The organism is Knoellia sinensis KCTC 19936, from assembly GCF_000768705.1.
Classification (GTDB): Bacteria; Actinomycetota; Actinomycetes; order Actinomycetales; family Dermatophilaceae; genus Knoellia; species Knoellia sinensis.
On record NZ_AVPJ01000019.1, the window covers coordinates 1 to 56,541 of the forward strand.

The window sequence follows — 56,541 nt, forward strand, 5'->3', positions numbered from 1 at the left end:
GTTCGACGCTGATCGCGGTCGGGGACGTCAGTGGTCGCCGCGACCGCGGGTACAACCCTTCGACCCCTTCGGACCGGAACCGGTCGACGTACTTGTAGAAGGACGAGGTCGAGATCCCCACACCAGCAACCGCCACCCTGACGTTGAAACACTCTCCCTGCACGAACCGCGCAACCAAAGCCGCTACATCCGGCGGCATCGCAACCCCATCCTTTGCCATACCTGAGCATCAGGCCTGACAGATCAGGTGTCCGCGATGTCCTGAGACATAAAGTGTCCGCGATGTCGTGAGCCTTCACAGGTTGCTAGAAGAGCCGTTGACGCTGACGTTGCGAGGGGAGCGTGGGACGCTGGTGTAGCGGGATAGCGCAGACAGGGAGCGGGTCATGACAGCAACTGCAGTCGAGGTCATCACGCAGATCGCTGAGCGGACCAACGCTCACGATCTCGAGGGTCTGGCGGCGCTGTTCCACGAGGACTACCAGAGCGAACAGCCCTTCCACCCCGCCCGCGGCTTCGGCGGCCGGGCGCAGATGAAGGCGAACTGGGGCGCGCTCCTCACGGGGATCCCGGACATGCGCGCCGAGATCTCGGCCTCGGTCCAGGACGGGGACGTCGTCTGGAGCGAGTGTCACTGGTGGGGCACGACCGAGCAGGGCGAGCCGTTCGACATGCGCGGGATCACCCAGTTCACGGTGCGGGACGGACTCATCGTCAGCGGCCGGCTCTTCGTGGAACTCGTCGAGCAGGGCGGCGCCGACATCAACGACGCCGTCGAAGCGTCGTCAGGCCACCGACCACAGCTCGAGGACTGAGCCGCGCGCACAAAGGCTCAGAGGAGGCCTTGGCGCTTGAGCGCGAGGTAGTGGTCGACCAGCGCCAACGGCAACCGGTCCGGCGTCTCGTCGAGCACGTCGACCCCCAGCGACCGGAACGCCCCAGCCGTGCGCTCGCGCAGGGCGACGGTCCGCTCGGCGGCGGCAGCGGCATACACGTCCGAAGCCGTTCCTCGGCCACGCCGCAACCGGTCGACGGCCGGGTCCGCGACCGACGCGATGACCACTCGGTGGCGCGCTGCCAGCGCCGGGAGCACGGGCAACAGCCCCTCCTCCAGAGCGGACGACTCGAGCGGGGTGATGAGCACGACGAGCGCGCGCTGTGTGCCCGAGCGCTGCACCTCGGCAGCCATAAGCCGCCAATCCGCCTCGACGAGCTGGGCATCCACGGGTGCCAGTTCAGAGATCGCGTCGTGGAGCACACCCACCCGGTCGTGGCCGGACACGTGTGCCCGCACCACTCGGTCGCCGGCGATGACATGCACGCGGTCGCGCGCGTGACCGGCGATGGCGGTGAGGAAGAGGGCAGCGTCCATGCCCGAGTCGAGCCGGGGAGCGTCGTCGATGCGCCCGGCGCTGGTGCGCGAGGTGTCGAGCACGATGATGATGCGCCGGTGCTGCTCGGGCTGCCACGTCCGCACCACGAGGTCGCGGCGACGAGCGGTGGCGCGCCAGTCGATCGAGCGCACGTCGTCGCCCTCGACATAGTCCCTCAGCGAGTCGAATTCCGTCCCCTGCCCGCGCACTCGCATCGCGGCGCGCCCATCGAGCTGACGGAGGACGGCGAGCCGGCTCGGGATGTGCTGCCTCGACGGGAAGGGGTGGAGCACCCGCACTCGTCCAGGGACCTCGAGCGACGCCTGCCTTGCGGCGACGCCGAGCGGTCCCCGGAGCCGGACGGTCACGCGGTCCGCGACCCGGTCGCCGCGTCGTGTCGGCGTGAGTTGCGTCGTCACGCGCGTGCGCTCGCCGCCCGAAAGACGGAGCGTATGCCGTGTGTCCGCCGCTCCCGCCGACGGCGGCCAGGCGTCGCGCAGGATTCCGGACGCACGCCGGCGACCGGGGTTGGTCACGAGGAGGGCGGACGAGACGGACTCACCGAGCCGCACCTGCACGGGGACCGAGCGATCGACCCCAAGGGTCCGCGGGGAGGGTGCGAGCCACACGTCCACCGCCACGACGACCGCGCACAGCAGCAGCCACAGCCACACCGTCGACGCGGCGGGCCGAAGCACGACCGGGACGATGCCGAGGAGGACGAGCCAGAGGGCTCGCGAGGTCAGGGCCATGGTGTGTCGCGTCGCCTGCTCAGCGGGGGACGGGCACGGACCCGAGCGCGCTGTCGAGGACGGCGGAGACGTCGACGCCCTCGAGCTCGGCCTCGGGACGCAGTGAGAGTCGGTGCGCCAGAGTCGCGTGGGCGAGCGCCTTGACGTCGTCCGGCGTCACGTAGCCCCGACCGTTGAGCCAGGCCCAGGCGCGCGAGGTCGCCATGAGGGCCGTGGCACCACGAGGGCTCACGCCCAGCGACAGCGACGGCGAATGACGGGTCGCGCGGGCGATGTCGACGATGTAGGCCGCGATGTCGTCGCTGACCTCGACCTGCCGGACCGCGTGGGCGCCGGCCTCGAGATCGGCAGCGGAGGCCACCGGGGACAACCCGGCCGTACCGAGGTCGCGCGGGTCGAACCCGTCGGCGTGCCGGCGCAGGACTGCGACCTCGTCGGCGCGGGGCGGGAGGGGCAGGGTCACCTTGAGGAGGAACCGGTCGAGCTGGGCCTCGGGGAGCGGATAGGTGCCTTCGTACTCGACCGGGTTCTGCGTCGCCGCGACCATGAACGGCGCGGGGAGCGGGTGCGGTGCACCGTCGATGCTCACCTGCCGCTCCTCCATGGCCTCGAGCAGGGCCGACTGCGTCTTGGGGGGCGTCCGGTTGATCTCGTCGGCGAGCAGGATGTTGGTGAAGACCGGCCCGTGGCGGAAGGTGAAGTCACTCGTGCGGGCGTCGAAGATCAGCGACCCTGTGAGGTCACCGGGCATGAGGTCCGGGGTGAACTGAACCCGCTTGGTCTGCACGTCGAGCGCCTGTGACAGCGACCGGACGAGCAGCGTCTTCGCGACACCCGGTACGCCCTCGAGAAGGATGTGCCCGCGCGACAGGAGGGCAACGAGCAGCCCGGTGACGGCGGCGTCCTGCCCGACGACGGCCTTCGCGACCTCGGCGCGCACGCGCAGGAGCGCGTCGCGGGCCTCGGGGGCGACGGGCTGCGGCGCGGGCGTCGGTGTGGTCTGGGTGACGGGGTTCTCGGTCATGGGCGGTGAGCCTTCTCCTCGAGGTCGGACAGGTCCTGGGCGAGCCGCACGAGTGCGGCGTCATCAGTGGGTGGGGGGCCGGCGACGAGATCGAGCACCTCGCGGACGGGTCGACCGGTGGCGGCCGCGATGGCACGCGCCACGGTCTCGAGCGAGTCTCCGCGTCGCAGTCCGAGGCGCGCTCGCAAACGGTCGATGGTGGCGAGGCGGAGCACCGCAGCGGCTCGGGGGCGATCCTGGGCGCGACGGTAGAGGCGCCCGCGCGCCTCGGTCGTCTCGACGGCTCGGACGACGACGGGCAGGGGTTCGCGCACGAGCCGACCGAGACGGCGGCCGCGGATCAGGGCCAGCATGACCAGACCCATGGCGACGAGGGCAAGCGACGGCAGAAGCCACGCAGGCAGAAGTCCGGCATCCTCGCCCGACCCGCCGTCCACGAGGTCGGCGATGTCGGGCTGGTACCAGACGAGGCGCGGCGACCCGCCCAACAGCCGCAGGGCGATCGCCGCGTTGTCCTCCTCGGTGATGACACCGTTGGAGAAGCCGGCCGTGCTTCCGACGATGGTCAGGTCCGGGTGTCCCGACGTGGAGGGCAGGTCGAGGAGCCCGGCGCCGTGCTCGCCCGCGCCTTCGCCCTCGGCGTCCCCGTCAGCGGACTGGATCGTCAGGGGGAAGCAGGTGGTGACGTCCTCCGCCCCGCCCCCGGGCTCGTAGCGCTTGTCGATACCGATGAGGGAGTCGCCTTCATCGACCGGGCCGATGTTGCACCGGCTGTCGACCTGCACGGCCGCTCCGATGGGCAGCGCGGTCGCGTCGGCGCGCAGCGCCCGCAGCTGCGCGGTGGTGGGGGAGAGGACCACCATCCGGTCCACGCCCAAGGCTTCCTGGCGCAGGGTCGCTGCCGATCCGGTCCCTAGGTTGCTCGTGTTGGCGACGACCACGGTGGTGTCGTCGTCCTGCTCACGGAGCGCGTCGCGCACGCCGTCGATGGAGTCGAAGGTCTCGACGTCCACACCGTTCTGTTCGAGGACGGCGACCAGTGCTGCGCCACCACCGGGTCCCAGGCCCTCGGGGTCCATGGCGTCGCCTGGAGGCGTCGTCGCGATCGCGATCGCAGCCAGTGCGGCGACCCCCATGGCGATCACGAGCGCCCAGACACCGGTGCGGCGCCAGCGAGAGATCGTGTTCACGCGGCACCCCCGGCCGATGCAAGATCGGGCCGACTGGCGCCCAAGCGGTCGTCGAGCGCGAGCATGGCGCGCGCGTCCTCCTCGCTGGCCGCGTCGTGGCCGTAGCGCACGGCATCGAAGCGGTCGGCACCCGCTCGCACCCCGGCGCCGTCCGCGGGGAAAGCGCGGGACAGCTCAAGGGAGGCCTCGTGGGCGGTCCGCCCTGGCAGCTCGTCAAGGATCGTCCGTTCCACCGAGGACGCGACGATGGCGCGATAGCCGTCGAGAACCGCTGTGTCCCAGTCCCGTTCTCGCAGAGCACGTTTCGCGCGATTGCGGTATGCCGTCGCGTCGACTCCTCGTTCATCGAGGACTCCGTGGTCGGTCGCGGTCCGTCTCGCCCGTGCCTCGGGCCGGAGGAGTGCCCCCGCGATCAGGGCCACGAGTGCCAGGGCGAGCACGAGCACGAGGCCGAAGACCCAGCCGGGAAGCCCGGGGCCGGTTGTGTCGAACAGCCCGAGGAGCCATTCGACGAAGCGGTCCCAGAGGCTCGGCTCGACGTCGTACTTCGCCTTGGCGAGTTCGTCCTCGAGCCAGCGTCGGCCCTCACTGCGCGACGGGTCGAGCGGGGGTGTGTCGAGCGGGGTCATGCGTCAGCGCGAGGCCAGGGTGGCGGGGCTGCGCCCTGGGCGGTCTGGATGAGGTGCATGTCGAGACCCTCGCGGCGGATGCGCTGGTCGACATAGAGCAGGGCGTCGAGCCCGGCCGTGATCGGTGTGGTGATGGCACCACCGATGACGCCGCTGACGCCGGTGATGACGGCCTGCCAGATGTAGACCTGGTCGAGCGGGATGCCGGTGAACAGCAGCGCCATGCCGATGATGGCGAGCGGGGCGGTGATGAGCGAAGCGACGATGCCGATGGCAATGGCGGCGAGCAGGCGGATACCGAGCAGCCGCCAGAACGGCGACCCACCGGTGAGTTGCCAGGAGCGGGCGAAGGCCTTGCCGACGCGGAGGTGCTCAAGGACCACCGAGGAGGTCACGAACGCCAGACGCGTCCAGAGGAACAGCAACGCTGCAATCGCGAGCACGACGCCGACGATGATGGCGATGACTCCGGCGACCATCATTCCGTCGCTGCCGGAACGGTCGGCGGCGACGAGCAGCACGATGGGCAGGGTGATGATGGCGGCCATCGACAGGATGATGATCGCCGAGTTCAGCAGCGTGGCCACGATCAAGGCACCGATGCGCGGCTTCGTGCCGTTCCACGTCTCACCCGCCGTGACCTTGCGACCGAGAACGGCCTGGCCGATGACGTAGGCGAGGAAGCCGGCGAGCAGGATGGTGGAGAACCACGACCCGATCGAGGGGAGCATCGAGCCGAGGGTGCCGAACATCCCTGACGAGGTTCCGGCCGCGACCGAATCCTCGATCGAGACCGATGGTTCCTGGCTCGACACCCACGCGCCCAGCGCCGTGAACGGCACGAGGAACAGCATCGAGGTCAGGGCGGCGAGACCGACCGTGGCCCCGACGTTGCCGCGAACGGCCCGGAAGACGCCACCGAAGACGTCATCCATCTTCAGCGGGCGGAGCGGAATGATTCCGGGCCGGAAGTCCATGCGCATGGCCTGCTGGGGATAGCCAGGCGGGTAGCCAGGGGCGTTGCCCGGCACCGGGCCCGCTGGATACCCCGGTGCGTACTGGGGCGGGACCGGAGGTGCCGCAGGAGCGGGACCGGGGCGGCCGGCATACGGGTCCTGCTCAGGAAGCCCAGACGTGCCTCCGGGGGCGGTCCAACCCTGCTCGCTCATGCTGTGCTTCTCCCCGTGGCGTTGACTGTCGAAACCCTAACCGAGAGACCTGTTGCACTCCCATAGGGTTGCTCGGGTGAACATCGGGGGAGTGTCTTCGACAACGGCCGCTGACGTCGTGGAGGTCACGCTGGACAGCGGGCCGCAGCCACGAGTGGGTCCCGTGCTCGTCGTCGGAGGTATCGGCACCGGCGCCTTGGCCGGCGTGGGGATGAGCATGGTGGCGATGCAGACCGACCAGCCGACGTGGGCGGTCATGTTCGTCGCGCTCACCCTGCTCATGGTCCTGGTCGGAGGAACATTCCTCATGGGCGCGCTGCCGACCAAGCGCGGAAAGCTGCGGGTTCGTGCCCACGACGACGCGCTCGAGGTGGTGGGTTCCCCGTGGGTGAGGTGGGCTGAAGTCGCCACCGCGGCGTTCCTGTGGATGGGGGTGGTCGGGGGTGCGATCCTGCTCCTCGGCCCCGTGGACAGCGATCCTCAGACCGTCGGCCCGATCGTCATCCTTGTGGGGTTCGCGCTCGCGACAACTTGGTTCGCGGCGCGATTCCTCTCGGGCCACCGCCCTCCGGATGCCGTGATGCTGAGGCGTGATGGCTTTTCCACGCTGCGCGCCGGATCGACGACGTCGTTCAGCTGGGGGGATGTGCTCGGCTTCGGAGTGGGGAACGGAGGTATGACCGTGGATCTCCTGGGATATGGCGGGATCAGCGCCCGCTTTCCCGCCTCCGAGCTCCCTTCGGATCCGGCCCTCGTCGCCGCGTTGCTGGAGTTCTATCGCACCCACCAGTTCGAGCGGTCGGAACTGGCCTCCGGCCGGGTATTGGATCGAATCCGCTCGGGAGACTTCCGCCGACCCGCTCGCCCGCCAGCCCGCTAACGCGACTCGGCAGCCAAGCGGGCTTCCACTTCCTTCGCGCGAGCGGCGACTGCGCCGAGGGCGACCTGACGCCTCACGACCTCGGGTTCGTCGCGCATGAGTGCCAGCCCTCGACGCAGGAGCACCATCGGCGGCTTGCGGCGCTCCTTGAGGTCGCGAGCCAGGCGGCGCACGAACGTCACGAACGGCCGGTGGTGGATGCACCAGGCGCTGTGCAGGATCCCGGCCTGACGCAGGGCCGCGATGACCTCGGCCGCGAAGATCCCCTCGGCGAGGACGAGGTCATCCGATCCAACTGTCACCGTGGTCGAACCGACCGCTCGGCTCTGCGACAGGTCATAGACAGGTGTCGACGTCGAGCCCGTGTCGATGAGTTCGACCAGGGAGGCCACCGCCGCCGACTCGTTCCACGAGGCCGGGTGGTCCCAGTCGATCATCCCGAGTTCTTCGCTGCGGGGCATCGACGGGTCATCGAGATCCCGATAGAAGTCGTCGAGCCGGACGATCGGCCAGCCGTGGTGCAGGTGCAGCCGCTCGGCCAGGCGCGACTTCCCGGCACCACTCGGTCCGGCCAGGACGACGACGCGTGCCCGGCCGGTTGGGGCCGGACTCACCGGCCCTTGGGGTGCCAGACCGTCTTGGTCTCGAGGAAGGCGGTGAGTCGGGACAGGTCGGGGGTCTGCGTCCAGTCGGGCTCGACCGCATCGGCGCCATCGCCGGCCGGGCGGAGCACCCGCTTGATGTTGTCGGCGCTGGCCTCCTCGAGGGCGCCCCAGTCGACTCCGTCGGCTCCGGCTGCGCCGGCGAGGTCGATGGCGTTGACGTCACGGTGGCTGGCGAGCCACGGTGCGATCTCGGCCGCCTTGCCCGTGATGATGTTGACGACGCCACCAGGCACGTCGGAGGTGGCGAGGCACTCGGACAGCGTGATCGCGGGCAGCGGACGCTCGGCGCTCGTCACGACGACGACGGCGTTGCCCGAGACGATGACCGGCGCGATGACCGAGACGAGGCCGAGCAGGCTCGACTCCTGGGGGGCGAGGACCGCCACGACACCGGTCGGTTCGGACGCGGAGATGTTGAAGTACGGACCCGCGACGGGGTTGAGCCCGCCGAGGACCTGGACGTACTTGTCGGACCACCCGGCATACCAAACCCAGCGGTCAATCGCCTGCGAGACAACGGATTCGGCTGCGGCGGGCGTGAGGCCCTCGGCGTCACGCACCTCCTGCACGAGCTGGGGTCGACGCGACTCCATGACCTCGGCGACGCGATAGAGCACCTGACCGCGGTTGTATGCCGTCGCGCTGGCCCAGCCGGGCTGCGCGGCTCGCGCTGCGGTCACCGCGTCGCGCGCGTCCTTGCGCGAACCCAGAGCCGCGTTGGCGAGGAATTTTGGTGCGGCAGAACGAGATCGGCCCGAAGGTGCGGCATACACCTCGTAGGAACGGCCGCTCTCACTGCGAGGGAACTTGCCCCCGATGTAGAGCTTGTAGGTCTTCTTGACATCGACGCGACTCATGGTCGGCCTCACGCTCCGGTCTTCACGTAGGGCTCGAGTCCGTGGCGACCGCCCTCGCGGCCGTATCCGGACTCCTTGTATCCGCCGAACGGGCTCGTCGGGTCGAACTTGTTGAACGTGTTGGCCCACACGACACCGGCCTTGAGCTGGTCCGCCATCCAGAGGATGCGCGAGCCCTTCTCGGTCCAGATGCCTGCGGACAGGCCGTAGGGCGTGTTGTTCGCCTTGGCGACGGCTTCCTGCGGCGTGCGGAAGGTGAGCACCGACAGGACCGGTCCGAAGATCTCCTCCCGCGCGATGCGGTGCGTCTGCGTCACGCCGGTGAACACGGTCGGCCTGAACCAGAAGCCCTTGTCGGGGAGCGGGCAGCCGTTGTCCCAGCGCTCGGCGCCCTCGGACTCGCCGGCGTCGGTCAGCGCGACGATCCGGTCGAGCTGGGCGCGGCTGTTGATGGCGCCGACGTCGGTGTTCTTGTCGAGCGGGTCGCCGACGCGCAGGGTCTCGAGGCGGCGCTTGAGGCGGCGGTCGACCTCGTCGGCGATCGACTCCTGCACGAGGAGGCGGGAGCCGGCGCAGCAGACATGGCCCTGGTTGAAGAAGATGCCGTTGACGATGCCCTCGACGGCCTGGTCGATGGGGGCGTCGTCGAAGACGATGTTGGCGGCCTTGCCACCGAGCTCGAGGGTGGCCTTCTTGCGGGTACCGGCGATGGCGCGGGCGATCATCTTGCCGACACCGGTGCTGCCGGTGAAGGCGAGCTTGTCGATGCCCGTGTGGTCGACGATGGCCTGACCGGTCGTGCCGGCTCCGGTGACGATGTTGACGACACCCGGGGGCAGATCGGCCTGCTGGCACACCTCGGCGAAGAGGAGTGCGGTGAGCGGCGTGGTCTCGGCCGGCTTGAGGACGACAGTGTTGCCGGTGGCCAGCGCCGGGGCGATCTTCCACGCGAGCATGAGCATCGGAAAGTTCCACGGGATGATCTGGCCGACGACGCCGTGGGGGCGCGGGTTGGGTCCGAGCGAGGCGAAGTCGAGCTTGTCGGCCCAGCCTGCGTTGTAGAAGAAGTGCGCCGCCGCGAGCGGGATGTCGACGTCGCGGCTCTCCTTGATCGGCTTGCCGTTGTCGAGGCTCTCGAGGACCGCGAACTCGCGCGCGCGTTCCTGGAGGATGCGGGCGATGCGATAGAGGTACTTGCCGCGGTCCGCGCCGCTCATCTTGGACCAGACCCGCGTGTATGCCGTCCGCGCAGCCTTGACTGCCGCGTCGACGTCCGCTTCGCTCGCCTCGGAGACCTCGGCGAGGACCTCCTCGGTGGCGGGGCTGATCGACTTGAAGGCGTCGCCGCTGCCGTCGACGAACTCGCCGTTGATGAAGAGGCCGTAGCTCGTCTGGAGGTCGACGATCGCGCGGGACTCGGGGGCCGGTGCGTACTCGAACTTTGACATCAGTGCTGTCCTTGCTTCGTGGTGCTCAGTAGGCCGTGGAGGGGGAGTCGTCGGCGATGTAGTTGGCGCCGGAGTAGGCACCCGTGGTCATGCGCTGGCGCTGGAGCAGCAGGTCGTTGAGCAGGCTGCTCGCGCCGAAGCGGAACCAGTGGTTGTCGAGCCAGTCGTCACCGGCGACCTCACTCACGGTGACGAGGAACTTGATGGCGTCCTTGCTCGTCTTGATGCCCCCGGCAGGCTTGACGCCCACCATCTCTCCGGTGAGGACGCGCCAGTCGCGGACCGCCTCGAGCATGATCAGGGTGACAGGGAGGGTGGCGGCGGGCTGGATCTTGCCGGTGCTCGTCTTGATGAAGTCGCCGCCGGCCAGCATGCTCAGCCAGCTTGCCCGACGGACGTTGTCATAGGTGACGAGTTCGCCGGTCTCCATGATGACCTTGAGTCGGGCGTCGCCGCACGCCTTCTTGACCTCGGCGATCTGGTTGAACACCGTGAGGTAGTCGCCGGACAGGAACGCACCACGGTCGATGACCATGTCGATCTCGTCTGCCCCTGCCTTGACGGCGTCACGGGTGTCGGCGAGCTTGACCGCCATGCTCGCGCGACCGCTGGGGAACGCGGTGGCGACGGCGGCGACCTTGACGCCGGAGTCCGGCCCGAGGGCTTTCTTGGCGGTCTCCACCATGTCGCCGTAGACGCAGACGGCGGCCGGGCGCGGGGTGCTCAGGTCGCTCGGGTCGGGGACCAGGGCCTTGGCGGCGAGGCCGCGGACGCGGCCCGGGGTGTCCGCACCCTCGAGGGTCGTGAGGTCGATCATCGAGATCGCGAGGTCGATGGCCCACTTCTTGCTCGTGGTCTTGATCGAGCGGGTGCCGAGTGCCGCGGCGCGGGCCTCGCAGCCCACCTGGTCGACGCCGGGCAGGCCGTGGAGCCACGTGGTCAGGGCCTGGTTGGTCAGTCGGGTGACGCCGAGCAGGTCCCGTGCCCGTGCCGTGGCGTCAATGGCCGTGTCTGTGGTGGTGCTCACTCCCAGAGTCTATCCGCGCGCCGACATGCTGCCGGTTCCTCGCTCCGAGGGCCCGGGGTGCGACGAGTCGGGGGTCCTGTGACGGGTCGGGGGTTCTGGAGGCCCCGACCCGTCACAGAACCCCCGACCGGCCGCGACCGGGTGCGAAATTGGGTCGCGCGCTGCTCAGAACGACCGCACCATCGAGATGTGCCCCAGCAGAGAGTGCTCACCGAACGACTCGAGCTCATCCCGCTCGCCGACGAGCATCTCGACGAGGAGATCGGCCTCGACGCCGACCCCGAGGTCACCCACTACGTCTGGGGCAGGGCGCGCACGGCCGACGAGGTTCGTGAATCCCACGCCCAACGGCTTGACCGCGGTCGCCAGGTCGACGGTCTCGGCTTCTGGGTCGGCTTTCTGCACGGCGAGCCCGACCGGCCGTTCGTGGGCTGGTGGTGCCTCGCCCCGCCCCATGGATCCGACCAGCCGGACTGGCGGACGTCGCCCGGTGTCGCCGAGTTCGGCTACCGGCTGCACACCCGCTTCTGGCGGCAGGGACTTGCCACGGAAGGCGCCCTTGCTCTCCTCACCCACGGCTTCGACGACCTCTGCCTGCGACGGGTGATCGCCCACGCGATGCGCGACAACGTCGGCTCTCAGGGCGTCATGCGGTCAGCAGGGATGACGCGCATGCGTTCCTGGGTTGGCGAGGACGGTCCTGAGGTCGAGTACGAAGTCACGCGCCACGCCTGGTTCTCGCGCCACCTCACCTGAGTCTCCGGTTCACGCCTTCCCCGTATGCCGTCCGCCCCAGACCCGCCGCCACCAGCGCCTTCCCTGCCCATTTCGGTTCGCGACCCCTGCGGTGGCTCCTGAACCGGATCGAACAGGTTCGGGAGCAACCCCGCGGTTCGCGAACCGTTCTGAGCGAAGGGTCCGCCACTGCTCGACCATCTCGTCGACGTCGACCGTCGCGGCCCACACGGGGGAGTTCTTGCCGAGGGCCGGGCGTCGGCGGTCCTCGATGACGCGAGCGTTGTAGTCGCGCAGGATCTCGCGAACCCCCTCCTCGGACCTCACGTCGACGAGGGACTCCGGGAACGTGGCTCGCTCGCGACGCAACAGCATCACGGGAGGAAGTGCGTCCGACGCATCGAGGCCCTCGCGCGCCATCATCTTCTTGACCCACCAGTCGGGGTCCGGGTCGTCGAGTCCGCGCAGCGGCTTCCCAGCGCCGGACAGGTTGTCGAACTCGCCCCGCTCCTGGGCCTCACGGATCTGCTTCTCGATCCACGATTCGTGGAACGCCATGGCCCCAGTCTGCCCTCCCTTGGCGTGGCTGCGGTCGTACGCTTCGAGAGTGCGGCGGCCGCCAGGAGGCACGGATGGGCGAACGTGAGTACTCGGTGTGGATTCAGGCCGCTCCGAATCGGGTCTGGAGCGTTTATGTCGACCCGGCCCGGCTGCCCGAATGGCAGACCGGCAGACCCGTCGTCGGTGACCTGACGGGTCCCCCTGGAAGTCGAGGTTCGGGGTACACCTCGCGGCGCGGTCCCTTGAGGGCCCGGACGACGGTCGTGAGCTCGGACCCACCCCGAGAGCTGGTGACCCGGACCGAGGCGTACTTCGGGCTCGCATTTGACGTGACCTCGGTCCTCACCGAGCGCGGTGGTGGGACCGATCTCGTCGTCCGGGCGACCACGCACTGGCGTCCACGACTCGCGCCGGTGGGCGCGCTCGTGGAGGCGGCCATCCTCAGTCCGCGCGAGGCGCGCAAAGAGCTGGCGAACCTCAAGATCCTGGTAGAGGGGGAGGAGTCGGGGCCGTCGTCGCCCGGACTGCCTCTCTCGTAGGCTGCCCCGGTGATGGGGGAGCAGACTCGAGGGTGGCGCTGGACGATGCTGGCAGTCGTCGTGCTCGGCGTGGCTTCGCTCCTCAGCAACATCACGACCATTGCCCAGCTGAGCGGTGAGGACCAGACGCTCTTCGCAGTGCGTCGCACCGTGAGCCTGCTGCTCAACGCGGGGACGGCCTGGGCCGGAGTGTCAGTCCTGGCAGGCTGGCTCGTCCGCGGCCGCCTGCAGGCTGCGATCGCGGGTCTCCTGGCGGGATCGGGCGCTCTGGTCGTGCACTACGGAGTGGGTGAGCTGACCGGGCTGATGCCGCCCGAGTCGTTCTCGTCCAACGTGTTCTGGTTCGTGGCAGCCGCCGTCACGGGTGCGCCGCTGGGTCTCATCGGTGCAGCCGTGCCAAAGTCACCGAATTCCTCGGTTGGGCACACGCTCCGAGCCCCCCACGCTCCCCGGCGTTCTCGCTGGGGGCTGCTCGCGAGCCTCGTCGTCCCGACCGGTGCCGTCCTGGAGCCCTGGGTGGCTGGCTGGTGGTTCGGCACGGGGATGGGCGGCCACGCGCAACGCTGGTCCGACCTCGCCGCCGCCACCCTCCTGACGGCAGCCGGGCTGGCCGGAATGTGGTGGGTGGCCCGTCGGTCAGACCGTCGTGGCGGCCTCGAGGTCCTCCCGGACCGCGGCCAGGCGATCAGCAGCTCGTGAACGCGCCCCCGCGAGGTCGTCAGAATCAGCGACAGCCTCGATGACCTCGAGATAGACCTTGAGCTTCGGTTCCGTCCCCGACGGACGCACGATCACCCTCGACTCGTCGGCGAGGAAATAGCGCAGCCCCTCGGTCGGCGGCAGCCCGCCGTCACCCTCGGCGAGGTCATCGACGCGCGAAACCTCCACTCCCGCAATGGTGGTCAGTGGTTCGGACCGCAGCTTCGCCATGATCTGGTCGATCAACGCGAGGTCCTCCACGCGCACCGAGAACGAGTCGGTCGCATGCACCCCGTGCTCCACGGCGAGCTCGTCCAACCGGTCGGAGATCGACCGACCTTCGGCCTTCAACGACGCGGCGATCTCGGCGACGACGAGTGCGGCGGACACACCGTCCTTGTCGGCCACCCGCTCCGGGTCGACGCAGTAGCCGAGCGCCTCCTCGTAGCCATAGAGCAGCCCGTCCACGCGCGAGATCCACTTGAACCCCGTGAGCGTCTCCTCGTGGGCCACGCCGCGAGAAGCACAGACAGTGGCCAGCATCCGCGACGACACGATCGAGTTCGCGAAGACGCCCCCCTCGGCGACGCCGCGATCGAGCAGGTGCGCCCCGAGCAGCACCCCGACCTCGTCGCCGCGCAGCATCCGCCACCCACCGGGACCCGGCACGGCGACGGCGCAGCGGTCCGCGTCCGGGTCGTTGGCGATGACGACGTCGGGCCCGGTCTGCTCCGCGAGTTCGAGCGCAGCGTCCATCGCGCCCGGCTCCTCGGGGTTCGGGAACGACACCGTCGGGAACGCCGGATCCGGTTGTGCCTGACTGGGAACGGGCAGCGGTGCGTCATAACCAGCCGCCTCGAACGCGCGAGCGACGGTCTCCGAGCCCACCCCGTGCAACGCCGTGTGCACCACGACAAGGTCGCGAGGCGAGTCCTCGGACACCACCCCGGTCACCTTCGAGAGGTAGTTCTCGAGGACCTCTTCACCGAGGGTCTCCCACCCGTCATCGGGCCGGGGAACGTCGGCGACGTGGTCGATGCGCGCGATCTCGCCCGCGATCTCGACATCGGACGGGGTGACGATCTGCGAGCCGTCCCCGAGATAGACCTTGTAGCCGTTGTCCTGCGGCGGGTTGTGGCTCGCCGTGACCATCACGCCGGCGTCGGCGCCGAGGTGGCGAATCGCATACGCGAGAACGGGCGTCGGCAGCGGCCGCGGCAGGATCGCCGCGCGCCCACCGGCGCCGACAACGACCGAAGCCGTGTCGCGAGCGAAGACATCGGAGTTCGTGCGTGCGTCGAACCCGATGACGACGAAGGGTCCGGGTTCCGTTGTTTTCTTCAGGTATGCCGTGAGGCCGGCTGCCGCTCGAATGACGACTGAGCGGTTCATCCGGTTCGGACCGGCGCCGAGCGCCCCGCGCAGGCCGGCCGTCCCGAACTCGAGCATCCCGGAGAAGCGGTCCGCGAGATCGGCCAGCGCTGAGTCATCGCCGCCCCGGGCTGCCTTCAGGACCTTCTTGAGCTCGGCGCGAGTGGCCTTGTCCGGGTCGTCGTCGACCCAGGCCTGGGCCGCGTCGAGCAGTTCGCCGGCGTGGGACTCGATGCTGGAAGGTGAGTCGTCCGCGGACTCGTGGCGGCCGGCATACGTCATGGTTTCCCCTCAGATCTTGGCGACGACGGCGGCGAGGAGCTTGCCGCAGCGCTCTGCGGCCTCCTTGCCTGCCGCGATGACCTCTTCGTGGTTGAGCGGTGTCTTGGAGATGCCGGCGGCAGGGTTGGTCACGAGCGAGATGCCGAGAACCTCCATGCCGCTCTGGCGGGCGGCGATGGCCTCGAGCGACGTCGACATGCCGACGAGGTCGCCGCCCAGAATCTTGGCCATCTGCACCTCGGCGGGCGTCTCGTAGTGCGGGCCCCGGAACTGGACGTAGACCCCCTCGTCGAGGTCGGGGTCGACCTCACGGGCCAGGTCACGCAGTCGGGGGGAGTAGACGTCGGTGAGGTCGACGAAGTTCGCGCCCTCGATGGGCGACTGGTTCGCGAGGTTGATGTGGTCGCGGATGAGGACGACGGTCCCGGGGATCCATTCCTCTCGGAGACCACCGCAGCCGTTCGTGAGGACGATCGTGCGGCAGCCGAGGGCGGCCGCGGTGCGGACCGTGTGCACGACGGCGCGCACGCCCTTGCCCTCGTAGAAGTGGGTGCGGGTGCCGTAGACGAGGGCACGGCGGCCGGTGTCGCCGATCGCGACCGAGCGCATCGTGCCGGAGTGGCCCTCGACCGCAGCCTTGGCGAAGCCGGGCACGTCCGTGTTGTCGATCTCCGCGAGGGTCTCGCCGATGAGGTCACCGGTCTGGCCCCAGCCCGATCCGAGGACGAGGGCGACGTCGTGGGACTCGACTCCGGTGCGCTCACGGATCACCGCAGCAGCCGCTTCGGCCACCGCGAACGGGTCGGTCGCCGGGTCGGCGAGGTCGAGCGAGGACGAACTGGGTTCGGCGGAGCCTGTGTTCTCGGTCACGGAAGGAGGGTAACCGCCGCATGGTTGGATTGGCCGCGTGAATGCGCGAACGACACGAGTGGTCATTGTCGGCGGCGGCCCGGGCGGATATGAGGCCGCGCTGGTCGCGGCGCAACTCGGCGGCGACGTCACGATCGTCGACCGCGACGGTCTCGGAGGAGCAGCCGTGCTCACCGACTGCGTTCCGTCCAAGACCCTGATCTCGACGGCCGACTACATGTCGGAGTTCGAGACGGCGGCCCACCTCGGCGTGCACCTCGAGGACGGGGAGGGTGACGAGGTGAGCGACGCCAAGGCCGAACTCGCCGAGGTCAACTCCCGCGTCAAGGACCTCGCCGCTGCGCAGAGCCACGACATCACGGTGCGGGTCGAGGAGGTCGGCGTGCGCGTCCTGCGCGGCACCGGGCGCCTCGTGTCGGCGACGCGCGTCGAGGCAACGCTGGCCGACGGCGGCACGGAGAACGTCGATGCCGACGTCATCCTCATCGCGACCGGGGCGTCACCCCGCGTGATGGACACCGCCCAGCCCGACGGCGAGCGCATCCTCACGTGGCAGCAGATCTATGAACTCGAGGCCCTGCCCGAACGCCTCATCGTCGTCGGCTCCGGCGTCACGGGCGCCGAGCTGGCTCAGGCCTATCTGGGCCTGGGATCCGAGGTCGTCCTCGTCTCCTCGCGCGACCGTGTCCTCCCGGGTGAGGACCCGGACGCGGCCACGGTCATCGAGGACGTCTTCAAGCGCCGTGGCATGGAAGTCCTGGGACGTTCGCGCATGGCCGGGGTGGAGCGTCGGGGCGACGGTGTCGTCGTCCGGCTCGAGGACGGGCGCGAGGTCGAGGGGTCGCACGCGCTGCTGGCCGTCGGCTCGATCCCGCAGACCGCCGGGATGGGCCTCGAAGAGGTCGGCGTCGAGCTCTCGCCGTCCGGTCACATCGCCGTGGACCGGGTCTCGCGCACGTCCGTGAGAGGCGTGTATGCCGCGGGCGACTGCACCGGCGTCCTGCCCCTCGCGTCCGTGGCCGCGATGCAGGGACGCATCGCCATGTCGCACGCCCTCGGTGACGCCGTTGCCCCGCTCCAGCTCGGCGTCGTCTCGGCCAACATCTTCACCGACCCCGAGATCGCCACCGTCGGCATCTCGCAGAAGGTGCTCGACGAGGGCACGGTCGACGCGGACGTCGTCATGCTTCCCCTCTCGCGCAACCCTCGCGCCAAGATGTCCGGGATCGAGGACGGGTTCGTCAAGCTGTTCGCGCAGAAGGGTTCGGGTGCCGTCATCGGCGGCGTCGTCGTGGCGCCACGGGCGTCCGAGCTGATCTTCCCCGTGACACTTGCCGTCCACCACCGACTCAACGTCGACCAGGTCGCGAGCACGTTCACGGTCTATCCGTCGCTGTCCGGGTCGATCGCCGAGGCGGCGCGTCGCCTCCACACGACGGGCATCTGAGCACTCAGACAGGGCGGGAGCCAAGCCCCACCTGAGCGCGGGCTCGTGGTTAATTTGGACTCATCCGTACCCGAGCGTGTGGGAGTGATTCACCATGAGTGACCAGAAGCAGCCGATCAGTGGCGACGAGGCCCTGAACAAGGCCAAGGATCTCGCCAAGGACAACCCGGACACGGCCCGCAGCGCCATCGACAAGGTCGAGGACCTCATCGACGAGCGAACGGGCGGCAAGTTCTCAGAGGTCATCGACAAGGGCGGCGACTTCGTGGAGCAGCAACTGGGCCTCCCCGCGGAGACGACAGAGGGCACGACCACGCCCGGCGAGCCAGCACCTCCCGGTACCCCGCCGTCGGCACCCAACCCGACTGACCCCGCGCCCGCTCCGACTCCGTCCGAGCCTGCCCCATCGCCGAGTCCGACTCCGGCGCCTCCGGCAGAACCGGCCCCGGCTCCGACGCCTCCGGCAGAGCCAGCACCCGCCCCGGCACCTGCCCCGACCCCTCCCGCCGACCCCGGCGCGCCTCCGGCCGACCCGAGTGCGCCGCCGGCTGACCCGGGCGCAACGCCGACCACGCCGAGCGAGCCGACGATGCCCGCCGAGCCGCAGACTCCCGCTCAACCGGCTGACGTCCCGGCTCCCAACCCGGCACCCGGTACGGGCGACCCGCAGCCCCCGCAGGACGCCTCCCAGCCGGACCCCACGGCGCCGAGCGATGCGCCGGACACGACCGCCCCGGACACGACCGCTCCGGACACGACGACCCCGCGCCCCGAGAGTGGCGGGACCGTCAACCTCGGCTGAGGCGACCACCCACGCAACGCGACCATGCCCCGTGTGCCGCTCACCCGGCATACGGGGCATTCGTCTGTCTCATCCGTGCACATGGTGATGAGTGCGCGTGCTCATGGCGCGAGCAGGCGGGGGAGGTGGACGCTGTGCTCAGCACCGGTGCACGGTGCCCCTTCGACCGAGGAGGTCGCGATGTCAGCGCATCCCACCGCTCCGCCCGCCCCACCCGGCCAGCCCGGACCCGGCCCGAGCATGCACGGCGCGAGCCCTGCGCAGCTCCAGTGGTTGGAGACCGAACTGCGCGCATGGCGTGCCGAAGGGCTCATCGACGAAGCGACTCTGGGTGCGATCCGCGGACGCTATGTCGCCGTCCGGAAGATCACGCTCGCGCGCATCGTCCTCACCCTCGGCGCGTGCTTCTTCGGGTTGGGCCTGATCTGGTTCGTCGCCTCGAACCTGGACGCCATGTCGCCCCTGACTCGCTTCGCTCTCATGGTGGTGATCTGGCTCGGACTCGTGGCCGCTGCCGAGGTGCTTGCCACTCGCCGGGACCGCGAGGGCGATGTCGCATCACCCGTGGTCGGGGCCGTTCGACTCCTCGCGGCCGCCGCGTTCGGCGCGGTCGTCTTCCAGGCGGCGCAGAGTCTGCAGGTCCCCGCCTATGAGCCGCTCCTCGTCGGCGTGTGGGGGATCGGTGCACTGCTCTGGGCGTATGCCGTTCGCGGCCTCGCGCCGCTCACTCTCGGCGTGATCCTGGTCGCCGTCTGGTTCGTCTGGCAGGTCGGGGACTCCGCCAACAACGCCTTCTCCGTCTCGAGCGCCATCGCCGCCGCCGGTCTCGCGGCCGTGGCAGTGGGCGTGCTGCACGCGCTTCGCTGGCGTCCCGATTTCACCACCCCGTGGCGCGAGGTCGGGGCTGCGCTCGTCCTCGTCGCCCTGTTCCTGGCCGCGCTGCCGTGGGACTGGGGAACCGACGGGCGGCCGTGGCAGCTGTGGGTGGGGCTCGCGCTCGCGGTGGCGCTCGGTGCCGCTGCCGCGCTGGGCGGCAGTCGCACCGACCGGTTCGAGGTCGGTCTCGCCGCACTGGGTCTGGCACTGAGTCTCGGGTTGGGGTTGTGGCGCTACGACAGCTCCGCAGTGGGCGGAACGGCCGACCTCTCGACGGGGGCATGGTTCCGCGCCTTCCTCGCCGTGGCGGCCTATCTCGTCGTCGCGAGTGGCTATGCGGTGCTCGGCGGGATGCGGGACACGAGCCGACTGACGCTGCTCGCCACCGCAGCCCTCGTCGTGTTCGTGACCGTGCAGGCGTTCGCGGTCTTCGCGCCGATCCTGTCCGGTGCGACGTTGTTCCTCGTCGTCGGCGCCGTGCTCCTCGGCACGGGAGTCCTGGCCGATCGTGGCCGTCGACGACTGGTCCGTGAGGCGAAGGAGGTGGCGTCATGACGACGCTGACGGCGACACAGACACCCAGCGGTCCTGACACGAGCCGACGCCGCACCCTCGTGCTCGGCGTGGTGGTCGTGCAGTTCCTCCTCGTCCTGGTTGCCGTGTGGTCGCCGCTGTCGGCTCGGCTCACCGGGGACGAGGTGCGCCTGCGCGTCGCGCCCGTTGACCCGATCGACCCGTTCCGCGGGGCGTATGTCGTGCTGGGCTACCCCGACCTCCCGGGCCAGCAGCAGTTCGCCACCGAAGCGATCACGGAGCCCACCGAGGCCGAAGAGCCCGTCGAGATTGTCCCTGACGAGGAGCGCGGGGATGGCTGGGTTCCGCTGCGGCGCGAGGGTGACGTATGGGTCGGCGACACGATCCAACGGACTCGACCGACGAGTGGCCTCTACCTGAAGTGCAACGACTCCGACTGGCAGCTCCGGTGCGGCATCGAGAACTGGTTCCTGCCGCAGAACAAGGCCGCCGGGCTCGAGCGGGCCGTGCGGGATGGCGAGACCATCGCCACCGTCCGTGTCGACAGCCGGGGCAACGCGGCACTGGTCGGCGTCGAACTCGAGAAGGACTGAGCACTAGGCATTCGTCGTCCTTCACCGCCTGAAGGAACGCTCATGTCGGGCTGGTGCGAAACGGCTTCGCCGGCACCAACCACGGCCCTAGCGTGTCTCCATGCACCGCTGAGACTCGCTTGATACCGGTCTTCGCCACCTTCTCGGAAGGGCCGAACCCGGCCTCACCCTCACCGCAGGGTTCGTGCACCGCACATTTCGCAGGAGGCTCGGATGTTCCCTCGACTCACCCGCCGCGTGCTACCCGCCGCGCTTTCCGTGTCCGCGCTGGCGGCCACCATCCTCATCTCCGCCTCAGCACCGGCATCCGCTGCACCGGGCGAGAACAACGGCAACGTGGTCTTCCGGAACCACCAAACGTTCAAGGACAGTCACATCGAGCAGGAGGAGCACGGCGACGAGTTCTGTCCCGACGTTCCCTTCGACGTTCGGTGGGACGGAAACATCACTGTCACGGACATGGTTCAGACCAAGGGTCGCGGCGACTTCGAGTACTTCTCGTTCAAGTTCAGCGGGAGCAACACCTACACCAACCTCGAGACCGGAGCCACCTTCCATGACCGGGTGTCCTTCCGGTCGAGCGACCAGAAGGCGCGGTTCAACGAGGACGGCACGCTGTCGCTCACGATCATGGACCGGCTTGGCTGGAAGCTCTTCGACGGCAACGGGAAGCTCGTCGGGGTCGACGCTGGTCTCGTGAAGATCGACCTCGTCGTCGATCTGAGCGATCCGGAGAATCCGGTGGACCTCAGTGAGACGGTCACGGAGCACGGGACCCGGCAGTTGGGTGAGCGCGACTTCTGCACCGACGTGATGACTTTCATCGGCTGACTCCAGTCAGCAGCGCGGCCCGCCTTCCAGGGAAAGGCGGGCCGCACTCATGTCTGTCGTGCCGATCAGGCTGCTGTATGCCGGTCAGGCGTCCTTGATCTCGCAGAGGACGGCGCCGTTGGTCACCGTCGCGCCGACCTCGGCTGCGAGGCCGGTGATCGTGCCGGCCTTGTGGGCGGTGATCGGCTGCTCCATCTTCATCGCCTCGAGCACGACGATGAGGTCACCCTCGGCGACCTCCTGGCCGTCCTCGACGTTGATCTTGACGATCGTGCCCTGCATGGGCGCGGTGAGGGAGTCGCCGGATGCCGCAGCGCCGGCCTTGCCGCCGCCGGAACGCTTCGGAGCCTTCTTCTTGGCAGCGGCGCCACCGCCACCACCGAGCGCGATGCCGCCGGGGAGGACGACCTCGAGGCGGCGACCGCCGACCTCGACGGTGATGCGCTGGCGCTCACCGGCGTCCTCGGCGCCCTCTGCAGCCTCACCGGCGAAGGGTGCGATCTGGTTGTCGAACTCGGTCTCGATCCAGCGGGTGTGCACCGTGAACGGCGCGTCACCCTCGGGGGCGAAGGCCGGGTCGGAGACGATTGCGCGGTGGAACGGGAGGACGGTCGGCATGCCGTCGACCTCGAGCTCGGCGAGGGCTCGACGGCTGCGCTCGAGGGCCTGCTGACGGGTGGCACCCGTGACGATGAGCTTGGCGATCATCGAGTCGAACGCACCGGCCACGGTGTCGCCCTCGACGATGCCTGCATCCCAGCGGACACCCGGGCCATGCGGGACGACCATGCGGGAGACCGTGCCGGGGGCGGGCATGAAGTTGCGGCCGGCGTCCTCACCGTTGATGCGGAACTCGAAGGAGTGGGCGCGCGGCGTCGGGTCGTCGAAGCCGAGCTCCTCGCCGTTGGCGATGCGGAACTGCTCGCGGACGAGGTCGATGCCGGTGACCTCCTCGGTCACGGGGTGCTCGACCTGGAGGCGGGTGTTGACCTCGAGGAAGCTGATCGTGCCGTCCTTGGCGACGAGGTATTCGCAGGTGCCGGCGCCGACGTAGCCCGCCTCGCGCAGGATCGCCTTGGAGGCGCGGACCAGCTCGGCGTTCTGCTCGTCGGTGAGGAAGGGCGCTGGGGCCTCCTCGACGAGCTTCTGGTTGCGGCGCTGGAGCGAGCAGTCGCGGGTCGAGACGACGACGACGTTGCCGTGCTGGTCGGCGAGGCACTGGGTCTCGACGTGACGGGGCTTGTCGAGGAACTTCTCGACGAGGCACTCGCCGCGACCGAAGGCCGTGACGGCCTCGCGGACGGCGGATTCGTAGAGCTCGGGGATCTCCTCGATCGTGTGGGCCACCTTGAGGCCGCGACCGCCGCCGCCGTAGACCGCCTTGATGGCGATGGGGAGGCCGTATTCCTTGGCCAGCGCGACGACCTCGTCGGCGTCCTTGACCGGGTCCTTGGTGCCGGGAGCCAGCGGGGCGTCGGCCTTGACGGCGATGTGCTTGGCCTTGGCCTTGTCGCCGAGGGCGTCGATCGCTTCGGGGGAGGGGCCGATCCAGGTGAGCCCGGCGTCGATGACGGCCTGGGCGAACTCGGCGTTCTCGGCGAGGAAGCCGTAGCCGGGGTGCACCGCGTCGGCGCCGGCCTCCTTGGCGACCTCGATCAGCTTGTCCTGGAGGAGGTAGGAGTCGCCCGGGGTCGTGCCACCGAGGGCGAACGCCTCGTCGGCGACCTTGACGTGCAGGGAGTCGCGGTCGGGCTCGGCGTAGACGGCGACGGAGCCGATGCCGGAGTCCTTGCACGCGCGGGCGATGCGGACTGCGATCTCGCCACGGTTGGCGATGAGGACTTTGCTGATGGCCATGGGTCGGACTGTAGTAGGTCGGCCGAACGGGCGCTGCCGATGGTCACGCGGGGTCCGTCACACCCGCTTCGTGGGTCAGACTCCGAGTGACCGCGCGAGGGCGAGGAGGCCCTGTTCGAGGCCGGCGCGCTCGCTGGGGGAGAGGACGGCGACCAGACGTGCCTCATTGTCGATGTGGGCGGTGAATGCCTCGTCGATGAGTTTCTTGCCGGCAGGTGTGAGGGCCACGAGGCGGGAGCGACCGTCGGTTCCGCTCGGCTTGCGCTCGACGTAGCCCCGGGCCTCGAGCCGGTCGACCCTCTTGGTCACGGCACCCGACGTGACGACCGTCTGCTCCGAGAGGTCGGACGGGGTCAGCGCGTAGTCACCGCCTTGGCGTCGCAGCGTGGCGAGGACGTCGAACTCGCCCTCCCCGAGGCCGAAGTCCTCGTAGACGCGGACGAGTTCGTTCGTGAGCGCGTTGGCGACACGGTGCATCCGTCCGATGACGAGGAATGGGCTGGTGTCGAGGTCGGGACGCTCGGCGCGCCATTGGTCGACGATCTGCGCTGCACGGTCTGGGTGCGTGGCTCCAAGCATGGGTGGAATATACCTTCCATGGAAGGTATTGTGTCTTCCGTGGAAGCTATATCGGGCAAGAAGCTGGGTGGGCTGGCGCTCGTCGCCGTCACCGCGATTGCCCCGATCGTCTGGGGATCCACGTATGCCGTGACGCACCTCTTCCTCCCGCCGGACCGTCCGCTGTTCGCGGCTGTCATGCGGATCCTCCCGATCGGGCTCCTCATGCTCGCGTGGCATCGCCGCCTCCCGCGCGGATCGTGGTGGTGGCGCTCTGTCGTCCTCGGCACCTTGACGATGGGCCTGTTCGCGGCGCTGCTCTTCGTGGCCGCGGTTCGCCTCCCGAGCGGCCTCGGGTCGACCATGACCGCCGTCGCGCCGATCATCACCATGGGACTCGCCTGGGCGATCCTGCGTGAACGCTCCACTCCCGCGACCGTTCTGGCTTCGATCGTCGGCGCCTTCGGTGTCCTGCTCCTCGTGGTCGAGGGTGGCTACCAGGGCGGAGTCGACCTCATCGGGGTGCTGGCCTCGCTCGGGGCCGTGACCTCGGCGAGCGTCGGCTTCGTCCTGACGAAGCGATGGACGGCTGCCGAGAGCGTCCTCGTCGTGACGACGTGGCAATTGGTCGCTGGTGGCCTCGTCCTGCTTCCCTTCGCCCTGTTCCTGGAGGGGGCTCCGCCCTCGCTACCACTCTCCGGGTGGCTCGCCCTGGCCTACCTCGGGCTCATCGGCTCCGGTGTCGCGTATGTCGCGTGGTTCAAGGGTCTCGCCTCGATGAGCGCGGGCGCGGTTGCCGTCATCGGTCTGCTCAACCCAGTGGCCGGCACCGTCCTCGGGGTTGTCCTCCTCGGTGAGCCCTTCGGCGCGATCCACGCCCTCGGCATGGGTCTCGTGCTCGGCAGCGTCGTTCTCGCACAGCCCCAGGTTCGCCGAGCCCTTGCGGGCGTCCTCCGCCGCCCTGCAAGGAGCTGGGAGCGGGAGGGGCGTGCAGAAGCGAAGGTGAGCACCCGGCATACGGTGGATGTATGCCCATCCACGACATCGTCCTGACATCCGGCACGTCCGACATCACGATCCCGCAGCTCGGTCTCGGTGTGTGGCGAGTCCCGGACGGCGAAGTCGACTCGACCGTTCTCACTGCGCTCGAGGCTGGCTACCGGCACGTCGACACCGCGAAGGCCTACGGCAACGAATCCGGCGTCGGACGCGCGCTGGACAAGACTGATGTGCCGCGCGACGAGATCTTCGTGACAACGAAGGTGTGGCCCACGGAGTTCGGCCCGCAGGAGACGGTCGAGTCGTTCAACGCCTCGGTGGACCGCCTCGGTCTGGAGACCCTCGACCTCTTCCTGCTCCACTGGCCGTTCCCGCAGCAGGATCGGTTCGTCGTGGCATGGCAGGCGCTCCAGGCCTTGCGTGACGCCGGGCGGGTGCGCGCGATCGGTGTCTGCAACTTCCACCGTGACCACCTGCAGCGGCTGTTCGACGAGACCGGGGAGTGGCCCGCGATCAACCAGATCGAGCTCCACCCCTACCTCCAGCAGCGCGAGATGGTCGAGTTCAACGCGGAGCACGGCATCGTGACAGAGGCGTGGAGCCCACTCGCCTCCGGGCAGCAGGTTCTCGACGACCCGGCGATCGGCGCGATCGCCTCGCGGCTCGGTGCCACCCCGGCGCAGGTGATCCTCGCGTGGCACCTCGCCCAGGGCTTCGTCGTCCTGCCCAAGTCGGTGACCCCGTCGCGCATCGCCGAGAACCTCGCGGCCGCCGAGGTGACGTTGACGCCGGCTGACCTCGCCGAGATCGCCGCGCTCGACCGTGGCTTCCGCACTGGCCCCAACCCCGACGAGTACCACGGGTAGTTCTCCGCCGCCGCGGCTCACCGGCCGTTGAGGAAGCCGATCACCGTCGCTCCCCACCAGCCCACCTGCGACACCCCGGCGCTGCCAGCGGCGACGAGGAATGCCCCGCTAGCCACCAGTCCCGCGTAGCCGACCCAGATGGCTGCGTTGACGCGGCTGGCCACGTCGATGACGTCGGTCAGGCCGTGGTGACCAAGCAGCCGCCGGGCACCGGTCCAGTCCACGGCGAGGACGGCGCCGAAGCCCAGCACGAGACTGGCGAGGTGCACGAACAGCGCCACCTTGTGCAGGGTCGCGTCGGCATGGACGTGCGGCCCCATCCACGCGACGGCAGCGACCACTCCAGCCAGTGCCGCCGCCTGCACGAACGACAGGACGAGGGGCCCGATGAGTGCGCTCCCGTCGGTGCGTGGTTGCGGTGATGCGGGGACCGCGACAAGGGCGGGGGCGGTGTCGGTCATGGGACTTCCCGTCAGTAGGTTGTTAGGTGAGGCTTACCTAAGTCCATCGCACCGGCGGTGACAAGTCTGGGGAGCCCACTCACAGGAGAAACTCGTGAATCGCACTGTGGCCGCAGCCTCTGCGCTCGTCCTCGCCGCGTCCCTGACCGCCTGCAGTTCTGGATCCGGCGATGCCGTGGCCGTGGCGTTGACATCGGCCGGTTGCCCCGACCTCTCACTGCCCGAACGGCCCCTCACCCTCCGGGTGCACAACAGCGGCGGGGAGGGTGGTTTCGAGGTCTACGACAGCGCCGGTGCGTCGGTCGCCAGGCTCGACCCGGTCAAGGCGGGCGCCCACGCCGACGTGGAGGTCGACCTCGGGGCCGGTCACTACGTGCTCGAGTGCGGACCCGAGGAGGCCACCTCCAGCCTCACCGTCGGAACTCCGTCCGATGAGCCCCTCGACCTGGGCTCGGCTGCACCGGCCGACAAGCCCGCAGTGGCCGGGTCTGGCACCTTCGACACCACCAACCTTGTCGCCAACTCAGCTAAGTACGCACCCCAGATCGTTGACCCGACCATGCTCAACGCGTGGGGTCTCGCAAGCCGTCCGGCCGGGAAGGGCGGCCACTTCTGGGTTGCCGCGAGCGGCTCCGCCTCCTCGATCCAGTACGTCGGCGATGTTGCCGGCACGCCACTGCACCAGGACGACCTCCGGGTCGTGACCGTGCCCGGGGACAAGGTCGAGGGTTTCGACACCCTGGGTGAGCCCACGGGCGTGATCTTCAACGACACGACGAACTTCGTCGTGGACCAGGGCGCGGTCAAGGGACCGGCGAAGTTCCTCTTCGCCACCGCCGACGGCACGATCAGCGCGTGGACCGAGACTGCTCAGCCGGGCGGCAGCGTGACTCGACCACCCTTCGCCACCAAGGTCGCCGACGACTCGGCCGACGGTGCGCAGTACTTCGGGCTGGCGATCTCGCCGACGGGTGACCAGCTCCTCGCTGCGGATTTCGGTACCTCGAGGATCGTGACGTTCTCCAGCACGTTCGAGGAGGAGGCGACGAAGGGCTTCAACAACCCGTTCCCCGGCTTCGCGCCGTTCAACGTCACGACCATCGACGATCAGGTGCTCGTGTCCTATGCCAAGGTCGACGAGCCCGGTGAGGAGGTCCACGAGCCCGGAGCCGGGAGGGTTGCGGCGTTCACGGCCGACGGCGCGCTCGTCAAGGCTTTCGACGACCAGGGTGGCCTCGACGCGCCGTGGGGGATCGTCAAGGCGCCGGCGGGATTCGGGGGACTCGAGGGTGCCCTGCTCGTCGCCAACTTCGGGGACGGCACGATCTCGGCGTTCCGTGACGGGGCCTTCGTCGACTATGTGCGCGACGCTGACGGCGAGCCGGTCGTCGTGCCGGGCATCTGGGGGCTGCTGGCGGGCAACGGTGCGTCTCTCGGCGACGCCAAGGCGGTCTACTTCTCCGCCGGCCCACGGGGTGAGCAGGACGGCATTTTCGGTCGTATCGACCCGAAGTAGTTTTCGTCTTTGTGCCCCAGTGGGACGGCGAGCGTCAGCGAGTTGTCCCACTGGGGCACAAAGACGAGGCACGTCCCGAGCACTCGAACCCTGGCGTCTCAGACGGGCAGGAGTCGGGACACGAACTCTCTGAGCTGGGCGACGTTGGCGCACTCGTGCATGTCGACGATCTCGGCGTAGCGCAGGGCGACTGAGTCGCTGCTGCCCCACATGCGGGCAGGTTCGGGATTGAGCCAGGACACGTGGCGGGCGCGGGAGGTGATCTCCCGCAGCATGTCGAACTGCGGGTCGGTGTGGTTTGAGCGGGCGTCGCCGAGGATGAGGACGGCCGTGCGGTGGCCGATGACGTCGAGGTGGTGCTCGACCACGTCGGCGAACACCGCGCCGTAGTCGCTGTTGCGGTGCCAGCGCGTCATGCGCGAGAGGTCGTCGAAGGCGTTGCTCAGGTCGCTGCCCGGGGCCGCGCCCAGCACCTCGTCGGTGAGGTCGTCGACGCGGTTGACGAAGCCGAGGATGCGGACGCGACGGAACTGGGCGGCGAGCGCTTGGACCAGCAGGATCGTGAAGCGCGAGAAGCCGGCCACCGACGTCGACAGGTCGCACAGGATCACGAGGTCGGGACGGTGCGGGCTCGCGTGCTGGAGCGCTGGACGAATGGGTACCCCGCCCGTGCTGAGCGAGCGTCGCAGGGTGCGCCGGATGTCGATCGAGCCGCGCGATGCGCGACGCCGGCGGGCCGCCAGCCGGGTCGCGAGCTTGCGCGAGAGCGGCTGGATCGCGCCCCGGAGCTCGTCCAGTTCGGCCGGCCCGGCGAGGAGGAAGGGCGTCCGGTCGGCAGGTGCGCGGACGGCATACCGGCTGATCCGTTCGGCGCCGCGCGCCTCGGCGTTGCGACGACGCGTCTCGGCCTCGACGCGGCGGCGGAAGGCAGCGACCTCCGAGCGGACCTCGTCGCGGGTGAAGCGGGAGGCGAAGCTGTTGCCGCTCGGCGCACCCCCGGCTCCGGACCCGGTGCCGCCGGACCCTCCGCTGCCGTCGCCGGATCCGCCCGGTGCGTCCTCGGCGGCATCCTGCATGCGGGCCAAGGCGCCCGCGATGGCGGTCTGCGGAGCGAGGGTGTCGAGCGCCTGCTGCGCCGAGAACGAGCCGGTCGTGGCTGCGTTGGCGAGGGCGCCGAGTTCCGCGACGACCCGTGCTGCGAGGTCGTCGAGGGCGCGTTCGTCGCCCAGGGCGAGGGCTCGGGCGAGGTCGTCGCGGAGTTCGGCGGCGCGGTGGCGTCGGTCCTGGATGGTGGCTGGGGGAGCGTCGGCGGTGATGCCCGACCGGTCGCCCAGGGCTGCGGGGAACCACACGTCGTAGAGGTCGTCGAAGACCTGTCGTTGCCCGGCCCGGCGCAGGAAGGCCGCCGCCAGCCCCTCACGGAGGCGTTCGCGGTCGTCGAGCCCGAGGACGTGGGCGGCGGCGCCGGCGTCCACGACCTCACTCGTGCCGACGACGACGCCGTGGCCGCGCAGGGCGCGCGCGAACCCGACGAGTCGGGAGTCGAGTGCGGTGGACATGGCGGTGTGGTCCGGCAGCCGGATCAGGCGGGCGCGGGAAGGTCGAGGGCGACGGCCGCGCGCTCGATGTCGTCCTGGTGCTTGAGGAGGACGCCGAGGTTGTCGCGGACCAAGTCGGCGCTGAGGTCGTTGTCCTGGGTGGCGCCGAGGGCGATGAGGGTGCGCGCCCAGTCGACCGTCTCGGACACGGACGGTGCCTTGCGCAGCCGGAGTTCGCGCAGGCGCTGGACGAGGCGCACGACGGATGCCACGAGCGCATCGTCGAGGCCCGGCGCGCGGAGCGTGACGATCCGCTGCTCGAGCTCGGCGGAGGGATAGTCGATGTGGAGGAAGAGGCACCGCCGACGCAAGGCCTCCGAGAGCTCGCGGGTCGCGTTCGAGGTGAGGACGACAAAGGGCTGATGGGTGGCCGTGATGGTGCCGAGTTCGGGCACGGTCACCTGGAAGTCGCCGAGGATCTCGAGGAGCAGGCCCTCGATCTCGACGTCGGCCTTGTCGAGCTCGTCGATGAGGAGCACGACCGGTTCGTCGCTGCGGATGGCGGCGAGAAGGGGGCGGGGGAGCAGGAACTCGTCGCTGAAGATGTTGTCCCGCAACGCATCCCAGCCGTCCGAGGCATCCTTCTCGGCGGTGATGCGGAGGAGCTGCTTGGCGTGGTTCCACTCATAGAGGGCGCGGGCCTCGTCCACCCCCTCGTAGCACTGGAGCCGGATGAGCTTGGCGCCCGTGGCTGCGGCCACGGCCTTGGCGAGTTCGGTCTTGCCCACGCCGGCCGGACCTTCGACCAGCAGCGGCTTGCCCAACTGGTCGGCGAGGAACGCGGTCGTGGCGATGGCGTCGGACGCGAGGTAGCCGGTGACCGCGAGGCGCTCGCGCACCTCGTCGACGGTGCCGAAGCGCGGGGTGGCGGGTGCAGGAGGTGCCGAAGTGCTCACGGTGACATCCTCGCAGTCGGGGGCGGACGGCATACGCTGCGGTTCATGTCTCCACGGGTGATCCACACCGCACAGGCACTGGTCGACGTCGTCGTGGAGGTGCCCGCGCTGCCGAGGCGCGGCGGCAATGTCATGGCTCCGCCGCCGAAGGAGTACGCCGGGGGAGCGGTCAACATCCTCCTCGCGGCGGCGCGTCAGGGAGCCGAGTGCATGCATGCGGGAGCGACGGGGACGGGCCCGCACGGCGAGCTCATCCGGGCGGCGCTCAAGGCGGAGGGCGTCACGGTGTCGAGCCCGACGGTGCCGGACCTCGACACCGGGATCTGCGTCGTCATGCTCGAGCCGACGGCTGAGCGGACGTTCGTCACGACGCAGGCGGCGGAGCGGCTCATCAGCGTGGAGTCCCTGCAGACGTCCGAGCCCGTGGCGGGTGATCTCGTGTGCGTGAGCGGCTACTCGTTGACGGGAACCACGCGAGATCCGTTGCTGGAGTGGCTTGCTGGGCTTCCTGAGGGTGTCGAGGTCGTCCTCGATCCGGGGGCGATCTTCGCCGAGCTCGACGACGACATCCGCGAGCGCATGCTCGCGATGACGACGGTCTGGACGGGCAACGCGGAGGAGAGCGAGGCGCTGACCGGCGAAGCCGACATCGTCGTGGCGGTGGCGAAGTGCGTCGAGCACCTTCCGCCCGGTGCTGTCGCGATCGTGCGCGACGGGCCCGAAGGATGCGCCGTGCATGCCGACGGTGAGACCACCGACCTCGACGGCTACCCGCAGAAGCCGGTCGACACCAACGGTGCAGGAGACACCCACACCGGTGTCCTCGTGGCCTGTCGTGCCGGCGGGCTGTCGTGGGTCGAGGCAGCCCGCCGAGCCAACGCCGGAGGGGCCATCAAGGTGACGCGGCGGGGGCCCGCGACGGCCCCGAGGGCAGACGAGATCGACGCGTTCCTGGCGCGCCAGTCGGTTGACTCGCGGTAGGTGGATCTGTCGCGAATCGACAGCCGGTGGCAGGTTTGTGCCATCAATCCGAACGGCTGCGCGCACCTCGGCAGCAGGGCCATTCTGAGAGACGTGGCTGATCCACCTCTCGCACGCCGAGCCGGCGGCACGAGGGCTTGACGCATTGCGCCTCGAGGTCGTCTGAGCCGGCACCCGACCTCCTCATTTCCTGCTGCACGATGCCCTGAACACGGGCGAAATGAGGACCTCATGCATTCCACACCCATTGGCGAGCGAGGCCGCTCGTCTCGACGAGCACGACGCGGCCGAGTGGCTCTCACGGCGATCGTCGGTCTCCTTCTCGCGCTGGGCCTGACCGTGCCCAATGCCTTTGCTGCCGACGGCCCGTTCGTCATCGAGGGCACGATTCCCGATGCGAACATCGATCCGATTCCCGACGTCTTCGGCAGCGTCAAGGAACTCGGACCCGTCAACGGCAACTCGACGAAGATCATCCGCATCCACAGTGACGCGGTCCCGACCCTGGAGAAGACCAACCCGAACTCCCAGGTCGACCTCCGCCAAGCCTGGCTCGACACCGCGCGGGACCCCAGCACCAATGACGACTGGCTGTACTTCGCGTGGGAGCGCGACTCCAACACCGGCAGCGGGTTCATTGCGTACGAATTCATGCAGAACGAGGCACCCGCGAGCTGTGCCTACGAGACAGCGACCGAGGCGCAACTCATCGCCACCTGCAACCCCTGGGCCAACCGCACCGCGGGCGACTTCATGATCCTGTGGGACCAGCAGGGCGGCAGCACCGCCCGGTACCTGCGCACGTGGTCCGGCACCGCTCCCAACCTCGTCCTCAGCGGGCTCCAACCGCTCAACGACGAGGTCTCGCAGGTGGCCTACGGTTCGGGCGGTTTCCGCGGCGAGGCTGCGGTCAACCTGACGGACACCATCTTCGGCGGCGTCACGCGATGCCTGTCGTTCGCCAACACCATCCCGAGCACGGTCACCGGCAACTCGGACGAGGCTGACTACAAGGACACGATCCTGAGGACGACCCCACCGATCACGAACTGCGAGTCGACGACCGTGACGACGCCCAAGGATGGCGATGGAGCGGACATCCCCAACGGTGGTCTCTCGATCGGCACGGGCGTGGTGGCGGTCAAGGACTCAGCCGTCGTTGACATCGAGGGCGGCACCTCCACTCCCGCAGGCTCGGTCGCGTTCCACCTCTGCAAGGTCGACGCGCCTGACCTGTGCGCCACGGGAGGCACGTCGGTGGGTTCGACGAACCTCAGTGGCGCTGCCTATCCGGCGACCGTGGTCTCGCCCACGGCCCATCTCACGTCGGTAGGCCGCTACTGCTGGCGCGCCGTCTTCAGCGGCGACACCGCCAACGGCATCCCCGGCTCGTCCGACTCCAGGGCAAATGAGTGCTTCACGGTCAACCCTGTGACGCCGGGACTCGCCACCACGGCAGGACCCGGCGGGCTCCTGGGCTCGGCCGTGACCGACTCGGCAACCCTGAGCGGCCTGGCCACCCAGCCGGCCAACCCCGTCATCAACCTCAATGGTGCGGCGGGTGCGGCAGCGGGTGGAACCATCACGTTCAAGCTGTTCGGCCCGGGCAACTGCACGACCCTCGCCCACACCTCGGCGACGGTCCCAGTGAGCGGCAACGGGACCTACAACACGCCCAACCCGCAGTTCGTGCCGACGGCACCTGGCACCTATCACTGGGTTGCGACCTACAGCGGGAACTCCCCGAACAACAACGGGACGACCCACAATACCGGTTGCACGGATGACAACGAGGACGTCGTCATCACCACGGTCCCGTCGAGCCTCACCTCGGCGCAGTCATTCATCCCGAACGACTCCGTCACCGTGAGCGCCACGGCTGGCGGTGCGATGGCCGGCACGGTCACGTTCACGGCCTACGAGACGTCCGACTGCACCGGCACGGCACTCCTCACTGAGGACCAGACGGTGGCGGGCAACTCGCCGCAGACGGTGAGCACCACCAACACCACGGTGTCGACCACAGCGGCCGACATCTCGTGGAAGGTGAGCTTCGACAGCACCAACCCGGCGCAGCGTGACATCGACGACTCGTGCCACGAGTCGTCCACGCTGACGATCAACAACGGCGGCACCGTCACCAGCCCGTAGGGGCGTCGCCGCCCACCCCACCATCGGCCGGACCGGGGACCCATCCCCTCCAGGGACCTCGGTCCGGTCCCGGGTGCCCGCCTGCCGTCCCGAAGTCAACCAATTGGACGGTTGAGAACGGATCAGGCGGTATGCCGTCCACCCGCCAGTCCGCCGGCCTGTCCACCTGCCGTACCGAACTCACCCAATTGGACGGTTGAGAACGGATCAGGCGGTATGCAGTCCACCCACCAGTCCGCCCGCCTGTCCACCTGCCGTCCCGAACTCACCCAATTGGACGGTTGGGGACGGATCAGCGCGTATGCCGTCCGCCCGCCTGCCGTCCCGAACTCACCCAATTGGACGGTTGGGGACGGATCAGCTCGGGTGGCCTTCCGCCTCTGCGGACTCCGGGTCAGCCTCGGCCGCAGCCGCCTTGGCATCGGTCAACGCGCGCGCTCGGCGACGGTCGAGGAGCATCTTGCCCAAGCTCCCGACGACGACGGCGCCGACCGTTCCCGACATGATCCAGGCGAAGGCGGACGGTTCGTCCGAGCGATCCATGCAGGTCTCCTCGAGTCAGTCCCAGCGGTCAGCCGGGGAGTTTTGACAGGTCCTCGCGACAACGGTCCTCGAAACCGGCCAGCTCGGTCAAGGCGTCCTCGATGTCACGTCGGCGCTGCTCCAGGTCGGTGCGGCGCTCGTCGATCTGGCCGAGGACGTACTCGAGTTGGCTGCGGCGGCCGCGCGGTGCGTCGTAGAGGTCGATGATCGTGCGGATCTCCTCGAGCGGGAAGCCGAGTCGCTTGCCGCGCAGGATGAGGCCGAGGCGGGTCTTGTCACGCCGGTGATAGATGCGGGTGGTGCCGTGCCGCTCGGGGGAGATCAGGCCGAGCTCCTCGTAATGGCGGACCGTCCGGTGGGTCACGTCGAACTCCTCGGCGATCTCACGGATCGTCCAGGTTTCGACCTCGCCCTCAGGGTCTCGCGCGCGGCTTGCCATGCCGGGCAGTATTGCTTTACGTTGACGTCAACGTCAAGCAGCGTGCACCACCCGAGAGGACAACGATGTTCGAGCTCAGTCAGGACCACGAGGACTTCCGCAAGGTCGTGCGCGACTTCGCCGAGCGTGAGGTGGCTCCGCACGTTGCCCAGTGGGACAAGGACCACCACTTCCCGACCGACCTCGTCCCCAAGATGGGCGACCTCGGCCTCTTCGGGCTCGTCGTCCCGGAGGAGTTCGGCGGCAGCCTCGACCCCGACGAGGGTGGCGCGTTCACCAGCCTCTGCGTCGCCATCGAGGAGCTCGGTCGGGTCGACCAGTCGATCGGCATCACACTCAGCGCGGGCGTCGGCCTCGGCATCAACCCGATCCTCACCTACGGCAACGAGGAGCAGAAGCAGCGCTTCCTCCCCGACCTCGTCGCCGGCCGCGCTCTGGCCGGCTTCGGCCTCACCGAGCCGGACGCCGGCTCTGACGCCGGTGCAACCCGCACCAAGGCCGTTCGCGATGGCGACGAGTGGGTCGTCGACGGTGCCAAGGCGTTCATCACCAACTCCGGCACCGACATCACGTCGGTCGTCACCGTGACCGCCCGCACTGGCACCGACGACAAGGGCAACGCCGAGATCAGCGCGATCATGATCCCGTCTGGCACACCGGGATTCACCGTCGAGCCGGCCTACGACAAGCTCGGCTGGCACATCTCCGACACCCACGGCCTGACCTTCCAGGGCTGCCGCGTCCCCGAGGGCAACCTCCTCGGTGAGCAGGGCCAGGGCTTCAAGCAGTTCCTCAAGACCCTCGACGACGGTCGCATCGCCATCTCCGCACTCGCCGTGGGCATGGCGCAGGCGATGCTCGACCTCTCGACCGACTACGCGAAGACCCGCACGGCCTTCGGCCGCCCCATCGGCTCCAACCAGGGCGTGTCCTTCCAGGTCGCCGACCTCGCGGTCTCCGTCGAGGCCGCCCGCCTCCTCACCTACAAGGCCGCCTGGCTCAAGGACGAGCTGGAGGCCGGCCGCCGCTCCCTCAAGGAGGTCAAGCAGGCCGCCTCGATCGCCAAGCTCTACTCCAGCGAGGCCGCCGTCACCGCGACCCGCATCGCCGTGCAGATCTTCGGCGGCAACGGCTTCATGGAGGAATACCCCGTCGCCCGCTTCTATCGCGACGGCAAGATCCTCGAGATCGGTGAGGGCACGAGCGAGGTCCAGCGCATGCTCATCGCCCGCCACCTCGGCCTCGGCTGAGTCGTTGACGCCGAGTTCCGGGTCCGAGACTGAGAGAGTGAAGGTATGCCGGTGAGCGACTCGTCGTCCCCGTCCAGCGATCCTCGGGTCGCCGACGTCCGAGCGCGACTCGAGGCGGCGCACGCCGCGTCGGCGTCGCCTCCCGAGAAGGCTGCGGCCAAGCTCGCCTCCCAGGGCAAGCTCTATGTCCGCGACCGCATCGCGCTGCTCGTCGACGAGGGCTCGTTCGTCGAGGACGGTCGCTACGCCAATGCGCTCCAGCCCGGGCTCCCCGCCGACGGTGTCGTCACGGGGCGCGGGACCGTCGACGGCCGTCCCGTCATCGTCATCGCCAACGACCCGACCGTGAAGGCCGGCTCCTGGGGTTCGCGCACCGTCGAGAAGATCGTGCGCGCCACCGAGATGGCCTTGCGCGAGGAGCTGCCCGTCTTCTGGTTCGTCGACTCCGCGGGCGCGCGCATCACCGACCAGGTCGAGATGTTCCCCGGGCGCCGCGGCGCCGGTCGCATCTTCCACAATCAGGTGGCACTGTCCGGCAAGGTCCCGCAGATCTGCTGCCTCTTCGGCCCGTCGGCCGCCGGTGGCGCCTACATCCCGAGCTTCACCGACCTGCTCATCATGGTCGAGGGCAATGCGTCCATGTATCTCGGCAGCCCGCGCATGGCCGAAATGGTTGTGGGAGAGAAGGTTTCGCTCGACGAGATGGGCGGTGCGCGGATGCACTGCACCGTCTCCGGCGTCGGTGACATCCTCGTCCACGATGACGCGGAGGCCATCGAGATGGCCAAGCTCTACTTCTCGTACGTCCCGCAGAACTGGCGTTCACCGCTTCCTTCGTATGCCGCGGAGTCCCCGAGCGCGCCCCTCACCAGGGCGTCGGTTCCGGAGCGCGAGAGTCAGCCGTTCGACGTGCATGAGGTCATCGACGGGCTCGTCGACGACGACAGCTTCTTCGAGATCAAGTCGCTCTTCGCCCCTGAGCTCGTCGTCGGACTGGGGCGAATGGACGGCGAGACCGTGGGCATCGTCGCCAACAACTCGATGGTCAAGGGTGGAGTGCTCTTCACCGACAGCGCCGACAAGGCCGCGCGCTTCATCTGGCTCTGCGATGCCTACTCGATCCCGCTCGTCTATCTCGCAGATGTCCCCGGCTTCATGATCGGCTCGGAGGTCGAGCGTGGCGGCATCATCCGCCACGGCGCCAAGATGGTCTCGGCCGTCTCCTCGGCGACCGTGCCGCAGTTCTGCGTCGTCGTGCGCAAGGCCTACGGCGCCGGGCTCTATGCCATGGGCGGACCGGGCTTCGGGCCCGACGCGACGATCGCCCTGCCCACGGCTCGCATCGCGGTCATGGGTCCGGAAGCCGCGGTCAACGCGGTCTACGCCAACAAGATCGCCGAGGTCGAGGCCGCCGAGGGCGCGGAGGCGCGCGATGCCTATGTCGCCGAGCGCCGCGCCGAATACGAAGAGGACGTTGACCTCGAGCGCCTCGCCGCCGACCTCGTCATCGACCACATCGTCGAGCCCGAGGACCTGCGTGCGGAGCTGCTCCACCGCCTCCGCTACGCCGCTGGAAGGGATCGTGCGTTCGCGACCAAGCGACGCGGCATACCTCCGGTCTGATCGGTGACCGGCGACGCACTCAGCGCGCGCTCCAAGGTTTCTGTGGGTAACCTCGCGTGGTCAGGCCTCAACGCCGAGGCTGATTCCACCGAAAGGTTCCCCCTGATGCGTGCACTTCGACGCACCGTCGCCCTCGCGGGCGCAACCGCCCTTGTCGCCCTCGTCGCCAGCGCCTCCCCTGCCACCGCCGCGACGAACGACACCCTCCGCTCCAAGCAATGGGGCCTCACCCAGGTCCGCGCCGAACAGGCGTGGTCGACGTCCCGCGGCGCCGGCGCAGTCATCGCCGTCGTCGACACCGGAGTGGATCTGACCCACCCCGACCTCGCCGCCAAACTCGTCCCCGGCGGCACCTTCGTCGGATGCAGTGGCTCGGCCTCCTGCGGTGACGGCAACTGGAAGGGCGTCGACGGCGTCGGCCAGGACGTCGACGCCCACGGCACCCACGTCGCTGGCATCGCCGCCGCCATCACGAACAACGAGACCGGCGTCGCCGGTGTGGCTCCGGACGCCAGGATCATGCCGGTCAAGGTGCTCGAGGACGGGTCGGGCAACACTGCCGACATTGCCAACGGCATCCGCTGGTCCGCCGATCACGGCGCCGATGTCATCAACCTGTCGCTCGGGTCGCTTCCGGGCACGCAGGTCCTGTCGATCGCGGGCCTCGACACCGAAATCGAGCAGGCCATCGACTACGCGCGCACCAAGGGGGCGCTGTCGGTCATTGCCGCCGGCAACACGTCGACGATCGCGTGCACCAGCCCCGGGTTCTCGAGCACCGGGCTCTGCGTCGGCTCGACCGACAAGAACGAACTCCACTCGGCCTTCTCGGAGCTTCCGATCAAGCCCGACCTCAAGGTCGTCTCGGCTCCCGGTGGCTTCGGCTTCGGCGGATGTGACGACGACGTGTGGTCGACGGTTCCCACGGGCGCGGCCAGCGGCTGTGGTGTGGGCGGCTACGACGCCTTCGCCGGCACGTCGATGGCCACGCCGCACGTGGCTGGCGTCGCGGCACTGCTCCTCGCTCAGGGCCGCACGGTCGCCCAGGCGGAGAAGGCCCTCACGACGACGGCACGCACCCCCGTTCTGGGGATGCGCGGCACGTTCACGCCGCTCTACGGCTACGGCGTCGTCGACGCCCAGGCGGCCGTCGCCTCCGCGCGCTGAGACGGCCAACCACAAGCGGCCGGTATGCCGTGACGCCCCCGGCGCGTCACGGCATACCGGCGTCGTGGTCGTGGGTGGATCCGCTCAGTCGCGCGACGAGCGAAGGTCGTGCCAGCGGATGGTGAGTTCACCCAGAAGTTCGCGCAACAGTGGGAGGGAGACGCCGACCACGTTGGACGGGTCGCCCTCGATGGCGCTGACGTAGGGCGCACCGAGGCCGTCGAGCGTGAACGCCCCAGCGACCCGAAGCGGCTCGCCGGTCGCGACGTAGGCCTCGATCTCGTCGTCGGAGAGGTCGGCGAAATGCACCGTCGTCGAGGCCGTCGCCCCGAGCGTCCCACCGGTGCCGCCGTCATCGGGATCGCGATCGTCGACGATCCAGTGGCCCGTGTGGAGGACGCCGCTTCGGCCACGCATGCGGCGCCACCGTTCCGTCGCCTCTGCCGCATCGGCTGGTTTGCCGTGGACCTCACCGTCGAGTTCGAGCACGGAATCGCAGCCCAGGACGACGGCTCCCGGCACGTCACCCTCCTCCAGGGAGCGCGCCACATCCTCGGCCTTGGCGCGTGCGAGGAGCAGCGCGACGTCGGCCGGGTCCAGGGGACCGTGGACCTGCTCAGCGGCGCTGAGCGCGGCGTCCTCGTCCACGCGGCTCACCTGGACGGTCGGCTCGACGCCTGCGGCGCGCAGCGTGGCGAGTCGCGCTGGAGACGCGGAAGCGAGGACAAAGTGGGCTGACGGTGAACGGCTCATTCGCACGATCTCACCGTATGGTGTCGAGGGTTTGGGCGACGGGTCAGGGAGAGACCCGTCCAACGACGAACGGAATCTGTGCACATGAGCTCCACGGCAGGACGCCACCGTCTCAACGGTCTCGCGGCGATGCGGCGCGTGATGGCACTGGGAGCGGCCCTCATCGTCGTGGGTACCTTCGGTCTGGTCCTCAACTCCCTGGACCCGGAGCCGGGTCCACCGGTCGTGCTGGCGGGGCTGAGCAACTCTCCACAACCGACCACGCCCACGACGGAGGCGAGCGAGTCGTCCTCCACGACGCCGTCTCCCCTCGAGACGGCGTCCACGGGGACGACCGACACCGCCACGGAGTCGCCCACGGCTACTCCGAGCACCACGGAGGCCTCTGCGACCCGGTCGATCCCGCCGTCGCGGGACACGCCGCGGACGCCCCGGCCTCCGGCCGAGTCCGACCCCACGTCAACGGAGCCGTCGGCCACCCCGTCCAAGCCGCGGCCGAACAAGCCGAAGCCGACGAGCACGCCCTCGCCCACCGACGGCTCGATGTTCGACGACCTCGTCGACATCTTCCGGCCGGGGACGCGCACGTCCACGCCCGGCAACCCTCAGCCGACGGGCACGCCCACCACAGAGTGAGCCGCTGTCGCCGGCGCCTCGTCAGCCGAGGACGTCATCGACGTAGCACCAGCGCCACGCCTCGCCGGGCTCGAGCGAACGCATGACCGGGTGACCGGTCGACGCATGATGTGTGCTCGCGTGCCGCCCGGGTGACGAGTTGCAACAGCCGACGTTGCCGCAGTGGGTGCACATGCGGAGATGGACCCACGTCGTCCCTTCACGCAGGCAGTCGCTGCAGCCCTCGGCATCGGCCGGGACGGCGAACTCAGGCTCCGTGGAGAGGTGTTCACATCCCCGGGCGACCTGGTCGGGCGAGAGCAGCGGAGAGTCGCGCATCCGGGAGGCGCGGTCCAGGCTCCACGTGAGTGCCGCCTCCTCGGCGTCCAACTGGCTCATGACACTCGCCAGGACTTCGTGGTCGACCTCGTGCTCGTCGCGGATGCGGACCAGCTCGCGCCGCTCGGCATCGAGCATCACCATGCGCAGGCGCCGTCGCGTCTCGCTCGGTGGCTCCGACTCGCCGGGACCGAGGAGTCCCAGTCGCTCCCAGATGCGGTTCACGCGCAACTCGGCGTTGGCATGCAGCTCCGCGGTGACCACCGGATCGACGCCAGGCACGTCATCGAGCGAACGCAGGCCTGCTCCGGTCGCAGCCTGGAGGATGGTCGCCTCTTGCAGGGCGTCCTCGCGAGCATCCGGACCGCGCACGCCCAAGGTGCGGGCCAGCCAGGGCAAGGTCGAGGACTGCAACGCCAGCGTGCCCACGGTGACGATCAGGGCGATGAGGACGAGCGTCGGTCGTTCGGGCGTCGCCACAGGCAGGGTGAGTGCGGCCGCCAGGGTGACCACCCCGCGCATCCCGGCCCAGGAGGTGACGGCGGTCGACGCGGCCGCACCCGGCATACGGTCGCTCTTGCCCCACGCCCTGGTCAGCCAGGTGAACGGGAAGAGCCACAGCGGCCGCAGCACGAGGACGGCCGCGAGGACCGCGAGCCCGACGAGCACTGCGCGGCCCAGGGAGATGTCGCTCGCGCGCACGTCGGCGACCTCGCGAGACAGCTGCAGTCCGATGAGCAGGAAGACCGCGTTCTCGAGGAGGAACGTCACGCTCGCCCAGTTGACGCGCTCGCTGAGCCGCGACGCCGCCGACTGGAGGGCAATCGACCGGTGTGCCAGAAGCAGGCCGGTCGTCACGACGGCGAGCACTCCGCTCGCACCGAGCTGTTCGGCCGGGAGGTATGAGAGGAACGGCGCCGCGAACGACAGCGCGGTGTCCGACGTGGCCTCGGTGAGGCGCTTGCGGACGAAGCCGATGAGCACGAACGCGACCCAGCCGACGCCGACGCCACCCACCACGGCCAGGCCGAAGTCCCGGGCGACCGATGTCACCGAAACCGGCCCGTGAGAAGCGAATCCGTGGGTCGAGGTCGCCAGACCGGCTGCTGCGATGGCCGTCCGGAGAGTCACCAGCGCGGTGGCGTCGTTGAGGAGCGACTCGCCCTCGAGGATCGTCGTGATCCGTCGAGGGAGGCCGATGCCGCGGGCCACGGCGGTCGCGGCGACGGCATCCGGGGGCGCCACGATCGCACCCATGGCGACGGCGACGGCGAACGGGATGGGCAGCAACCACCACGCGACGAGGGCCACACCCAAGGTCGTGAACAGGACGAGTCCCACCGAGAGGCCGAGGATCGGGACCCGATTGGCCCGGATGTCGACGAGCGACGTGTTCAGCGCCGCGGCATACAGAAGCGGCGGGAGAAGTCCGAGCAGGACGACGTCCGGGTCGAGCGAGATCTGGGGGACGAAGGGGAGAAGGGACCCGATGAGACCCACCACCAGGAGGGCGATCGGGGAGGGCACGCCGAGCGGGACGCTGAGGCGTGCGACGACGATGACGGTCACGGCGATGCCGGCGAGCGTGAGGGCGAGATCCACGCGGACATTGTCGACCTTGCGCCGCTACTCGTCAGAAACTTACGGCGCCGTAGGTCTTGCCACCCCCTGTTACTGGCCGGTAGTTTCGGCCCACCGTTGTGTCCCATCACACCGAACCAAAGGCTGACAATGACGTCACGCATGTTCCGTCGGGCGTTCGTCCCGATCGTTGCCCTCGGCCTCACGGCCGCCATCGCAGCACCGGCCTCCGCCGGTCCCGACAATGTCCCGGGCACCGCCGGCGCCACGACGGTGACCGGAGTCGCGGAGCCGGCGCGCCCTGCCTTCTACGAGCCGCCCGCGAACCTGCCCGTAGCGTCCGGTGCGGTCATCCGCACGGAGCCCGCCACCCAGTTCCTCGACCCGCTGGGCCTGTCCAGCCTCTCGGTCTCGGCCACTCGGATGATGTACGCGTCCAAGGACCGGCTCGGCCGTCCCATCGCCGTGACCGGCACGGTCTTCGAGCCCAAGGCCGGCTACGTCGGCCTCAGTGCTCGTCCGCTCATCAGCTTCGCGTCCGGGACGATGGGCATCGGCGACAAGTGCGCCCCGTCCCGCGGGCTCGCGGAGGGCCTGACGATGTACGAGATCCTCTTCATCCAGGGCCTCATCAACCGTGGGTATGCCGTCGCCTTCACCGACTACCAGGGCCTTGGCACCCCGGGGACGCACACCTACATGAACCGCGTCGTCCAGGGGCAGGCCGTCCTCGACATGGCCCGGGCTGCGCTCAAGCGCTCCGGCACGACCCTGACGGCGAGCACCCCCGTTGGTATCTACGGCTACTCGCAGGGCGGAGGTGCAGCAGCATCGGCCGCAGAGCTGGCGAGCACCTACGCTCCGGAACTCAAGGTCAAGGGAACGGTCGCCGGTGCGGTCCCGGCCGACCTTGCCGCTGTCGTCAAGAACCTCGACGGAAGCGTCTACTCGGAGTTCCTCAACTTCGCACTCCTGGGTCTGGCCTCCGGCTACGGCATCGACATGGATGACTACCTCAACGACGCGGGCACGCAGGTGGCGGTCGCCACGGAGAACCACTGCACGGTCGACCTGCCGAAGGCGGCGTTCCAGGACTCCTCGAAGCTCACGCTGAACGGGCAGTCGGTCCTCTCCTACCTCACGGTCGAGCCGTTCAAGTCGATCGTCGCGGAGAACCGCATCGGGCGAATCAAGCCCAGCGCACCGGTGCTGGTGTCGCACTCCTTGCTCGACGACGCCATCCCCTACGCCGTCGGTCGGCAGCTCGCGAAGGACTGGTGTGGCAAGGGCGGCAACATCCGCCTGACGACCAACGTCGGCCCGACGCACATCGGCGGCGCGCTCCCGTCCTCGTCCGACAGCTACGCCTTCTTCGAGGCCCGCTTCGCCGGACTTCCGCAGCTGAGCAACTGCTGGACGATCTGGTGACCCTTCGGGTCTGAACCACACGACGAGGTATGCCGTCCGCGCACGTTGCGCGGACGGCATACCTCGTCGTTGTGTGTGTTTCCTTGAGCGGTCCGTCCCGAACTCACCCAATTGGACAGGCGCGTACCGAACTCACCCAATTGGACAGGCGCGTACCGAACTCACCCAATTGGACAGGCGCGTACCGAACTCACCCAATTGGACGGTTAGGGACGCAAGGCTTCAGCCAGGACGTCCAGGCCGACCGAGCCGATGTCGAGGGCGCGCCGGTGGAAGGCCTTGGCGTCGAACGAATCGCCCTCTCTCGCAGCGGATTCATCGCGCAACTGCATCCAGATCCGCTCACCGATCTTGTAGCTCGGGGCCTGTCCCGGCCACCCGAGGTAGCGGTCGAGCTCGAACCGCCGGGTCGCCTCGTCGTTGTTGCAGTGGGCGGAGAGGTACTGCCAGGCCTTGTCATAGGTCCACTCGCCACCGCCGACCTCGGCCGGCGCCTCGAAGCCGCAGTGGATCCCGATGTCGAGGACGACGCGGGCGGCCCGCAGCGACTGCGCGTCCAGGAAGCCCAAGTAGTTGCCGGGGTCGTCCATATAGCCGAGCTCGACCATCAGGCGCTCCGCGTAGAGGGCCCAGCCCTCACCGTGACCGCTGACCCAGCAGAGCATCCGGCGCCAGCGGTTGAGCAGTTCGGCGCGATAGGTCGTCTGCGCGACCTGGAGGTGATGCCCCGGGACACCCTCGTGATAGACGGTGCTCAGCTCGGCCCACGTGCCGAAGGTCTCGACCCCCTTGGGGACCGACCACCACATGCGGCCCGGGCGGCTGAAGTCCTCGCTGGGGCCGGTGTAGTAGATGCCGCCCGTGTGGGTCGGGGCGATCCTGCACTCGATGGTGCGGACCGGGTCGGGGATGTCGAAGTGGGTGCCACCGAGCAGATCCATGACCTCGTCGGCCTTGGTCTGCATCCACTGCTGGAGCGCGTCGGTGCCGTGCAGCTGGTATGTCGGATCCTCGCCGAGAGCCTTGATGGCGTCCTTCACGCTTCCGCCCGGGACGATGCGCTCGGCCGTGCGTTGCATCTCCGCCGCGATACGCGCCGTCTCCTGCTGTCCCCAGGCGTAGGTCTCCTCGAGGTCCACGGTCGCGCCAAGGAAGAGGCGACTCGCGAGTTGGTAGCGCTCACGGCCGACGGCGTCCTCGCTGGGAGCGCGGTGAAGGAGTTCTGTGCCGAAGAAGGTCTTGAGGGCTGCGTAGGCGGCGGCGGCGCCCAGGGCCGCTTCGGAGAGCTGGGCCTGCGCCGACTCGGGGAGCTCGGCACCGTCCGCGGTGCGGGCTCCTGCGGCGAACGTCGCGAAGAACCCGTCCTCGCCGACGAGGTCGTCGCACTGCTTCATGCAGGACTCGAACTGACGCTTGGCGGAGACGTGGCCGTTGTCGGCCGTGACGAGCAGCGAGGTGCGCCATTGCTCGAGGGCTGTGGGGAGTGCGCGAAGCCGGCGGGTGATCGTGGCCCACTGCTCCGCGGTGTCGGTCGGCATGAGGTCGAACACGTCGCGCACGGACTGCATAGGCGAGGCGAGGACGTTGACGTCGCCCATGTCGACCCCGGCCTCGTGGATGTCGATGTCGAGTTGCAGGCGCTCGCGCATCGCGGCGATGGTGACTCGGTCGATGTCGTCGACCGGTTCGGCCGTCTCGAGCGCTGCCAGGGTCGCGCGGGCGAGATCGGCGCGGGCACGGTAGCCGTCGGGGGAGAAGTCGTCGAGCTCGTCCTGTCGCACGTCGACACCGAGATACGTCGCATCGATCGGGCTGTGCTGCATGGCGGCGTCGAAGTGTCGTTCGGCGATGGCGTCGACGGCCGTGGGGGTGCGCGGGGCCGTGGGCGTACGCGGGGAAGCAGGTGCGGGGGAGGAGTCGGCCGCCGGGGATACGTCAGTCATGGTGGGGGAGTCAGTCACCCACCGGACGCTACCCGCGCCCTGCTCATCGGTCCCACCCAATTGTGCGGTTGAGGGGCGAGCGGGTTGCCCAGCGGGTATGCCGTCCGCCCACGGGCCGTACCGAACTCACCCAATTGGACGGCTGGGGACGGAACGGGTCGGCCAGCCGGTATGCCGTCCGCCCACCTCCTGTACCGAACTCACCCAATTGGACGGCTGGGGACGGAAGCGGGTGGCCATGCCGTCCGCCCACCCGCGTACGGAACTCACCCAATTGGACGGTTTGGGTGCTCAAGCAATCAGCCCCCGAGGCTGGAACTAGCGCTGGTAGTTGAGACTCGTGCTGACGACACAGCCCCTCGAACGCAAGGCGTCGGACACGTCGCGAACGACCCCGGCTGGGTCGTCGTAAAGGTGCTCGGCGCGGATCACGATGATGATCCAGCCGGCATCGCGCATCTCCTTGCGTCGGATCTCGTCCTTCGCCCGCTGTTCGGGCTTGTCGTGCCACCGCCCGTCGTACTCAAGTGCCACCTTGAACTCGGGCCACGCCAGGTCCAGGCGATAGCGCTCGATGCCGCCCACCAGATAGGGGTGGTTGCACGTGGGCTCGGAGATGCCGGCGAGCACCATGAGCAGGCGAGACTGCGTCTCGGGCACGGACTCCGAGCGTTCGCGCACCAGACGAGCTGCGGCGATCGAGGCCCTACGACCGTGGCCCTGCCACGCCAGCGTCGCCTGCACCAACTCCTCAGGGCTGATGGCCCCGCGTGCCACCAGACGGTCACCAAAACACACCAAGTCGACGAGATCCAGACGGACAGCGAGGTGGATGAAGGTCTGCGCCGGACCGGTCACGGGCAGTCCGTGTCGTGTCCAGCGCTCCATGGGATAGGTGAATCGGTGGCAGCGCAGCCCATCGCCCATGCTCCGAACGTCGCGGCTGTAGGCGAGGTTCACGTCGCTGCTTCTCGGCCAAGAAGGGACCCATAGCTGTGCTGCGGTGTCGTGACTCAGAAGTCCCTTCGCGGGCGCCCGCAGGATCGCGGCGCGGCATCGCACCACCAACGTGTCGGGAACGCTCGCATGGATGTGCACACCCCGGAAGAGCTGCCGGTATGCCGGCCCGGCAAGTTCTCGTGTGGTCACACCCGACGAGTGGGCCCAGTTCGTGAGAAAGGGGCGGAAGGGATCGAAATCGGACATGGACACACTCTGGCGACAACACGGCATACGCGATCTCGGTTATCCACAGGCCTCCTAGGATCGGGCCCATGGCTGCGCGCGTGTATTCGGTCAACGTCGGACGACCCAAGTCCGGCCTCTCGAAGGGGCTGGACAGCGGGATCGACAAGCGTCCGGTCGACGAGATCACGGTGTTCGACCCCGGCCCGAAGGGAACGGGCGCGAGTGGCGTCGAGGGTGACGCGGTCGTCGACCTCCGTCACCACGGCGGAACGACCCAAGCCGTGTATGCCGTCGCGCGCGAAGAGTTGGACTGGTGGTCTGTCGATCTTGGTCGGGATCTCCAGCCGGGCGCCTTCGGGGAGAACCTCACGACGGCGGGCTTCGACGTCGACGCGTCGGTGGTGGGCGAGCAGTGGCGCATCGGGAGTTCCGTCGTGCTCACGGTGACGGCGCCTCGGGTTCCGTGCGCGACGTTCGCGAAGCACATGGGGGTGCCGGGTTGGGTCAAGGCGTTCACGGGGCGCGGGCGCACTGGTGCCTATCTCGCCGTGGCCCAGCCGGGGACGATCCGGCCCGGCGACCCGATTCAGGTGGAGTGGCGCCCCGGTCACGGGCTCACGGTGCCCGAGGTGTTCCGCGCCTGGATGGGTGATCGAGACCTTGCTCGTGAGGTTCTTGCCCGCCGGGTGATGCCCGCCAGCGAGCACGTCAAGCTCGAGGCGAAGCTGGCGCGCTGGGATTCGTAGGCGGGCGGACGGCATTCCTGCCGATCCGTGCGTAACCGTCCAATTGGGTGAGTTCGGTACGGGAGGTGGGCGGACGGCATTCCTGCCGATCCGTGCGTAACCGTCCAATTGGGTGAGTTCGGTACAGCGGGCGAGTTGGGCGAGTTAGGCGCGGAGGGAGCGTTGCCAGGTGCCGGCAGCGCGCGGGCCCGGCGCCACCGCACGGCGCACCAAGCCAGCTGGCGCCGACCACGGCGACGTATGCCGGACCGTCACCTCTTCGTCCACGCCACCCGACGCTGCCGACAGGACCGCGACGAGTGCCGCGACCTGCTCGGGCGTGGCGTCACCGATGACCTCGATCGCCTGCGCAGCAACCGAATTCGCGCCTTCGACCTCGACGTCGTCAGCCATCAGAGCGGGATGTTTCCGTGCTTCTTGGGCGGAAGGGTCTCGCGCTTGGTGCGCAGCGCCCGCAGCGCCTTGGTGACGTTCATCCGCGTGTTAGACGGCGTGATGACCGTGTCGATATAGCCGCGCTCGGCTGCGACATAGGGGTTGGCCAGTGTGTCTTCGTACTCGGTGATGAACGCAGAGCGCGCGGCCTCGACGTCCTCACCCTTCTCGGCCGCCGCGGCGAGCTGCTTGCGATAGAGGATGTTGACCGCACCCTGCGCACCCATGACCGCGATCTGGGCCGTGGGCCACGCGAGGTTGATGTCGGCGCCGAGGTGCTTGGAGCCCATGACGTCGTAGGCGCCGCCATAGGCCTTGCGCGTGATCACGGTGACCAGCGGAACCGTCGCCTCCGCATAGGCGTAGATGAGCTTGGCGCCGCGGCGGATGATGCCGTCCCACTCCTGGTCGGTGCCCGGGAGGAAGCCCGGCACGTCCACGAACGTCAGCACGGGCACGTTGAACGCGTCGCACGTGCGCACGAAGCGCGCAGCCTTCTCGGACGCGTCGATGTCGAGCGTTCCGGCGAACTGCATCGGGTTGTTGGCGACGACGCCGACCGAGCGACCCTCGATCCGCGCGAACCCGACCACCATGTTGGGCGCGAAGAGCGGCGACACCTCGAGGAAGTCACCGTCGTCGACGACGGCCTCGATGACCTGGTGCATGTCGTAGGGCTGGTTGGGGGAGTCCGGGATGATCGTGTCGAGGAAGCGGTCCTCGTCGGTCACCTCGAGCGACAGCTCCTCGTCACCGAACGACGGCGGCTCCTCCATGTTGTTGGAGGGCAGGTAGGACAGCAGCGCCTTGACGTACTCGACGGCGTCCTCCTCGTCGGTCCCCATGTAGTGCGCGACCCCGGACTTGGAGTTGTGCGTCCTGGCACCGCCGAGCTCCTCGAAGCCCACGTCCTCACCCGTGACGGTCTTGATGACGTCGGGCCCGGTGATGAACATGTGCGAGGTCTGGTCGACCATGACGGTGAAGTCGGTGACGGCCGGCGAATACACCGCGCCGCCAGCGCACGGCCCCATGATCAGCGAGATCTGCGGGATCACACCGGAGGCGTGGACGTTGCGGCGGAAGATTTCGCCATAGAGACCCAACGACACGACACCCTCCTGGATGCGCGCGCCACCGGAGTCGTTGAGCCCGACCACGGGGCAGCCGACCTTCATCGCGAAGTCCATGACCTTGGTGATCTTCTCGCCGAAGACCTCACCCAACGAGCCACCGAAGACCGTGAAGTCCTGTGCGAAGACCGCAATGGTCCGCCCGTCGACCGTGCCGTAGCCCGTGACGACGCCATCGCCGTAGGGCCGGTTCGCGTCCTGACCGAACGCGACCGAGCGGTGGCGAGCGTACTTGTCCATCTCGACGAACGAGCCCTCGTCGAGGAGCATCTCGAGGCGCTCACGGGCGGTCTTCTTGCCGCGCGCGTGCTGCTTCTCGATCGCCCGCTCGGAGCCGGCGTGCGCGACCTCGCCAACGCGGCGCTTGAGGTCGGCGAGCTTGCCGGCGGTGGTGTGGATGTCGATGCCCGTGTCCGCGGCGGGGAGGTCGGTGCCGCCAGTGGGCTGGATGTCCGTCTGAGCCATGAGGGCGACTCTAGCCTTGACCTCGTGACCCGACCTGCCGCCTCTCGCCCCATGGATGCGTCTCTCATCACACCCGGCCCGCCGTGGCTGCCGGTGGAGGTGCTCGACAGCGTCGACTCGACCAACGCCGTCCTCGTGAGGGACCCCCGGCTGTGGCGCGTCGTCACGGCCGAGGAGCAGCGCGCGGGCCGCGGACGCCTCGATCGCGCATGGACGACGACGCCCGGACTGAGCATCGCGGCGAGCGTGCTCGTGCCGCGGCCGACCCGCGCCCCGCTCGGCTGGGTACCCCTCGTCGTCGGCCTCGCCCTGCGCACCGCCGTCACGGAGGTGAGCGGCGTCGAGGTCACCCTCAAGTGGCCCAACGACCTCCTCGTCCCCGCCGACGACGACCGCAAACTCGCCGGAATCCTCGCCGAGCTCACCCCCACCGGCGTCGTCGTCGGCACCGGCGTCAACACCGACCAGGAGCGCGGCGACCTGCCGGTCGACACCGCCACGTCGCTCCGTCTCGCCGGCGCATCGGGAGTGAGCCGAGAAGGTGTGCTCACGGCATACCTTGTCTCTCTCGGAACGCTGTTGCGCAGTCTGGACAACGATCCGTATGCCGTCCGCACCGCCTACGCTGCCGCCTGCGGCACGCTGGGTCGCACCGTTGTCGCACACCTTCCTCAGGGTGAGGTGCGCGGAGTCGCCACCGACGTCGACGCAGACGGCAGACTGTGCCTGACGACGGACAGCGGCCCCCGTGCGGTGGCGGCCGGGGACGTCGTCCATGTCCGCTGACATCTGTCCCATCTGACATCACGCACCGCGTGAGCACCGAGGAGGCTGCCCGTGCCCGATCGTCCGACTGATGGCCCCAGCGACTTCGAGGCCGTGATCGAGGAGCGCCTTCTCGGTCGTCCCGCGACGATGGGTCGGCGTGAGATCAGTCGTGAGGCGTCGGTGTCGGTGCAGTCGGCGCGCAAGCTCTGGCACGCCCTGGGCTTCCAGATCGTCGACGACGAAGAGGTGATGTTCACCGAGGGCGACCTGGGTGCGCTCATTCGCGTCGCTGACCTCATCCGCGACAACGACCTCGACGAGGATCTCGTCCTGTCGATGGCCCGAGCGTTCGCCCGGACCTCGGACCGGCTGGCGGTGTGGCAGACGCAGCTCATGGCGGAGTACCTCACGCCCGCGGAGCAGGAAGCCGAACTCGGCGAGAAGGATGCCCGCGCGGTGCCCGACCGCGGTGTCGCGGAGGCCACGGCCAGCGAGCTCGTGGACCTCGTGGACCAGCTCGAGCCGCTCATGATCTATGTCTGGCGACGTCACCTCACCTCGGCGATCACGCGCATGCTGGCGGACGCTCGAGACACCGACCACGACGCGAGCGCGCCGCTGCGTGTCGTGGGGTTCGCCGACCTCGTGAACTTCACGTCGCTCGTGCGCCGCATGACCGAGCGGCAGCTCGCGACGCTCGTCCAACGCTTCGAGGAACTGGCCAGCGATGTCGTCGCGTCGCACGGAGGCCGGATCATCAAGACCGTGGGCGACGAAGTGCTCTTCGTGCACGTCGACGCCGCCGCGGCCGCCGCCATCGGGCTCGATCTGGTGGACGCCATGGCGGAGGACCCGTTGCTGCCGGACGTGCGCGTCGGTATGGCCCACGGCAAGGTCATCAGCCGCCTCGGCGACGTCTTCGGGACGACCGTCAACCGCGCGAGTCGGCTCACCGCGGTGACGCCGCCGGGGACCGTGTTCGTCTCCGACGAGATGGCGCGGGCACTCGGCACCATGTCGGGATTCACGATGACCGAGCAGCGCCGACGTCACCTCCGGGGGATCGGCAGCATCACCCCGTTCGAGCTGGCCCGCTCCACCGGCGTACGCCGGGAACGTCCCTGGGATCGGCACGCGTGACCGGGCCTTCCCCGACTACAGTCGCCGCATGACCCGCGTGCTGCTCGCCGAGGACGACCCGGCCATCTCCGAGCCGCTCGCCCGGGCCCTGCGCCGCGAGGGATACGACGTCGAGGTGCGGGCCGACGGGCGCGAGGCTCTCGAGGCTGCCCGCGACAACCCCGACCTCGTCGTCCTCGATCTGGGCCTGCCCACGATGGACGGACTCGAGGTCTGCCGGCGGCTGCGCGGCGAGGGCCACACCGTGCCGGTGCTCGTGCTCACCGCCCGTGCAGATGAGGTCGACACGGTCGTCGGTCTCGATGCCGGCGCCGATGACTACGTGACCAAGCCGTTCCGCTTGGCTGAGCTGTTGGCTCGGGCTCGGGCGTTGCTCCGCCGCGGGATTCCCGACGCACCGACGACCGACGCGGTCGACATCCGCGTCGACACCGAGTCGCGACGTGTCTTCCTCCATGACCAGGAGATCCAGCTCACGACCAAGGAGTACGAACTGCTCCGGGTCCTGGCCCGCAACACGGGCAAGGTCATCTCGCGCGAGCAGCTGATGCGCGAGGTGTGGGAGACCGCGTGGTACGGCTCCACCAAGACGCTCGACATGCACATCTCGGTGCTGCGCCGGAAGCTCGGCGATGACGCGAATCAGCCGCGCTACATCACGACCATCCGGGGCGTGGGCTTCCGCTTCGATCCCACGGGGGAATGACGCCAGATGCGTCGGCTCCTGGTGAAGTCCACGCTCGCGGCCGTGGGGGTCACGCTGGCCATTCTCGGTGTGCCGCTGCTCATCATGGGACTCGTCGTCGCCCTGCTTCCGGCCGAGCGGCGGGAGAATCTCGTGCACGCGACGACGGGGCTCCGAGGGGTCCTCATCCTGACCGGTCTGGTTCTCCTGCTCTCTCTGCTCGGCCTCGCTGCGGGCTACGTCGTGGCCCAGCGGCGAGCCCGGGCGATCGGTGACCCATTGACCGAACTCGCCGCCCGGGCCGAGCGGCTCGGGGCAGGGGAGTCCCGCTTCATGCCCCTGGACTCCGGAATCGGTGAGCTGGACCGGATCAGTGACGTCCTCTCCCGCAGTGCGAATCAGGTGACGCGCAACCTGGCCGCCGAGCGGGACTTCGCCGCCGACGCCTCGCACCAGTTGCGGACACCGCTCACCGCACTGCTCATGCGCCTCGACGAGATCGCCTCCACCGACGACCTCGGCGTCGTGCAGGAGGAGGCTCAGGTCGCGATCGACCAGGTGGAGCGGTTGAGCAAGGTCGTCGACGACCTCATGGGGCGCACGAGGGTCAGCGACCCGACGAGGCCGAGTGTGTCCCTCGACGCGGTCCTGGCCCAGCTCCAGCGCGAATGGCAGCCGGCGTTCGCGGCGACGAAGCGAAGCATGCGGATCCACGGGGAGCGCGACCTGCGCGTGCGTGCCACGCCCGTTGCCCTCGCCCAGATCCTGTCCACCCTTGTCGAGAACGCCCTCGCCCATGGCCGCGGGACGGTCGACATCGCTGCTCGACGGGCAGGCCCCTCGATCATCATCGAGTTCGGCGACGAGGGTGCGGGGGTGGACACGGCGATCGCCCCGCACATCTTCGAGCGGTCGGTCTCGTCGTCGGGGTCCGGGCTCGGGCTCTCCCTCGCGCGTGACCTCGCCGAGGACAACGGCGGGCGTCTCGAACTGGTGAGCACCCAGCCCGCCGTCTTCGCGGTCTTCCTGTCCGAAGCCGACTGACTCGAGGCGATGGTCGCGTCCCAGCCGTCCAATTGGGTGAGTTCGGTACGGGAGGTGGGCGGACGGCATACCGGCTGGTCGTGTCCCGAACCGAGGAATTCGGTGAGTTCGGGACGAGAGGTGGGCGGGCGGCATACGGACTGCTGGTGTGCCGAACCGTCCAATTGGGTGAGTTCGGTACGGCGGGAAGCCGATCAGGTGTTCTTGTCGTCCTGCTTGAGGAGGTCGGACAGGGGTGACTGGTCCACGTCGATGGGCTCGCCGGCGAACACGAAGCGCCGGTAGGCCCAGAACCGGAACAGCGTCCCGAGCCCGATCGCCACGACCTTGGTGACGTTGTCCGCGGTGAGCGAGTCGAACTCGAGGACATAGTTCGTGAAGGCGATGGCCAGGGCCTGGATGACGAGCGCGACGCCGTTGGTCGCCGCGAACAGTGCCGCCTCGTGGTGGGCCGGACGGTTGCGACGGTGGCGGAAGGTCCACGACCGGTTGCCGACCCACGCGAACGCCGTCGCGGCCGCCGCCGAGATGATCGTGGCGGCCGTGGGCTTGTCCTCGAGGACCGTGTGGCGCAGGACGTTGAAGACGCCCATGTCGACGACGAACGCGAGGACCCCGATGACGCCGAACTTGATGATCTCCCGATAGAGGACATCGATGGCTCCACGGAGCCGCGCGATGAGGCCCGGCCCGGGCGTCGTGGACGTCACCGGCTGAGCCTAGCGGTCAGCTGCCGTGAGTGACGCCGACGGTTCAGCAGCACGCTGCCGCCGACGAAGAGGAGCCAACCGATGCCCGCCGCCCCCGCGATGAGCAGGCCCAGACGCATTCCCGGAGGGCGGTAGGAACAGGTGACCCGGCCCGCGTCGCCACTCAGGGGCACGGCGGTCAGACCCTCGAACGACTGCGGGGTCGCGTCGGTGACCGGCCCGCGGCACGACCAGCCGGGGACGAGTGGCGTGGACAGGACGGCCGAGCGGGGGGCGGTCGCGGTCGGGACGGAGAAGCCCACCGTGTGGCCGGTGGCCGTGATGTCGGCGGCACCGGCGAGACGCAACGCTCCGACTGCGGAGTCGAGGGCACCGGGTCGAAGGCAGGCCACCGGGTCGAGGTCGAGGTTGGTGGAGGTCACGGTCATCGAGAAGTGGGCGGCGAACCGACCCGTGGGACCGACCACTCCGAGCGTCCGCATGGCCCCCGCATGGAACTTCCCGGGCCGCTTGGCATTGGGCGGCAGCGCCTGTCCGGGGGTCCCGTCGACGACGTAGTCGGCCACGAGCTCGGGCGCGAAGAGCAACACGCGGCTCCCCGGCTGGCACGCGACGGTCATGGTGAAGATCCCCGAGGGCGTGCTCCCCGCAGGGGCGCTCGACCGCACCTGGTAGTTCTCGTCGCGCTTGGCCAGGGTGACGCCGAAGACGGTGAACTCGGGGTTCGGGATGTCGTAGAGGTCCGCGCCGAGGGCGCGTTCGTGCGCACCCCATGCCGACGACTTCGTCGACGGCCGAGAGGTCGGGGGCCGCACCGTGACGAGGGGTGGGACCACCTCCGTCCGGAGACGCGGCCGCACTTGGTTGGGGAGGTTCGCCGCCCGGGCGCGCGTCGCGAAGATGGCGTCGGTCACGGGGGATGCGGGGTCGATGAGCGAACGACCGTAGGCGCTGAATCCCCAACCGAGCCGAGCGTGCACCTCGGTGTTGGTCGACTGGATCGTGCTCGAGTAGAACTCACTGCCCTCGCCGCCGAGGAGCATCGGGTCGTTCAGCGACACGGATGACCCCGGCGCGGTCCGCACCTCGGGCCACGCATTGGCCTCCAGGACGAGATCGCGCACGTGAGTCCGCAGGCCCAGCCGCATGTCCCCGGCGCCGAGGTCGTCGAAGCGTCGGGCGTCGATCGCCACCTGTGCGGCGGTTGTCTCGGCGACGGTTCCTGCGAGCAGGAGCATGCCGAGGAGACCTGCCACCAGGGCGCCGCGTCGGCGGGACGCGCCCACCTCCGCGCCGCTCTCCCCATTGCTGGACGCGCGCCGTCGCCACAGGGCCAGGGCAACCAGCCCCGCGACGACGACTCCCAAGGAGGTGAGGGTCAGCGGGGTCGTCGCGGGCGTCATGACGGGCTCCCCGCGTGCCCACCACCACAGGGCGGCCACGAGGGCCCCGGCGACCCTGAGTGCGGGCAGGCCGACCCCGGCGGACCCGGACAGCCACGCGGTGATGACGAGGAAGGCGCACGCCACGAACGCCTGGCGGTAGGGGTTGCCGTCAGGGGTGTCGAACGCGTGCCAGACGAGATGCGTCGACGGCACCTGCATCGAGAACAGGACCAGGGCGACGGTGACGGGCCACGCGACTCGTTCGACCAGTCGGAGCCGGGAGTTGAAGAGGGCGGTGAGGGCGAGGACGAGGCACAACACGCCGACCGCGATGCCGGGCGTGCTCGCGACACCAGCCGTGCCCGGCAACAGTCTGGCGAGGAAGGTGTCCCACCCCAGCGGCGTGAGCGTCACCGTTGGGCTGGGTGTGGACGCCTCGATCAGCCGATAGGTCGGGACGAGGAGAGGCGCCGCGAGCGCGATGCCGGTCACGAAGACGACTCCCGTGCGCACGAGGCCCAGGATCCGGTCCCACAGAGTCCGCTCGCCCACGGTGAGGAGGCGGACGACGATGAAGATCGCTGTCGCGATCGTGGCCATGTATGCCGTGTAGAAGTGAGCCGTCCAGGCGACCGTCACGAGCGGGGTGCCGACCACGAGCGGGACCCAGCCTCGACGGGCAGCCACCCAGTCGGCCACGAGGAAGAGCGCGGGCAGGGCCATCATGCCGCCGAGCCAGACGATCATGTGCCCGGTCTCGACGGCCCAGGCGCAGGTACCGTAGGCGACACCGCCGGCGATGGCCAGCCAGATCGGCCCTTCAGGGCGCAGGCGACGGAGCAGCGTGGTCATGAGTCCGGCGGCGACCCCGATGGCCAGGACGAACATGGCGAGGGCGGCGACGTCGATGCGATCCCGAGGGAAGAGCAGGGTGACCCACGAGAGAGCGGTGCCGATGTAGGCGAGGGCGTCCCCGATGGCAGGGACGCCGTGCCCGGACTGCCAGTTGAAGAAGAAGTCCCCGTGGGCGTCGCCGGTGGCGACATCTCGAGCGTAGGTGAGCATTGGAATGAACTGCTGCCCGAGGTCTCGCGTGTTCCGGGAGCGTTCCCCGAAGGGATAGGTGCCTCTCAGGGCGCTCGTCGCCACAGCTGTCGCGCCCGCGAGGACGGCCGCGGCGAGGGCGGGCAGAAGCCACATCCGCAGACCGGTGGACCGATCCCACGCGCGGGTCAACGAGCGGCGGAAGGAGTGGGTCCAGCGATCTTCTGCGACGTCTGGGTGGTCAGCGACCTTGTCGAGCGAACCCGTCGCTGCCATCAATACCCCCTCGTCGCCGCCAGCGTCAGGGTACACATCGCTGCCGTTAGGCTGTGCCCGGCCGGAAAGGATTTCCGGACGAGGGGCGAAAGGAACCCATGCACATCACGGAGCCGACGATCGCGGTCATCGTGCCGTGTTTCAACGAGGAAGCGGCCATCGGCACCGTCGTGGAGGATCTCCGGGCGGCACTGCCCACGGCGACGATCTACGTCTACGACAACAACTCGAGCGATGGCACCCGTGAGGTGGCCGCGGCTGCTGGAGCGGTGGTCCGCACGGAGATGCGCCGGGGCAAGGGCAACGTCGTCCGACGAGCCTTCGGGGACATCGAGGCCGACGTCTATCTCATGATCGATGGGGACAACACCTATGACGCGGCGGCCGCGCCCCAGCTCGTCAAGACCCTGCTCGAGAACCACCTCGACCACGTCGTCGGCGTGCGCGTCCAGGAGTCGACGACGGCCTACAGGGCAGGACACGCCACCGGCAACAAGGCGCTGACCGGGGTTGTCGGCGCGCTCTTCGGCCGGAGTTTCACGGACATGCTCAGTGGTTATCGTGCCTTCTCGCGTCGCTACGTCAAGTCCTTCCCCGCGCTGTCCCGGGAGTTCGAGGTGGAGACGGAGCTGACGATCCACTCGCTGCACCTGCGGATCCCCGTGGCCGAGGTACCCGTCGGCTTCAAGGACCGTCCCGACGGGAGTGAGAGCAAGCTGCGCACCTATCGCGACGGATGGAAGATCCTCAACTGGATCCTGCGCGTGACCAGGGTCGAGCGGCCCGGGCTCTTCCACGGAGTCC

The 56,541-nt window shown here is 69.2% G+C and carries 54 protein-coding genes (1 of these 54 only partly in view); 26 read left to right on the top strand and 28 right to left on the bottom strand.

What is annotated here, in order from left to right; all coding sequences use genetic code 11:
* Positions 1–220: leucine zipper domain-containing protein (locus tag N802_RS21125; RefSeq protein ID WP_156971481.1), on the bottom strand; the 220-nt coding region annotated here is incomplete at its 3' end.
* Positions 221–386: 166 nt separating this feature from the next.
* Here N802_RS21125 and N802_RS16985 point away from each other — a divergent pair.
* Positions 387–815, top strand: coding sequence for a nuclear transport factor 2 family protein (locus tag N802_RS16985; RefSeq protein ID WP_052110098.1), 429 nt, complete (start codon positions 387–389; stop codon positions 813–815).
* 17 nt (positions 816–832) lie between these two features.
* Here the strand turns inward: N802_RS16985 and N802_RS16990 are convergent, their stop codons facing one another.
* From N802_RS16990 to N802_RS17010, 5 genes are read right to left on the bottom strand one after another with little or no spacing between them, the layout of a single operon-like run.
* Positions 833–2,125: a DUF58 domain-containing protein gene (locus N802_RS16990; protein WP_035918665.1), complete on the bottom strand. Its 1,293-nt coding sequence runs from the start codon at positions 2,123–2,125 to the stop codon at positions 833–835.
* A 19-nt stretch (positions 2,126–2,144) separates the two neighbouring features.
* On the bottom strand, positions 2,145–3,149 hold the full coding sequence (locus N802_RS16995; RefSeq protein ID WP_035918666.1) for an AAA family ATPase: 1,005 nt from the start codon (positions 3,147–3,149) through the stop codon (positions 2,145–2,147).
* Positions 3,146–4,339, bottom strand: a complete 1,194-nt coding sequence (locus N802_RS17000; protein WP_052110099.1) for a DUF4350 domain-containing protein — start codon at positions 4,337–4,339, stop codon at positions 3,146–3,148. The genes N802_RS16995 and N802_RS17000 overlap by 4 nt, the downstream gene beginning before the upstream one ends.
* The gene (locus N802_RS17005) at positions 4,336–4,968 is read right to left on the bottom strand and encodes a DUF4129 domain-containing protein (RefSeq protein ID WP_035918669.1); all 633 of its coding nucleotides are present in this window, start codon (positions 4,966–4,968) and stop codon (positions 4,336–4,338) included. Before N802_RS17005 ends, N802_RS17000 begins: the two co-directional genes overlap by 4 nt.
* A complete protein-coding gene (locus tag N802_RS17010) occupies positions 4,965–6,137 on the bottom strand; it encodes a hypothetical protein (RefSeq protein WP_156971482.1) in 1,173 nt (390 codons plus the stop codon). The genes N802_RS17005 and N802_RS17010 overlap by 4 nt, the downstream gene beginning before the upstream one ends.
* A gap of 91 nt (positions 6,138–6,228) precedes the next feature.
* Between N802_RS17010 and N802_RS17015 the strand changes: the two genes are divergently transcribed.
* Positions 6,229–7,017, top strand: coding sequence for a hypothetical protein (locus N802_RS17015; protein ID WP_156971483.1), 789 nt, complete (start codon positions 6,229–6,231; stop codon positions 7,015–7,017).
* Here N802_RS17015 and N802_RS17020 read toward each other — a convergent pair.
* Genes N802_RS17020 through deoC form a run of 4 tightly spaced genes read right to left on the bottom strand, consistent with a single transcriptional unit; the run spans position 7,014 to position 11,020 of the window.
* Entirely contained in the window at positions 7,014–7,631 is a 618-nt protein-coding gene (locus N802_RS17020; protein ID WP_035918677.1) for a uridine kinase family protein, read from the bottom strand. The two genes, N802_RS17015 and N802_RS17020, sit on opposite strands and share 4 nt — an antisense overlap.
* Entirely contained in the window at positions 7,628–8,539 is a 912-nt protein-coding gene (locus tag N802_RS17025) for an aldehyde dehydrogenase family protein (protein ID WP_035918679.1), read from the bottom strand. Before N802_RS17025 ends, N802_RS17020 begins: the two co-directional genes overlap by 4 nt.
* An 8-nt stretch (positions 8,540–8,547) precedes the next feature.
* Positions 8,548–9,987, bottom strand: a complete 1,440-nt coding sequence (locus N802_RS17030; protein ID WP_035918681.1) for an aldehyde dehydrogenase family protein — start codon at positions 9,985–9,987, stop codon at positions 8,548–8,550.
* A 25-nt stretch (positions 9,988–10,012) separates the two neighbouring features.
* Positions 10,013–11,020, bottom strand: coding sequence for a deoxyribose-phosphate aldolase (gene deoC, locus N802_RS17035; protein WP_156971484.1), 1,008 nt, complete (start codon positions 11,018–11,020; stop codon positions 10,013–10,015).
* Positions 11,021–11,203: 183 nt separating this feature from the next.
* Between deoC and N802_RS17040 the strand changes: the two genes are divergently transcribed.
* Positions 11,204–11,770, top strand: coding sequence for a GNAT family N-acetyltransferase (locus N802_RS17040; protein WP_035918685.1), 567 nt, complete (start codon positions 11,204–11,206; stop codon positions 11,768–11,770).
* Between the two features lie 9 nt (positions 11,771–11,779).
* Here N802_RS17040 and N802_RS17045 read toward each other — a convergent pair whose 3' ends face one another.
* Positions 11,780–12,307, bottom strand: a complete 528-nt coding sequence (locus N802_RS17045; protein WP_035918688.1) for a DnaJ family domain-containing protein — start codon at positions 12,305–12,307, stop codon at positions 11,780–11,782.
* Positions 12,308–12,381: 74 nt separating this feature from the next.
* On the opposite strand from N802_RS17045, the gene N802_RS17050 reads away from it, so the two are divergent.
* Positions 12,382–12,849 carry an SRPBCC family protein gene (locus N802_RS17050; protein WP_035918692.1) on the top strand — a complete coding sequence of 156 codons (468 nt, stop codon included), beginning with the start codon at positions 12,382–12,384 and terminating at the stop codon, positions 12,847–12,849.
* A 9-nt stretch (positions 12,850–12,858) separates the two neighbouring features.
* On the top strand, positions 12,859–13,548 hold the full coding sequence (locus N802_RS17055; RefSeq protein WP_156971485.1) for a hypothetical protein: 690 nt from the start codon (positions 12,859–12,861) through the stop codon (positions 13,546–13,548).
* Here the strand turns inward: N802_RS17055 and N802_RS17060 are convergent.
* Positions 13,486–15,201, bottom strand: coding sequence for a phospho-sugar mutase (locus N802_RS17060; RefSeq protein WP_084072309.1), 1,716 nt, complete (start codon positions 15,199–15,201; stop codon positions 13,486–13,488). The two genes, N802_RS17055 and N802_RS17060, sit on opposite strands and share 63 nt — an antisense overlap.
* Before the next feature lie 9 nt (positions 15,202–15,210).
* Positions 15,211–16,071 (bottom strand): purine-nucleoside phosphorylase, encoded by an 861-nt coding sequence (locus tag N802_RS17065; RefSeq protein ID WP_035918697.1) that lies wholly within the window; start codon positions 16,069–16,071, stop codon positions 15,211–15,213.
* A 37-nt stretch (positions 16,072–16,108) separates the two neighbouring features.
* Between N802_RS17065 and N802_RS17070 the strand changes: the two genes are divergently transcribed.
* From N802_RS17070 to N802_RS17095, 5 genes are all read left to right on the top strand, one after another.
* Complete coding sequence (locus N802_RS17070; protein ID WP_035918700.1) at positions 16,109–17,518, top strand: NAD(P)H-quinone dehydrogenase; 1,410 nt, start codon at positions 16,109–16,111, stop codon at positions 17,516–17,518.
* A gap of 94 nt (positions 17,519–17,612) precedes the next feature.
* Positions 17,613–18,320 carry an antitoxin gene (locus N802_RS19730; RefSeq protein ID WP_052110101.1) on the top strand — a complete coding sequence of 236 codons (708 nt, stop codon included), beginning with the start codon at positions 17,613–17,615 and terminating at the stop codon, positions 18,318–18,320.
* A gap of 180 nt (positions 18,321–18,500) precedes the next feature.
* Complete coding sequence (locus N802_RS17085) at positions 18,501–19,751, top strand: DUF2157 domain-containing protein (RefSeq protein WP_169743456.1); 1,251 nt, start codon at positions 18,501–18,503, stop codon at positions 19,749–19,751.
* Positions 19,748–20,323, top strand: coding sequence for a GDYXXLXY domain-containing protein (locus N802_RS17090; RefSeq protein WP_035918706.1), 576 nt, complete (start codon positions 19,748–19,750; stop codon positions 20,321–20,323). The genes N802_RS17085 and N802_RS17090 overlap by 4 nt, the downstream gene beginning before the upstream one ends.
* A gap of 213 nt (positions 20,324–20,536) precedes the next feature.
* Positions 20,537–21,154, top strand: coding sequence for a hypothetical protein (locus N802_RS17095; protein WP_035918707.1), 618 nt, complete (start codon positions 20,537–20,539; stop codon positions 21,152–21,154).
* A gap of 84 nt (positions 21,155–21,238) precedes the next feature.
* Here N802_RS17095 and N802_RS17100 read toward each other — a convergent pair whose 3' ends face one another.
* Positions 21,239–23,011, bottom strand: a complete 1,773-nt coding sequence (locus tag N802_RS17100; protein ID WP_035918709.1) for an acetyl/propionyl/methylcrotonyl-CoA carboxylase subunit alpha — start codon at positions 23,009–23,011, stop codon at positions 21,239–21,241.
* A 75-nt stretch (positions 23,012–23,086) separates the two neighbouring features.
* Positions 23,087–23,590, bottom strand: coding sequence for a MarR family winged helix-turn-helix transcriptional regulator (locus N802_RS17105; RefSeq protein WP_035918711.1), 504 nt, complete (start codon positions 23,588–23,590; stop codon positions 23,087–23,089).
* A gap of 18 nt (positions 23,591–23,608) precedes the next feature.
* On the opposite strand from N802_RS17105, the gene N802_RS17110 reads away from it, so the two are divergent.
* Positions 23,609–24,622: a DMT family transporter gene (locus N802_RS17110; protein ID WP_052110102.1), complete on the top strand. Its 1,014-nt coding sequence runs from the start codon at positions 23,609–23,611 to the stop codon at positions 24,620–24,622.
* Positions 24,598–25,434 carry an aldo/keto reductase gene (locus N802_RS17115; protein ID WP_035918714.1) on the top strand — a complete coding sequence of 279 codons (837 nt, stop codon included), beginning with the start codon at positions 24,598–24,600 and terminating at the stop codon, positions 25,432–25,434. The genes N802_RS17110 and N802_RS17115 overlap by 25 nt, the downstream gene beginning before the upstream one ends.
* Positions 25,435–25,451: 17 nt before the next feature.
* On the opposite strand, the gene N802_RS19735 is transcribed toward N802_RS17115, so the two are convergent.
* Positions 25,452–25,895 carry a hypothetical protein gene (locus tag N802_RS19735; protein ID WP_052110103.1) on the bottom strand — a complete coding sequence of 148 codons (444 nt, stop codon included), beginning with the start codon at positions 25,893–25,895 and terminating at the stop codon, positions 25,452–25,454.
* Positions 25,896–25,989: 94 nt separating this feature from the next.
* On the opposite strand from N802_RS19735, the gene N802_RS17125 reads away from it, so the two are divergent.
* Positions 25,990–27,411 carry a TIGR03118 family protein gene (locus N802_RS17125; RefSeq protein ID WP_052110104.1) on the top strand — a complete coding sequence of 474 codons (1,422 nt, stop codon included), beginning with the start codon at positions 25,990–25,992 and terminating at the stop codon, positions 27,409–27,411.
* Between the two features lie 98 nt (positions 27,412–27,509).
* On the opposite strand, the gene N802_RS17130 is transcribed toward N802_RS17125, so the two are convergent.
* The gene (locus tag N802_RS17130; RefSeq protein WP_035918716.1) at positions 27,510–28,970 is read right to left on the bottom strand and encodes a VWA domain-containing protein; all 1,461 of its coding nucleotides are present in this window, start codon (positions 28,968–28,970) and stop codon (positions 27,510–27,512) included.
* Positions 28,971–28,993: 23 nt separating this feature from the next.
* Entirely contained in the window at positions 28,994–29,905 is a 912-nt protein-coding gene (locus N802_RS17135) for an AAA family ATPase (RefSeq protein WP_035918800.1), read from the bottom strand.
* 45 nt (positions 29,906–29,950) lie between these two features.
* Here N802_RS17135 and N802_RS17140 point away from each other — a divergent pair, with 45 nt between their 5' ends.
* Entirely contained in the window at positions 29,951–30,886 is a 936-nt protein-coding gene (locus tag N802_RS17140) for a PfkB family carbohydrate kinase (protein WP_035918718.1), read from the top strand.
* 231 nt (positions 30,887–31,117) lie between these two features.
* On the top strand, positions 31,118–33,037 hold the full coding sequence (locus N802_RS17145; RefSeq protein ID WP_035918720.1) for a hypothetical protein: 1,920 nt from the start codon (positions 31,118–31,120) through the stop codon (positions 33,035–33,037).
* Positions 33,038–33,394: 357 nt separating this feature from the next.
* On the opposite strand, the gene N802_RS17150 is transcribed toward N802_RS17145, so the two are convergent.
* Positions 33,395–33,580: a hypothetical protein gene (locus tag N802_RS17150; protein ID WP_035918722.1), complete on the bottom strand. Its 186-nt coding sequence runs from the start codon at positions 33,578–33,580 to the stop codon at positions 33,395–33,397.
* Positions 33,581–33,608: 28 nt separating this feature from the next.
* Positions 33,609–34,019 carry a MerR family transcriptional regulator gene (locus tag N802_RS17155; RefSeq protein ID WP_035918726.1) on the bottom strand — a complete coding sequence of 137 codons (411 nt, stop codon included), beginning with the start codon at positions 34,017–34,019 and terminating at the stop codon, positions 33,609–33,611.
* A gap of 65 nt (positions 34,020–34,084) precedes the next feature.
* On the opposite strand from N802_RS17155, the gene N802_RS17160 reads away from it, so the two are divergent.
* From N802_RS17160 to N802_RS17170, 3 genes are all read left to right on the top strand, one after another.
* Entirely contained in the window at positions 34,085–35,269 is a 1,185-nt protein-coding gene (locus N802_RS17160; protein WP_035918729.1) for an acyl-CoA dehydrogenase family protein, read from the top strand.
* Positions 35,270–35,314: 45 nt separating this feature from the next.
* Entirely contained in the window at positions 35,315–36,892 is a 1,578-nt protein-coding gene (locus N802_RS17165; RefSeq protein WP_035918732.1) for an acyl-CoA carboxylase subunit beta, read from the top strand.
* 105 nt (positions 36,893–36,997) lie between these two features.
* Positions 36,998–38,059, top strand: coding sequence for a S8 family serine peptidase (locus N802_RS17170; RefSeq protein WP_035918736.1), 1,062 nt, complete (start codon positions 36,998–37,000; stop codon positions 38,057–38,059).
* Between the two features lie 84 nt (positions 38,060–38,143).
* Here N802_RS17170 and N802_RS17175 read toward each other — a convergent pair whose 3' ends face one another.
* Complete coding sequence (locus N802_RS17175; protein ID WP_035918738.1) at positions 38,144–38,812, bottom strand: Maf family protein; 669 nt, start codon at positions 38,810–38,812, stop codon at positions 38,144–38,146.
* Between the two features lie 84 nt (positions 38,813–38,896).
* Here N802_RS17175 and N802_RS17180 point away from each other — a divergent pair, with 84 nt between their 5' ends.
* Complete coding sequence (locus N802_RS17180; RefSeq protein WP_035918740.1) at positions 38,897–39,448, top strand: hypothetical protein; 552 nt, start codon at positions 38,897–38,899, stop codon at positions 39,446–39,448.
* A 21-nt stretch (positions 39,449–39,469) separates the two neighbouring features.
* Here N802_RS17180 and N802_RS17185 read toward each other — a convergent pair whose 3' ends face one another.
* Positions 39,470–41,368, bottom strand: coding sequence for a Na+/H+ antiporter (locus N802_RS17185; protein ID WP_035918742.1), 1,899 nt, complete (start codon positions 41,366–41,368; stop codon positions 39,470–39,472).
* 129 nt (positions 41,369–41,497) lie between these two features.
* Here N802_RS17185 and N802_RS17190 point away from each other — a divergent pair, with 129 nt between their 5' ends.
* Entirely contained in the window at positions 41,498–42,775 is a 1,278-nt protein-coding gene (locus N802_RS17190) for a lipase family protein (RefSeq protein ID WP_035918745.1), read from the top strand.
* A gap of 206 nt (positions 42,776–42,981) precedes the next feature.
* On the opposite strand, the gene N802_RS17195 is transcribed toward N802_RS17190, so the two are convergent.
* Positions 42,982–44,718, bottom strand: coding sequence for a DUF885 domain-containing protein (locus tag N802_RS17195; protein ID WP_035918803.1), 1,737 nt, complete (start codon positions 44,716–44,718; stop codon positions 42,982–42,984).
* A gap of 318 nt (positions 44,719–45,036) precedes the next feature.
* Positions 45,037–45,924: an endonuclease domain-containing protein gene (locus N802_RS17200; protein WP_035918747.1), complete on the bottom strand. Its 888-nt coding sequence runs from the start codon at positions 45,922–45,924 to the stop codon at positions 45,037–45,039.
* A gap of 68 nt (positions 45,925–45,992) precedes the next feature.
* On the opposite strand from N802_RS17200, the gene N802_RS17205 reads away from it, so the two are divergent.
* Positions 45,993–46,652 carry an MOSC domain-containing protein gene (locus N802_RS17205; RefSeq protein WP_035918751.1) on the top strand — a complete coding sequence of 220 codons (660 nt, stop codon included), beginning with the start codon at positions 45,993–45,995 and terminating at the stop codon, positions 46,650–46,652.
* Between the two features lie 144 nt (positions 46,653–46,796).
* Here N802_RS17205 and N802_RS17210 read toward each other — a convergent pair whose 3' ends face one another.
* Complete coding sequence (locus N802_RS17210) at positions 46,797–47,045, bottom strand: acyl-CoA carboxylase epsilon subunit (protein ID WP_052110105.1); 249 nt, start codon at positions 47,043–47,045, stop codon at positions 46,797–46,799.
* Complete coding sequence (locus tag N802_RS17215; protein ID WP_052110106.1) at positions 47,045–48,685, bottom strand: acyl-CoA carboxylase subunit beta; 1,641 nt, start codon at positions 48,683–48,685, stop codon at positions 47,045–47,047. The genes N802_RS17210 and N802_RS17215 overlap by 1 nt, the downstream gene beginning before the upstream one ends.
* Positions 48,686–48,709: 24 nt before the next feature.
* On the opposite strand from N802_RS17215, the gene N802_RS17220 reads away from it, so the two are divergent.
* The 4 genes from N802_RS17220 to N802_RS17235 are packed head-to-tail and all read left to right on the top strand — an operon-like array spanning position 48,710 to position 52,322.
* On the top strand, positions 48,710–49,471 hold the full coding sequence (locus N802_RS17220) for a biotin--[acetyl-CoA-carboxylase] ligase (RefSeq protein ID WP_035918754.1): 762 nt from the start codon (positions 48,710–48,712) through the stop codon (positions 49,469–49,471).
* Between the two features lie 51 nt (positions 49,472–49,522).
* Positions 49,523–50,593 carry an adenylate/guanylate cyclase domain-containing protein gene (locus N802_RS17225; protein WP_052110108.1) on the top strand — a complete coding sequence of 357 codons (1,071 nt, stop codon included), beginning with the start codon at positions 49,523–49,525 and terminating at the stop codon, positions 50,591–50,593.
* A 28-nt stretch (positions 50,594–50,621) separates the two neighbouring features.
* Positions 50,622–51,299, top strand: a complete 678-nt coding sequence (locus tag N802_RS17230; RefSeq protein ID WP_035918757.1) for a response regulator transcription factor — start codon at positions 50,622–50,624, stop codon at positions 51,297–51,299.
* A gap of 6 nt (positions 51,300–51,305) precedes the next feature.
* On the top strand, positions 51,306–52,322 hold the full coding sequence (locus N802_RS17235; protein ID WP_035918760.1) for a sensor histidine kinase: 1,017 nt from the start codon (positions 51,306–51,308) through the stop codon (positions 52,320–52,322).
* 194 nt (positions 52,323–52,516) lie between these two features.
* Here the strand turns inward: N802_RS17235 and N802_RS17240 are convergent, their stop codons facing one another.
* Positions 52,517–53,032 carry a GtrA family protein gene (locus N802_RS17240; RefSeq protein WP_052110109.1) on the bottom strand — a complete coding sequence of 172 codons (516 nt, stop codon included), beginning with the start codon at positions 53,030–53,032 and terminating at the stop codon, positions 52,517–52,519.
* On the bottom strand, positions 53,029–55,737 hold the full coding sequence (locus N802_RS17245; RefSeq protein WP_035918763.1) for a YfhO family protein: 2,709 nt from the start codon (positions 55,735–55,737) through the stop codon (positions 53,029–53,031). Before N802_RS17245 ends, N802_RS17240 begins: the two co-directional genes overlap by 4 nt.
* Positions 55,738–55,835: 98 nt before the next feature.
* On the opposite strand from N802_RS17245, the gene N802_RS17250 reads away from it, so the two are divergent.
* Positions 55,836–56,541 carry the 5' portion of a glycosyltransferase gene (locus N802_RS17250; protein ID WP_035918766.1) on the top strand. 245 nt of this gene lie beyond the right edge of the window, so only the first 706 of its 951 coding nucleotides appear in the window; the start codon lies at positions 55,836–55,838; its stop codon lies off the right edge, out of view.

Coding starts and splice junctions, on each gene's coding strand:
- N802_RS16985 (WP_052110098.1), top strand. CDS start 387: ATGACAGCAACTGCAGTCGAGGTCATCACGCAGATCGCTGAGCGGACC.
- N802_RS16990 (WP_035918665.1), bottom strand. CDS start 2,125: ATGGCCCTGACCTCGCGAGCCCTCTGGCTCGTCCTCCTCGGCATCGTC.
- N802_RS16995 (WP_035918666.1), bottom strand. CDS start 3,149: ATGACCGAGAACCCCGTCACCCAGACCACACCGACGCCCGCGCCGCAG.
- N802_RS17005 (WP_035918669.1), bottom strand. CDS start 4,968: ATGACCCCGCTCGACACACCCCCGCTCGACCCGTCGCGCAGTGAGGGC.
- N802_RS17010 (WP_156971482.1), bottom strand. CDS start 6,137: ATGAGCGAGCAGGGTTGGACCGCCCCCGGAGGCACGTCTGGGCTTCCT.
- N802_RS17025 (WP_035918679.1), bottom strand. CDS start 8,539: ATGAGTCGCGTCGATGTCAAGAAGACCTACAAGCTCTACATCGGGGGC.
- N802_RS17030 (WP_035918681.1), bottom strand. CDS start 9,987: ATGTCAAAGTTCGAGTACGCACCGGCCCCCGAGTCCCGCGCGATCGTC.
- N802_RS17045 (WP_035918688.1), bottom strand. CDS start 12,307: ATGGCGTTCCACGAATCGTGGATCGAGAAGCAGATCCGTGAGGCCCAG.
- N802_RS17050 (WP_035918692.1), top strand. CDS start 12,382: ATGGGCGAACGTGAGTACTCGGTGTGGATTCAGGCCGCTCCGAATCGG.
- N802_RS17060 (WP_084072309.1), bottom strand. CDS start 15,201: ATGACGTATGCCGGCCGCCACGAGTCCGCGGACGACTCACCTTCCAGC.
- N802_RS19730 (WP_052110101.1), top strand. CDS start 17,613: ATGAGTGACCAGAAGCAGCCGATCAGTGGCGACGAGGCCCTGAACAAG.
- N802_RS17085 (WP_169743456.1), top strand. CDS start 18,501: ATGTCAGCGCATCCCACCGCTCCGCCCGCCCCACCCGGCCAGCCCGGA.
- N802_RS17090 (WP_035918706.1), top strand. CDS start 19,748: ATGACGACGCTGACGGCGACACAGACACCCAGCGGTCCTGACACGAGC.
- N802_RS17095 (WP_035918707.1), top strand. CDS start 20,537: ATGTTCCCTCGACTCACCCGCCGCGTGCTACCCGCCGCGCTTTCCGTG.
- N802_RS17100 (WP_035918709.1), bottom strand. CDS start 23,011: ATGGCCATCAGCAAAGTCCTCATCGCCAACCGTGGCGAGATCGCAGTC.
- N802_RS17105 (WP_035918711.1), bottom strand. CDS start 23,590: ATGCTTGGAGCCACGCACCCAGACCGTGCAGCGCAGATCGTCGACCAA.
- N802_RS17110 (WP_052110102.1), top strand. CDS start 23,609: ATGGAAGGTATTGTGTCTTCCGTGGAAGCTATATCGGGCAAGAAGCTG.
- N802_RS17115 (WP_035918714.1), top strand. CDS start 24,598: ATGCCCATCCACGACATCGTCCTGACATCCGGCACGTCCGACATCACG.
- N802_RS19735 (WP_052110103.1), bottom strand. CDS start 25,895: ATGACCGACACCGCCCCCGCCCTTGTCGCGGTCCCCGCATCACCGCAA.
- N802_RS17130 (WP_035918716.1), bottom strand. CDS start 28,970: ATGTCCACCGCACTCGACTCCCGACTCGTCGGGTTCGCGCGCGCCCTG.
- N802_RS17140 (WP_035918718.1), top strand. CDS start 29,951: ATGTCTCCACGGGTGATCCACACCGCACAGGCACTGGTCGACGTCGTC.
- N802_RS17145 (WP_035918720.1), top strand. CDS start 31,118: ATGCATTCCACACCCATTGGCGAGCGAGGCCGCTCGTCTCGACGAGCA.
- N802_RS17150 (WP_035918722.1), bottom strand. CDS start 33,580: ATGGATCGCTCGGACGAACCGTCCGCCTTCGCCTGGATCATGTCGGGA.
- N802_RS17155 (WP_035918726.1), bottom strand. CDS start 34,019: ATGGCAAGCCGCGCGCGAGACCCTGAGGGCGAGGTCGAAACCTGGACG.
- N802_RS17160 (WP_035918729.1), top strand. CDS start 34,085: ATGTTCGAGCTCAGTCAGGACCACGAGGACTTCCGCAAGGTCGTGCGC.
- N802_RS17165 (WP_035918732.1), top strand. CDS start 35,315: ATGCCGGTGAGCGACTCGTCGTCCCCGTCCAGCGATCCTCGGGTCGCC.
- N802_RS17170 (WP_035918736.1), top strand. CDS start 36,998: ATGCGTGCACTTCGACGCACCGTCGCCCTCGCGGGCGCAACCGCCCTT.
- N802_RS17175 (WP_035918738.1), bottom strand. CDS start 38,812: ATGAGCCGTTCACCGTCAGCCCACTTTGTCCTCGCTTCCGCGTCTCCA.
- N802_RS17180 (WP_035918740.1), top strand. CDS start 38,897: ATGAGCTCCACGGCAGGACGCCACCGTCTCAACGGTCTCGCGGCGATG.
- N802_RS17190 (WP_035918745.1), top strand. CDS start 41,498: ATGACGTCACGCATGTTCCGTCGGGCGTTCGTCCCGATCGTTGCCCTC.
- N802_RS17195 (WP_035918803.1), bottom strand. CDS start 44,718: ATGACTGACGTATCCCCGGCGGCCGACTCCTCCCCCGCACCTGCTTCC.
- N802_RS17200 (WP_035918747.1), bottom strand. CDS start 45,924: ATGTCCGATTTCGATCCCTTCCGCCCCTTTCTCACGAACTGGGCCCAC.
- N802_RS17205 (WP_035918751.1), top strand. CDS start 45,993: ATGGCTGCGCGCGTGTATTCGGTCAACGTCGGACGACCCAAGTCCGGC.
- N802_RS17210 (WP_052110105.1), bottom strand. CDS start 47,045: ATGGCTGACGACGTCGAGGTCGAAGGCGCGAATTCGGTTGCTGCGCAG.
- N802_RS17215 (WP_052110106.1), bottom strand. CDS start 48,685: ATGGCTCAGACGGACATCCAGCCCACTGGCGGCACCGACCTCCCCGCC.
- N802_RS17230 (WP_035918757.1), top strand. CDS start 50,622: ATGACCCGCGTGCTGCTCGCCGAGGACGACCCGGCCATCTCCGAGCCG.
- N802_RS17235 (WP_035918760.1), top strand. CDS start 51,306: ATGCGTCGGCTCCTGGTGAAGTCCACGCTCGCGGCCGTGGGGGTCACG.
- N802_RS17245 (WP_035918763.1), bottom strand. CDS start 55,737: ATGGCAGCGACGGGTTCGCTCGACAAGGTCGCTGACCACCCAGACGTC.